General features: G+C 72.7%; 48 protein-coding genes (1 of these 48 only partly in view). 28 read left to right on the forward strand and 20 right to left on the reverse strand.

The features are described from left to right. Nucleotides 1–2,479, forward strand: a 2,479-nt coding sequence (locus tag G3I41_RS02830; RefSeq protein ID WP_239081458.1) for an AAA family ATPase, incomplete at its 5' end; no start/stop codon positions are given. Nucleotides 2,480–2,507: 28 nt separating this feature from the next. Here G3I41_RS02830 and G3I41_RS02835 read toward each other — a convergent pair. Next, nucleotides 2,508–4,166, reverse strand: a complete 1,659-nt coding sequence (locus tag G3I41_RS02835; protein WP_164398711.1) for an acyl-CoA dehydrogenase family protein — start codon at nt 4,164–4,166, stop codon at nt 2,508–2,510. A gap of 34 nt (nt 4,167–4,200) precedes the next feature. Beyond that, a complete protein-coding gene (locus G3I41_RS02840; protein ID WP_164398712.1) occupies nt 4,201–4,809 on the reverse strand; it encodes a TetR/AcrR family transcriptional regulator in 609 nt (202 codons plus the stop codon). A gap of 73 nt (nt 4,810–4,882) precedes the next feature. Here G3I41_RS02840 and G3I41_RS02845 point away from each other — a divergent pair, with 73 nt between their 5' ends. The 7 genes from G3I41_RS02845 (at nt 4,883) to G3I41_RS02875 (ending at nt 13,336) form a co-directional block, all read left to right on the forward strand. Beyond that, the gene (locus G3I41_RS02845) at nt 4,883–6,403 is read left to right on the forward strand and encodes an AMP-binding protein (protein WP_164398713.1); all 1,521 of its coding nucleotides are present in this window, start codon (nt 4,883–4,885) and stop codon (nt 6,401–6,403) included. Nucleotides 6,404–6,459: 56 nt separating this feature from the next. Next, nucleotides 6,460–7,062, forward strand: coding sequence for a TetR/AcrR family transcriptional regulator (locus G3I41_RS02850; RefSeq protein ID WP_164398714.1), 603 nt, complete (start codon nt 6,460–6,462; stop codon nt 7,060–7,062). A gap of 183 nt (nt 7,063–7,245) precedes the next feature. Continuing rightward, complete coding sequence (locus tag G3I41_RS02855; protein ID WP_164398715.1) at nt 7,246–8,169, forward strand: TauD/TfdA family dioxygenase; 924 nt, start codon at nt 7,246–7,248, stop codon at nt 8,167–8,169. Nucleotides 8,170–8,202: 33 nt separating this feature from the next. Next, the gene (locus G3I41_RS02860) at nt 8,203–9,504 is read left to right on the forward strand and encodes an MFS transporter (RefSeq protein WP_164398716.1); all 1,302 of its coding nucleotides are present in this window, start codon (nt 8,203–8,205) and stop codon (nt 9,502–9,504) included. Between the two features lie 36 nt (nt 9,505–9,540). Beyond that, a complete protein-coding gene (locus tag G3I41_RS02865; protein ID WP_164398717.1) occupies nt 9,541–11,253 on the forward strand; it encodes an aldehyde dehydrogenase family protein in 1,713 nt (570 codons plus the stop codon). 95 nt (nt 11,254–11,348) lie between these two features. Then, a complete protein-coding gene (locus G3I41_RS02870) occupies nt 11,349–12,839 on the forward strand; it encodes an AlkA N-terminal domain-containing protein (RefSeq protein WP_164398718.1) in 1,491 nt (496 codons plus the stop codon). Continuing rightward, nucleotides 12,836–13,336, forward strand: coding sequence for a methylated-DNA--[protein]-cysteine S-methyltransferase (locus G3I41_RS02875; RefSeq protein ID WP_164398719.1), 501 nt, complete (start codon nt 12,836–12,838; stop codon nt 13,334–13,336). Before G3I41_RS02870 ends, G3I41_RS02875 begins: the two co-directional genes overlap by 4 nt. A gap of 68 nt (nt 13,337–13,404) precedes the next feature. On the opposite strand, the gene G3I41_RS02880 is transcribed toward G3I41_RS02875, so the two are convergent. Next, on the reverse strand, nt 13,405–13,989 hold the full coding sequence (locus G3I41_RS02880) for a TMEM165/GDT1 family protein (protein WP_164398720.1): 585 nt from the start codon (nt 13,987–13,989) through the stop codon (nt 13,405–13,407). A 261-nt stretch (nt 13,990–14,250) separates the two neighbouring features. Here G3I41_RS02880 and G3I41_RS02885 point away from each other — a divergent pair, with 261 nt between their 5' ends. Continuing rightward, nucleotides 14,251–14,451 carry a type II toxin-antitoxin system VapB family antitoxin gene (locus G3I41_RS02885; RefSeq protein ID WP_164398721.1) on the forward strand — a complete coding sequence of 67 codons (201 nt, stop codon included), beginning with the start codon at nt 14,251–14,253 and terminating at the stop codon, nt 14,449–14,451. A 16-nt stretch (nt 14,452–14,467) separates the two neighbouring features. Here the strand turns inward: G3I41_RS02885 and G3I41_RS02890 are convergent, their stop codons facing one another. Further along, entirely contained in the window at nt 14,468–14,959 is a 492-nt protein-coding gene (locus G3I41_RS02890; RefSeq protein ID WP_164398722.1) for an NUDIX hydrolase, read from the reverse strand. Between the two features lie 126 nt (nt 14,960–15,085). On the opposite strand from G3I41_RS02890, the gene G3I41_RS02895 reads away from it, so the two are divergent. The 6 genes from G3I41_RS02895 to G3I41_RS02920 all read left to right on the forward strand — a co-directional run bounded on the left by G3I41_RS02895 (nt 15,086) and on the right by G3I41_RS02920 (nt 21,226). Next, nucleotides 15,086–16,219 carry a glycerate kinase gene (locus G3I41_RS02895; RefSeq protein ID WP_164398723.1) on the forward strand — a complete coding sequence of 378 codons (1,134 nt, stop codon included), beginning with the start codon at nt 15,086–15,088 and terminating at the stop codon, nt 16,217–16,219. Nucleotides 16,220–16,437: 218 nt separating this feature from the next. Then, the gene (locus G3I41_RS02900) at nt 16,438–17,238 is read left to right on the forward strand and encodes an ABC transporter ATP-binding protein (RefSeq protein WP_164398724.1); all 801 of its coding nucleotides are present in this window, start codon (nt 16,438–16,440) and stop codon (nt 17,236–17,238) included. Continuing rightward, a complete protein-coding gene (locus G3I41_RS02905; RefSeq protein ID WP_164398725.1) occupies nt 17,226–18,008 on the forward strand; it encodes an ABC transporter ATP-binding protein in 783 nt (260 codons plus the stop codon). The genes G3I41_RS02900 and G3I41_RS02905 overlap by 13 nt, the downstream gene beginning before the upstream one ends. Continuing rightward, entirely contained in the window at nt 18,005–18,895 is an 891-nt protein-coding gene (locus tag G3I41_RS02910) for a branched-chain amino acid ABC transporter permease (protein WP_164398726.1), read from the forward strand. Before G3I41_RS02905 ends, G3I41_RS02910 begins: the two co-directional genes overlap by 4 nt. Further along, the gene (locus tag G3I41_RS02915) at nt 18,888–19,979 is read left to right on the forward strand and encodes a branched-chain amino acid ABC transporter permease (RefSeq protein ID WP_164398727.1); all 1,092 of its coding nucleotides are present in this window, start codon (nt 18,888–18,890) and stop codon (nt 19,977–19,979) included. The genes G3I41_RS02910 and G3I41_RS02915 overlap by 8 nt, the downstream gene beginning before the upstream one ends. Further along, on the forward strand, nt 19,976–21,226 hold the full coding sequence (locus G3I41_RS02920) for an ABC transporter substrate-binding protein (RefSeq protein WP_164398728.1): 1,251 nt from the start codon (nt 19,976–19,978) through the stop codon (nt 21,224–21,226). The genes G3I41_RS02915 and G3I41_RS02920 overlap by 4 nt, the downstream gene beginning before the upstream one ends. Before the next feature lie 73 nt (nt 21,227–21,299). Here the strand turns inward: G3I41_RS02920 and G3I41_RS02925 are convergent, their stop codons facing one another. The 11 genes from G3I41_RS02925 to G3I41_RS02975 all read right to left on the reverse strand — a co-directional run bounded on the left by G3I41_RS02925 (nt 21,300) and on the right by G3I41_RS02975 (nt 35,585). After that, nucleotides 21,300–23,669, reverse strand: coding sequence for a discoidin domain-containing protein (locus G3I41_RS02925; protein ID WP_164398729.1), 2,370 nt, complete (start codon nt 23,667–23,669; stop codon nt 21,300–21,302). A 231-nt stretch (nt 23,670–23,900) separates the two neighbouring features. Next, nucleotides 23,901–24,755, reverse strand: coding sequence for a CDP-diacylglycerol--serine O-phosphatidyltransferase (gene pssA / locus G3I41_RS02930; RefSeq protein WP_203600088.1), 855 nt, complete (start codon nt 24,753–24,755; stop codon nt 23,901–23,903). Beyond that, nucleotides 24,742–25,389: a phosphatidylserine decarboxylase gene (locus G3I41_RS02935; RefSeq protein ID WP_018100353.1), complete on the reverse strand. Its 648-nt coding sequence runs from the start codon at nt 25,387–25,389 to the stop codon at nt 24,742–24,744. The genes pssA and G3I41_RS02935 overlap by 14 nt, the downstream gene beginning before the upstream one ends. 181 nt (nt 25,390–25,570) lie before the next feature. Continuing rightward, the gene (locus G3I41_RS02940; protein WP_164398730.1) at nt 25,571–26,776 is read right to left on the reverse strand and encodes an acyl-CoA dehydrogenase family protein; all 1,206 of its coding nucleotides are present in this window, start codon (nt 26,774–26,776) and stop codon (nt 25,571–25,573) included. Next, a complete protein-coding gene (locus G3I41_RS02945) occupies nt 26,773–27,306 on the reverse strand; it encodes a MaoC family dehydratase (protein WP_164398731.1) in 534 nt (177 codons plus the stop codon). The genes G3I41_RS02940 and G3I41_RS02945 overlap by 4 nt, the downstream gene beginning before the upstream one ends. A gap of 1 nt (nt 27,307) precedes the next feature. Next, nucleotides 27,308–28,273 (reverse strand): CoA ester lyase, encoded by a 966-nt coding sequence (locus G3I41_RS02950; RefSeq protein ID WP_164398732.1) that lies wholly within the window; start codon nt 28,271–28,273, stop codon nt 27,308–27,310. Further along, entirely contained in the window at nt 28,270–30,282 is a 2,013-nt protein-coding gene (locus G3I41_RS02955) for a protein meaA (RefSeq protein ID WP_164398733.1), read from the reverse strand. Before G3I41_RS02955 ends, G3I41_RS02950 begins: the two co-directional genes overlap by 4 nt. A 1-nt stretch (nt 30,283) precedes the next feature. Then, entirely contained in the window at nt 30,284–31,645 is a 1,362-nt protein-coding gene (gene ccrA, locus G3I41_RS02960; protein ID WP_343242044.1) for a crotonyl-CoA carboxylase/reductase, read from the reverse strand. A 391-nt stretch (nt 31,646–32,036) separates the two neighbouring features. Beyond that, nucleotides 32,037–32,792 carry a GNAT family N-acetyltransferase gene (locus G3I41_RS02965; RefSeq protein ID WP_239081460.1) on the reverse strand — a complete coding sequence of 252 codons (756 nt, stop codon included), beginning with the start codon at nt 32,790–32,792 and terminating at the stop codon, nt 32,037–32,039. A 104-nt stretch (nt 32,793–32,896) separates the two neighbouring features. Continuing rightward, entirely contained in the window at nt 32,897–33,712 is an 816-nt protein-coding gene (locus G3I41_RS02970; RefSeq protein WP_164398735.1) for a TetR family transcriptional regulator, read from the reverse strand. Between the two features lie 91 nt (nt 33,713–33,803). Beyond that, a complete protein-coding gene (locus G3I41_RS02975) occupies nt 33,804–35,585 on the reverse strand; it encodes a 3-hydroxyacyl-CoA dehydrogenase (RefSeq protein WP_164398736.1) in 1,782 nt (593 codons plus the stop codon). Nucleotides 35,586–35,918: 333 nt separating this feature from the next. Here G3I41_RS02975 and G3I41_RS02980 point away from each other — a divergent pair, with 333 nt between their 5' ends. After that, nucleotides 35,919–36,494, forward strand: coding sequence for an adenylosuccinate lyase (locus G3I41_RS02980; RefSeq protein ID WP_164398737.1), 576 nt, complete (start codon nt 35,919–35,921; stop codon nt 36,492–36,494). A 49-nt stretch (nt 36,495–36,543) separates the two neighbouring features. Here G3I41_RS02980 and G3I41_RS02985 read toward each other — a convergent pair whose 3' ends face one another. Continuing rightward, nucleotides 36,544–38,121 (reverse strand): alpha/beta hydrolase, encoded by a 1,578-nt coding sequence (locus G3I41_RS02985; RefSeq protein WP_164398738.1) that lies wholly within the window; start codon nt 38,119–38,121, stop codon nt 36,544–36,546. Between the two features lie 117 nt (nt 38,122–38,238). Next, nucleotides 38,239–39,285 (reverse strand): Rv2578c family radical SAM protein, encoded by a 1,047-nt coding sequence (locus G3I41_RS02990; protein ID WP_164398739.1) that lies wholly within the window; start codon nt 39,283–39,285, stop codon nt 38,239–38,241. Nucleotides 39,286–39,432: 147 nt separating this feature from the next. Here G3I41_RS02990 and G3I41_RS02995 point away from each other — a divergent pair, with 147 nt between their 5' ends. The 4 genes from G3I41_RS02995 to G3I41_RS03010 all read left to right on the forward strand — a co-directional run bounded on the left by G3I41_RS02995 (nt 39,433) and on the right by G3I41_RS03010 (nt 45,932). Beyond that, the gene (locus G3I41_RS02995; protein ID WP_018100341.1) at nt 39,433–39,876 is read left to right on the forward strand and encodes an SRPBCC family protein; all 444 of its coding nucleotides are present in this window, start codon (nt 39,433–39,435) and stop codon (nt 39,874–39,876) included. Between the two features lie 185 nt (nt 39,877–40,061). Further along, entirely contained in the window at nt 40,062–42,521 is a 2,460-nt protein-coding gene (locus tag G3I41_RS03000; protein WP_164398740.1) for an MFS transporter, read from the forward strand. 152 nt (nt 42,522–42,673) lie between these two features. Beyond that, a complete protein-coding gene (locus G3I41_RS03005) occupies nt 42,674–45,115 on the forward strand; it encodes a SpoIIE family protein phosphatase (RefSeq protein WP_164398741.1) in 2,442 nt (813 codons plus the stop codon). A gap of 97 nt (nt 45,116–45,212) precedes the next feature. Next, nucleotides 45,213–45,932 (forward strand): class I SAM-dependent methyltransferase, encoded by a 720-nt coding sequence (locus tag G3I41_RS03010; protein WP_164398742.1) that lies wholly within the window; start codon nt 45,213–45,215, stop codon nt 45,930–45,932. A 32-nt stretch (nt 45,933–45,964) separates the two neighbouring features. Here the strand turns inward: G3I41_RS03010 and G3I41_RS03015 are convergent, their stop codons facing one another. Next, nucleotides 45,965–46,855 carry a LysR family transcriptional regulator gene (locus tag G3I41_RS03015; protein ID WP_164398743.1) on the reverse strand — a complete coding sequence of 297 codons (891 nt, stop codon included), beginning with the start codon at nt 46,853–46,855 and terminating at the stop codon, nt 45,965–45,967. A 120-nt stretch (nt 46,856–46,975) separates the two neighbouring features. Between G3I41_RS03015 and G3I41_RS03020 the strand changes: the two genes are divergently transcribed. Next, entirely contained in the window at nt 46,976–47,977 is a 1,002-nt protein-coding gene (locus G3I41_RS03020; protein WP_164398744.1) for an aldo/keto reductase, read from the forward strand. A gap of 33 nt (nt 47,978–48,010) precedes the next feature. Here G3I41_RS03020 and G3I41_RS03025 read toward each other — a convergent pair whose 3' ends face one another. Further along, nucleotides 48,011–48,352: a helix-turn-helix transcriptional regulator gene (locus G3I41_RS03025; RefSeq protein WP_164398745.1), complete on the reverse strand. Its 342-nt coding sequence runs from the start codon at nt 48,350–48,352 to the stop codon at nt 48,011–48,013. Nucleotides 48,353–48,458: 106 nt separating this feature from the next. On the opposite strand from G3I41_RS03025, the gene G3I41_RS03030 reads away from it, so the two are divergent. The 7 genes from G3I41_RS03030 (at nt 48,459) to G3I41_RS03060 (ending at nt 55,683) form a co-directional block, all read left to right on the forward strand. After that, nucleotides 48,459–49,436 (forward strand): zinc-binding dehydrogenase, encoded by a 978-nt coding sequence (locus tag G3I41_RS03030; protein WP_164398746.1) that lies wholly within the window; start codon nt 48,459–48,461, stop codon nt 49,434–49,436. A 105-nt stretch (nt 49,437–49,541) separates the two neighbouring features. Next, nucleotides 49,542–50,375 carry a M55 family metallopeptidase gene (locus G3I41_RS03035; protein WP_164398747.1) on the forward strand — a complete coding sequence of 278 codons (834 nt, stop codon included), beginning with the start codon at nt 49,542–49,544 and terminating at the stop codon, nt 50,373–50,375. After that, nucleotides 50,368–51,711: a M20/M25/M40 family metallo-hydrolase gene (locus tag G3I41_RS03040; RefSeq protein WP_164398748.1), complete on the forward strand. Its 1,344-nt coding sequence runs from the start codon at nt 50,368–50,370 to the stop codon at nt 51,709–51,711. Before G3I41_RS03035 ends, G3I41_RS03040 begins: the two co-directional genes overlap by 8 nt. Before the next feature lie 24 nt (nt 51,712–51,735). Continuing rightward, a complete protein-coding gene (locus G3I41_RS03045; RefSeq protein WP_164398749.1) occupies nt 51,736–53,724 on the forward strand; it encodes a prolyl oligopeptidase family serine peptidase in 1,989 nt (662 codons plus the stop codon). Then, a complete protein-coding gene (locus tag G3I41_RS03050) occupies nt 53,721–54,665 on the forward strand; it encodes an LD-carboxypeptidase (protein ID WP_164398750.1) in 945 nt (314 codons plus the stop codon). Before G3I41_RS03045 ends, G3I41_RS03050 begins: the two co-directional genes overlap by 4 nt. 120 nt (nt 54,666–54,785) lie before the next feature. Next, nucleotides 54,786–55,025: a DUF1049 domain-containing protein gene (locus G3I41_RS03055; RefSeq protein WP_164398751.1), complete on the forward strand. Its 240-nt coding sequence runs from the start codon at nt 54,786–54,788 to the stop codon at nt 55,023–55,025. Between the two features lie 100 nt (nt 55,026–55,125). Next, entirely contained in the window at nt 55,126–55,683 is a 558-nt protein-coding gene (locus G3I41_RS03060; RefSeq protein WP_164398752.1) for a GNAT family protein, read from the forward strand. A gap of 6 nt (nt 55,684–55,689) precedes the next feature. Here G3I41_RS03060 and G3I41_RS03065 read toward each other — a convergent pair whose 3' ends face one another. Continuing rightward, nucleotides 55,690–57,186, reverse strand: partial view of a transketolase gene (locus G3I41_RS03065; RefSeq protein ID WP_164398753.1) — the 3' portion only. Its footprint extends 372 nt past the window's final position; 1,497 of the gene's 1,869 nt are visible here — the last part of the coding sequence; its start codon lies off the right edge, out of view — the gene reads right to left on this strand; it ends in the stop codon at nt 55,690–55,692.

Consider the following 57,186-nt stretch of genomic DNA (forward strand, 5'->3'; position numbering starts at 1 on the left):
GCTCCGGCGGCTGCTCGCGGCGGACGGGCCCGCCGCCGTCACCGTGCTCACCGGCGAGCCAGGCGTCGGCAAGACCCGGCTGGCCGGCGAGGCGGCCCGGCAGGCGGCCGCCTCCGGTGCCGCCGTCCTGTGGGGCGGCGGACACGACGCGGAGGGGCACACCCCGTACGGCGCCTTCGCCGAGGCCCTGGACGGCTGGCTGGCCGAACGCGACGAGGCGGAACGCGCCCGCGTCGGCGGCGAGTACCCCGAACTGGCCGCCTTCCTGCCGGCGCTCGGCCGGGTCCGCGCCGACTCCGAACGCAGCCCCGAGGAGGAGCGGGACCGCCTCTTCCGCGCCACCGCCGGCCTGCTCGGCGAACTGGCCGCCGTACAGCCGGTGCTGATCGTGCTGGACGACCTGCACGCGGCGGACCTGGGCTCCTTCCAGCTGCTGAGCCACCTGGCCCGGCGGGCCGCGCAGACCCACGGCCCGCGGTTCCTCGTGACGTACCGGGAGGAGGAGATGCCCGACGGCGACCCGCGCTCCGCCGGCCTGTCCTCGCTGGCCCGCCAGGGTCTCGCCGTCCGCGAGGAGGTGCCGCGCCTGGACCAGGAGGCGTGCCTCGCCGTCGTACACGACACGGTCGAGCTGACCCCGGCCCCCGCTACCGGCACCCCGGACCGGATCTGGGAACTCTCCCTCGGCAACCCGCTGTTCGCCGTCGAGCTGGCCCGCGGCATGGCCGAGGGCGCCGGGACCGTCGCCCCGGACGGCGTCCGGCAGCTCGTCGCGGACCGGCTGGCGCGGCTCGACGGCGATGCCCGGAGGATCGTCGAGGCGCTCTCCGTGGCCGGACCCGAGACATCGTTGTCAGAGTTGCTCGACGTGGCCGCCCACGGTCTCCACCCCGTCGTCACCGGGGGTGCCGCCACCGACGCGCTGGAGCGCGCCATGGACGCCTCGCTGATCGAGGAGCGGGACATCCTGGTCGACGGCCGGCACGAGGCGGGGCTGACCTTCCGCCACCCGCTGGTCCGCCTCACCTGCTACGAGAAGCTCTCCGCCGTCCGCCGCAGGCAGCTGCACGGCGCCTTCGCGCAGGCGGTGCTCCGCCGCCGCCCCGACGCCGTGGACACCCTGGCCTCGCACTTCACCCGCGCCGACGACCCGCGCGCTGCCGAGTACCTGCGCCGTGCCGCCGCCCGGGCCGCAGCCCTCTTCGCCAACGACACCGCCGACCGCTACTACCGCGACCTCGTGGCCCGGCTCGACGTGGACGCCGCCCGCGCCCGCCTCGCCCACAGCCAGGTGCTGCGCCGCATGGGGAACTTCGCCCAGGCCGCCGAGGTGCTGCGCCTCGCCCTGGACGAGTTCGTCAGGCGTGGCGACCACGAGGACATCGTGCTCGCGGCGGCCTGGCTCGCCGACACCCTCGGTCGCACCGGCCTGCCCGACGCCGGCCGGGAGGTCCTGGCCGTGCACCCGGTCACCCCCGACACCGCACCGGAACCGGCCGCGGGCCACTACCTGGCCCAGGCCGTGCTGTGCCGCATTCAGGGCCGGTACGAGGACGCCTACCCGGCCGCCCGGCTGGCGGTGGCCGCCGGGCAGCGGGTGGCCGGCCGGGCGGGGGAGGGGCTGATGGCCCGGGCACACTCGCTGCGGGCCAGCATCCTGGGCCTCAGCGGCCGACTGGACGAGGCCCGCGAGGCGGCCGACCTCGCCCTGCCCCCGGCCGAGGCGTACGGCGACCCGACCCTCCTCGGCCAGGTCCTGTCGACGCTGCGGGAGAACGAGCGGCGCAGCGGTCAGTTGCGGCGTGCGGTGGCCACGGGGCAGCGGGCCCTCGACCTCGTCGAGCAGTCGGGCGACCTGGCCGGGGCTGCCTTCGAACGCGCCAACCTCGCCGAACTGTGGCTGCTGCTCCGTGAATTCGACACCGCGCGCGTCCTCGCCGAGGCGGCCGTGGCGGGCGCCGAGCAGGCGGACGCCTGGTGCCTCCCGTACACCCTGGCGGCCCTCGCGCTGGTCCGGATGCGCACCGGAGACGCCCCCGGCGCCGCAGCGCTGCTGGACCGCGCGCAGTCGTCGCCGAAGCTGGTCGACCGGCAGGCGGGCCACGAGGTGCGGGCGGCCCGCGCCGAACTCGCCCTGCGGGACGGGCTCCCCTGCCACGCCCGGCGCGCCCTGGAGGGGCATGAGCGGGAGGTGCCGGTGCTCACGGCCTGGGCTCAGCTGCACAGCGGCCGCCCGGAACAGGCGCGCCGTCTGGCGGCCGACGAGGTCGCCCGCGCCGCCCGGACGGGCGAGCGCATCGCGGAGGCGGACGCCCGGACGATTCTCGCCCTCGCCCTGTTCCGGCTCGGCGACGCCGACGCCGCCAGCGAGGCGCTGACACGTGCCGACGACCTGGCGCGGGCTCTGCCCTACCCGGCGGGCGCGGCCCGCGCGGCCGAGGTGCGGGCGCTCATGGAAACGGAGCCGGACGCCCGCTGAAGGGCGGTCCGGCTCCGTCACGGGCTGCCTACGCGGGCAGCCGCTCCAGCAGCCCCGCGAAGTCGGTGCCCGGCGCCAGGGTGCCGAAGGCCAGCCCCCGGTCCCCGGCCAGCCGCGAGGCGCAGAACGCGTCGGCGACCGCCGTCGGCGCGTGCCGGACGAGCAGCGAGCCCTGGAGGACCAGTGCCGCGCGTTCGATGAGGCGCCGGGCCCGCAGCGGGGCGTCCTCGGTGAGGACCAGCTCGCCGCGCAGCTCCTGCCAGGCCGCGTCCAGCCGGCGGTCCGCCCCCGAGGCGGCCTCGACCTCGGCGCGGAAGGCGTCCAGCGACTCCGGCTCCCGGGCCAGCGCGCGCAGCAGGTCGAGCGCGTTCACATTGCCGGAGCCCTCCCAGATGCCGTTGAGCGGCGCCTCCCGGTACATGCGCGGCATGCCCGAGTCCTCGACGTAGCCGTTGCCGCCGAGGCATTCCAGCGCCTCCGCGACCGCGACCGGCTGGCGCTTGCACACCCAGTACTTGGACACCGCCGTGGCCAGCCGCAGGAACGCCCGCTCCCGTGCGTCGCCCCGCTGGGCCCGGTCGGCGGCGCCGGCCAGCCGCAGTCCGAGCGTGGTCGCCGCCTCGGACTCGACCGCGAGGTCGCCGATCACGTTGCGCATCAGCGGCTGGTCGATCAGCTTGCTGCCGAACACCGCGCGGTGGCGCACATGGTGGGCGGCCTGGGCGAGCGCGGCGCGGATGCCGGCGGCCGAGCCGATGACGCAGTCCAGACGGGTCATCGTCACCATGTCGATGATGGTGCGCACGCCCTTGCCCTCGGGGCCGACGAGCCAGGCGACCGTGTCGTCGAACTCGGGCTCGCTGCTGGCGTTGGACCGGTTGCCGAGCTTGTCCTTGAGCCGCTGGATGCGGAAGGTGTTGCGGCTTCCGTCCGGCAGGACACGTGGTACCAGGAAGCAGGAGAGGCCGCCCGGCGCCTGGGCGAGTACCAGGAAGAGGTCGTTCATCGGGGCGCTGGTGAACCACTTGTGCCCGCGCAGCCGCCAGGTCCCGTCGCCCGCCTCGGTGGCCGCGGTGGAGTTGGCGCGCACATCGGTGCCGCCCTGCTTCTCCGTCATGCCCATCCCCGCGAGCAGCCCCGGCTTCTCGGCGGGGGTGCGCAGCCCGGCCTCGTACACCCGGCCGGTCAGCAGCGGCTCGTACGTCTTCGCCAGGTCGGGGGCATGCCGCAGGGCCGGTACCACGGCGTACGTCATGGAGACCGGGCACAGGTGGCCCGCCTCCAGCGTCGACATCACCATGAAGCCGGCCGCGCGCGCCACATGGGCGCCGGGGCGCTCGTCCGCCCAGGCGGCGCCGGCCAGCCCCGCGCCCACCGAGGCGTTCATCAGGTGGTGGTAGGCCGGGTGGAAGTCCACCTCGTCCACGCGGTGGCCGTAGCGGTCGTGGGTGCGCAGCACCGGCTCGTTGACGTTGGCCTGCTCGGCCCACTCCTGGGCCTGCGCGCTGCCGACGAGGCGGCCGAGCCGGTGCAGCTCCTCGGTGTGCCACTCGGCGCCCTCGCGGCGCAGGCCCTCCAGGAGCACCGCGTCGTCGGCCGCGTCGTATCCGGTCAACGGCGGGGCCTGGTTGGTCACTTCGTGGGTCGCGGCGGTGGGGTTGCCGCGGGGCGGGACGGTCGTGGACACGGGGGCCTCCAGGGGGTGGTGATACGCGGAATGGTCAAGGGCGCGGCGCGCCCGCGCACCGCAGGGCCATGGCGACGAGTTCGGTGAGCAGCGCCTCGGTGGTCTCCCCGTCGCCGGCGCCGAGCGGATCGACCAGGACCTCGCCGACCGCGCCGGTGAGCGCGGCCGCGGTGATCTCGCCGTTCTGCGCGGGCAGCAGGCCCTCCGCGATGCCCTCGTGGACGACCTCGGCGAACAGGGCGCGGTAGCGGCGGCGGTAGTCGAGCCGTTCGGCGCCGACCGCCGGATCGGCCGGGGCGGCGAGCAGCGCGTAGGCCAGGCCCCGGTTCTCCAGGGCGCGGCGGGCGAAGACCTCGACGCCCCGGGCCAGCCGCTCGACCGGCGTCCCCGGCTCGCGCAGCACCTCGCCCAGCACCTCGACCTCGCGGCCGGCGGCGCGCCGGAACACCTCGACGGCCAAGGCCGCCTTGGAGGCGAAGTGCTGGTAGACGGAGCCGGCCGCGATGCCGGCCGAGTCGGCGACGGCGGTGACCGACGCCTGCGACCAGCCGACCTCCGTGACCACCGAGGTGGCGGCGGCGACCAGACGCTCCCTGGCTGCTTCGAGCCGGCTGATTTCGGCTGGGGTCTTGCGGTAGGCCATGAAAGAAGTGAACCATCATTCAGAGTTTCCCGCCATGGCCCGTTCGCGCGGTCCGGCTCGTCAGGAGAACGTGATGCACCTCAGTACCCTGCTGGACAGCGCCGTCCGCTCGGCCGGCGACCACGAAGCGGTCGTCTACCGGGAGCAGCGGTGGTCCTACCGGGAATTCGCCGACGCGGCCCGCCGTGCCGCGACCGTGCTGCGCGAGGCCGGGCTGCGGCCGGGCGACCGGCTGGCCGTGATGACGTACAACACCCCGGCCTTCCTGTTCGCCGCGTTCGGCGCCTGGTACGCGGGCGCCACCCTGGTCCCGGTCAACCACAAGCTCCGGACGGCCGAGGTGGCGCGCCAGCTGACCCACTGCGGGGCTCGGCTCGCCGTGGTCGACGCGGAGATCGGCGAGCGCGCCACCGCCGCCGGCGCCGAGGTGACCTGGCTGGTCAGCCACCCCGACGCCGGGCCGGACACCCTGCCCGCCGACGCGTTCGAGGCCCGGGTCGCGGCCGCCGAGCCGTGGGCCGGGGAGCCGGGGGCGGACGGCGAGGTCGCCCAGATCCTCTACACCTCGGGCACCTCCGGCACCCCCAAGGGCTGCGTCCACACCCACCGCACGATCACCCTGACGGCCGCCTACACCGCCGCCGCCATCCCGCTCCGCCGCGACGAGCGGTTCCTGATCTGCATGCCCGTCTGGCACGCCTCCCCGCTCAACAACTGGGTGATGGGCACGCTGCTGACCCGCGGCACGGTGGTGCTCCAGCGCGAGTACGAGCCCCGGGGCATGCTGGAGACCATCCAGCGCGAGGGCGTCACCGCGATGTTCGGCGCTCCGATCGCCCTCATCGCGCCGACGCAGGCGGTCGCCGACTTCGCCTCGTACGACCTCTCGTCCGTCCGGGCCTGGATCTACGGCGCCGGGCCGCTCGACGCGGACACCGCGCGCCGCCTGATGAAGGCGTACGGCTCCGAGGACTTCCACCAGGTGTACGGGATGAGCGAGACGGGCCCCGTCGGCGCCTCGCTCCCGCCCGCCGAGCAGGTGGCCAAGGCCGGCGCGATCGGCCGGGGCGGCATGCCCGGGGTCGAGCTGCGGGTCGTGCGCCCGGACGGCGCCGACGCGGGGGCGGGGGAGACCGGCGAGATCCGGCTGCGCTCCGACACGCGCATGGTGGGCTACCTGGACGACGAGGAGGCCACCGCCGAGGTGTTCGAGGGCGACTGGTACCGCAGCGGTGACCTGGGCCGGGTCGACGAGGACGGGTTCGTCACGGTCGTGGACCGGATGAAGGACGTGATCATCACCGGCGGCGAGAACGTCGCCTCGCAGGAGGTGGAGGGCGCCCTGCGCGGCCACCCCGACGTCCTGGACGTGGCCGTGGTCGGCCGGCCCCACCCCCAGTGGGGTGAGACCGTGGTCGCCGTGATCGTCCCGCGCGAGGGCGCCTCGCTCGACCTGGAGGGCGTCCGCGCCTGGCTGGAGCCCCGGATCGCCCGCTACAAGGTGCCCCGCGAGCTCGTCCTGCGCACCGGTCTGCCCCGCACGCCGTCCGGGAAGGTCACGAAGCACGTCCTGCGCGACGAGCTGACGCGGTGAGCCCGGGGCCGTACCCCTGCGGGAGGGGGCGGGCCCGCCCCGCGTAGGGTCGGGGCATGGCCGACGAACAGGTGACCAAGGCGCGGCGGGGCCCCGGCAGACCCCGCCAGGAGCGTGTCACCCGGGCCGTGCTGGACGCCGTCGTCGATCTGGTGACGGAGAACGGCATGGGCGCGCTGACGATGGACGCCGTGGCGGCCCGGGCGGGCGTCAGCAAACCGGCCATGTACCGGCGTTGGGCCACCAAGCAGGATCTCGTCCTGGCCGCCGCCGAGTCCCGGATCGGGCCGCTGACCGTCCCCGACATGGGCGACTTCCGGGCCGAGCTGCGCGCCGTGCTGACGGCACGGATGGAGGCGTACCGGCAACCGGGCGTCTCCCGCCTGCTCGCCGGGGTGATCGGCTCCGCGTCGGAGGCCGGTGCCGAGCCGGGCGCGTACCGCGCCTACACGGCCCGCGTGATGAGCGAGACCCGCCACCTCCTGGAGCGCGGGGTGGCGCGCGGCGACGTCCGGGCCAACGTCGACATCGCCGCCGCCGCGACGCTCATAGCCGCCCCGCTGGTCTTCCGTATGGTCGGCGAACAGCGCCTGCCGGACCAGGAGTTGGTGGACTCCGTGGTGGATCTGATCGGCCGGGCGGTCGCCACCCCGGCATAGCCGCGTACCCCCTTCACCCGGCTCGCCGCCGGGTGCTTCGGCATGCCCGGAACCGGCCGGAAGGGTCGCTGGACAGTCCGCGGGGCCGCCGGGAAATCGATGCGCCAGACCCCTTGCACCGCCGCATCCTCATATCGATACTGCTGGTTACGTAATTAGCGCGCACCGCCGGGAGGAAGACCCATGCAGACCGCTGTCACGAACCCCAGGCCGGTCCTGGACAAGCCGCTCATGCACTACGGGAGCCGGACCCTCGAACGGCTCGCCCCCGGCGCCGAGCCGGCCACCTACCGGCAGGTCGGGATCAGCCCGCTCACCCCGCACTTCGGCGCCGTGCTCGGCGGGGTCGACCTGACCCGCCCGATCACCGAGGAGCTGGCCGAGGAGCTGCGCCAGGCGCTGCTGGAGTGGAAGGTGATCTTCTTCCGCAAGCAGACCGGCTTCACCGCCGAGCACCAGCTCGCCCTGTCCGGCGTCTGGGGCCCGCCGGAGCCCAACCCGTTCTTCCCGAAGACCGGGACGGCCGGCGTCTCGCGCCTCGCCAAGGACGCCAAGGCCGCGGGCAACAAGAACATCTGGCACAGCGACCACTCGTTCATGGTCAACCCGGCGCTCGGCTCCGTCCTGCGCGCCGTGGAGGTGCCCGAGGCCGGCGGCGACACGATGTGGGCGGACATGGCCGCCGCCTACGACAACCTGCCGGACGACCTGAAGGCCCGCATCGCCGAGCTCACCGCCGTGCACGACTGGGCACCCAGTTGGGGCGCCCTCATGAACGACGAGCAGAAGGCGGAGTTCCGCGCGTCCTGGCCGCAGGTCGAGCACCCGGTCGTCGTCCGCCACCCGCGCAGCGGCCGCAAGACCCTCTACGTCAACGAGCCGTTCACCACCCGCGTCAGCGGCCTGTCCGACGCCGAGAGCCGCGAACTGCTCGACATCCTGGTCCTCCAGGCCCGCATCCCCGAGTACCAGGTCCGCTTCCACTGGGAGGCCGACTCGATCGCCGTCTGGGACAACATCGCCACCCAGCACTACGCGATCAACGACTACTTCCCGCAGCGCCGGATCATGGAGCGCATCGCCATCGCCGGCGTACCGCTGTCCTGACCCCTCCCCTCCGCACCCCTCCCGGGAGATCCCATGACCGCGGCACCGATCGAACGGCCTCAGCACCCCACCGAAGCGGTGGCACCCGCCGGCACCCGTACCCGGGCCTGGACGGTGACCGTGCTCCTCGTGGTCTTCATGATGGTCAACTTCGCCGACAAGTCCGTGCTCGGCCTCGCCGCCGACGAAATCCGCGCGGACCTGCACCTGAGCGCCACTCAGTTCGGCCTCGTCAACGGCGCGTTCTTCCTCCTCTTCTCGGTCGCGGCCGTCCTGGTCGGCCTCGCCGCCGACCGGGTCTCGCCGAAGGTCCTGCTGCTGCTCATGGCGCTGCTCTGGTCCGTGGCCCAGCTGCCCGCCGCGATCGGCGGTGGCCTCGCCGTCCTCGTCGCCTCCCGGGTCTTCCTCGGCGCGGCGGAGGGCCCGGCCTTCCCCGTGGCGCAGCAGGCCACGTTCGCCTGGTTCCCCAACGACCGGCGCAACCTGCCGGGCGCCCTGATCACCCTCGGCGTCACGCTCGGGGTGATCACCTCCGCGCCCGGCCTGTCCTGGGTCATCCAGCACCACGGCTGGCGCACGGCGCTGTGGGTGCTGGCGGGCGTGGGCCTCGCCTGGGCCGCCGTCTGGAGGGTGCTCGGCGCGGACGGCGGCCACCGCGTGGAGACCGCCCGTACGCCGGTACGCGACGAGGCCCCCGCCACCCCGGTCCCGTACCGCGCGATCCTCACCAGCCGCACCTGGATCGGCGCCACCTTCGCCTACTTCACCAGCTACTGGACCGTCGCCCTCATGCTGGTCTGGCTGCCGTCCTACCTGCGCAACGCCCTCGGCTACACGGCCGGCGAGGCGGGCACCGTCGTCGTCGCCCCCTGGGCCATCGGCGCCGTCGTCCTGCTCGCCCAGGCCGGGGTCACCGGGCGGCTGATGCGGCGCGGCGTCGGCAGCCGCCGAGCCCGGGGCTGGGTCGGCGGCACGCTGCTCGCACTCGGTGCCCTGTGCTGCCTGGCCGTCCCGCTCGCGGACGGCTCCACGGCCAAGACCGCGCTCATCGCCCTCGGATTCGGGTTCGGCGGCTCGTACGCGGCCGTCGCGGCGACCACCGTCAGCGAACTCGCCCCGCCGGACAGGGCAGGCGGCGCGCTGGGCGTCATGAACGCGCTGGTCACCATGGCCGGGCTCGCAGCCCCGGCCGTCGTGGGCGCCCTCGTCGACGCCCGGGGGACCGGCGGCTACCAGAACGCCGTCGTGCTCTCCGGCCTGCTCCTCGTCCTGGGGGCCGCGGCGTCCTTCTGGCTCATCGACCCGGCCCGCGACGCGTCCCGCCCGACCCCCTGACCCTCCCCCCACCGGACCCACCCAAGGAGCCCGCCCGTGAGCGCCGCCCCCGCACTCGACACCAGCCCGCTCGACCTCGCCGTCGCCACCCTGCGCGACCGGGCCGGCACCTGGACCGCCACCCCGCTCCCCGAGCGCGTCGCCCTCCTGGAGCGCATGCTCCCGCGCATCGCCGGGGCCGCGCCCGCCATGGTCGCCGACGCCGCCGCCGCGAAGGGGTACGCCGCCGACTCGGCCTGGGCCGCCGAGGACTGGGTCACGGCCCCCTGGGCGCTGGCCCAGACGGTGAGCGCCTGCCTCCACGTGCTGCGCAGGCTGGCCGCAGGACAGGACCCGGTCGACCGCGAGGCCGTCCGCGAACGCGGGGGCCGCGTCCTGGTCGACGTCTTCCCCGCCACCGGATCGGACCGCCTCCTGCTCAACGGGTTCACCGCCGAGGTGTGGACCCTCCCCGGGACCACCCGTGCGCAGGCGCTGGCCGACGCGGCGGGGGAGTACCGGGGCCGCCGGGGCCGCCCGGCCGTCGCCCTGGTCCTGGGCGCGGGCAACGTCCCCGCGATCACCCCGCTCGACATCCTGCACAAGCTGTACGCGGAGGGCGAGGTCGTCCTCGCCAAGATGAACCCCGTCAACGCCTACCTGCGCCCGCACTTCGAGGAGGTGTTCGCCGAGTTCGTCGAGAAGGGCTGGGTGCGCTTCGTGGACGGCGGCGCCGACACCGGTGCCTACCTCACCACCCACGACGGCATCGACACCATCCACGTCACCGGCAGCGAGCGCACCCACGACGCGATCGTCTGGGGCACCGACGAGCACGCCGAGCGGCGCCGGAGGGAGGACACCCCGCTCAACGACAAGCCGTTCACCAGCGAACTCGGCGGCGTCAGCCCCTGCATCGTCACCCCGGGACCGTGGAGCGCGGCGGACTTCCGCTTCCAGGCCGAGCACATCGTCACCAGCAAGATGAACAACTCCGGCCACAACTGCGTGGCCAGCCAGATCCTCGTCGTCCCCCGCGAATGGGACGGCACCGAACGGCTGCTCGCCGAGATCCGCCGGGTCCTGCGCGCACTGCCGCCCCGCGCCGACTACTACCCCGGTGCCGCCGACCGCCTCGGGGCGGTCGTCCGCGCCCACCCGGACGCCGAGACCCACGGCGAGGGCGCCTGCCGGCTCCTCGTCCCCGACATCACCGACGAGGGCGACCCGATGCTCGACACCGAGGTGTTCGCCAGCGCCCTCGGAGTCGTACGCCTGCCGGGCGCCGACGCCCCGGAATTCCTGCGCGCGGCCGCGGAGTTCGCCAACGACCGGCTCCCCGGCACCCTCGGCGCGACCCTGCTGGTCCACCCCCGCACCGAACGCGCCCACCGCCACGCGGTCGAGGAGGCGGTCGCCGGCCTCCGCTACGGCACCCTCGGCGTCAACTGCTGGTCGGCCTTCGGCTTCCTGCTCGGGTACACCCCCTGGGGCGCCTTCCCCGGGCACAACCGCCAGGACATCGGCAGCGGCGTCGGCTTCGTGCACAACGCGTTCATGCTGGAGCACGTCGAGAAGACGGTCGTCCGGGCCCCCTTCGCACCCGCCCCGCGCGGCCTGTTCACCGGCTCCCCGTCCCTGTCCCCGCGCCCGCCGTACTACGTCACCAACCGCACCGGACGCACGACCATGGAACGGCTGACCGCGTACACGGCCGACCCGAAGGCGACGAGGCTCCCCGGCATCCTCGCCTCCGCGCTCCTCGGCTGATCCAGGCGACACGGGCGCCGGGCAGCCCCAGGCAGCCTGACGCCCATGTCGGATTTCCGCCAGCCACCCGACCCCCGGTGGCCCATCCTTGAACCATGCACACCGACACCGAGCGCTGCGTCCGGGCGGTCCGCTCCAAGGACGCCCGCTTCGACGGCTGGTTCTTCACCGCCGTCCTGACCACCCGGATCTACTGCCGGCCGAGCTGCCCCGTCGTGCCGCCCAAGGCCGAGAACATGACGTTCTACCCCAGCGCGGCCGCCTGCCAGCAGGCCGGGTTCCGGGCGTGCAAGCGGTGCCGCCCCGACACCAGCCCCGGATCCCCGGAGTGGAACGCCCGCGCGGACTCGGTGGCCCGCGCGATGCGGCTCATCCGGGACGGGGTGGTCGACCGCGAAGGCGTACCCGGCCTCGCCGCCCGCCTCGGCTACTCGCCCCGCCAGATCGAACGCCAGCTGGTCGCCGAACTGGGCGCCGGACCGCTCGCCCTGGCCCGTGCCCAGCGCGCCCAGACCGCGCGCGTGCTCATCGAGACCACCGCCCTGCCCATGGCCGAGATCGCCTTCGCCGCCGGGTTCTCCTCCGTACGCACCTTCAACGACACCGTCCGCGAGGTCTTCGCCCTCGCCCCCGGTGAACTGCGCGCCCGCGCCGCCCGCACCGCACCCGCGCCCGCCACCCCCGGCGTCATCACGCTGCGCCTGCCGTACCGGGCCCCGCTCAACCCGAGCAACCTCTTCGGCCACCTCGCCGCGACCGCCGTCCCCGGCGTCGAGGAGTGGCGCGACGGCGCGTACCGCCGCACCCTCGCCCTGCCGCACGGCCACGGCATGGTCGCGCTCACCCCGCGCCCCGACCACATCGCCTGCCGGCTCTCCCTCACCGACCCGCGCGACCTGACCCTCGCGATCAGCCGCTGCCGCTGGCTCCTCGACCTGGACGCCGACCCCGTCGCCGTGGACGAACAGCTGCGCGCCGACCCGCTGCTCGCCCCGCTGGTCGACGCGGGCCCGGGCCGCCGGGTGCCGAGGACCGTCGACGGCGCCGAGTTCGCCGTCCGCGCCGTGCTCGGCCAGCAGGTGTCCACCGCCGCCGCCCGCACCCACGCCGCCCGCCTGGTCACCGCACACGGCACCCCGGTGGACGACCCCGAGGGCGGACTCACCCACCTCTTCCCGGACCCGGAGGCGCTGGCCGGACTCGACCCGGAGCAGCTGGCCCTCCCGCGCAGCCGCCGCCGCACGCTCACCACCCTCGTCGGCGCCCTCGCCGACGGCTCCCTGCGCCTCGGCCCCGAAGCCGACTGGGAGCGGGCCCGCACCGCACTGGCCGCGCTGCCCGGGTTCGGCCCCTGGACCGTCGAGGTCATCGCGATGCGCGCCCTCGGCGACCCGGACGCCTTCCTCCCGACCGACCTCGGCATCCGCAGGTCCGCCCAGCACCTCGGCCTGCCCTCCACCCCGGCCGCCCTCACCGCACGCGCGGCCGGCTGGCGCCCCTGGCGGGCGTACGCCGTCCAGTACCTGTGGACCGTGGACGACCACCCCATCAACCACCTCCCGGACGCGGAAGGGAGTGCCCCGTGACCCGGCAGCACACCGTCACCGACAGCCCCTACGGCCCGCTGACCCTCGTCGCCACCGACGGCGTCCTCGCCGGCCTCTACATGACCGCCCAGCGCCACCGGCCCCCCGAGGAGACCTTCGGCGAGCCCGACCCCCGCCCCTTCACCGAGGCGATCCGCCAGCTCGACGCCTACTTCGCCGGTGAACTGCGCGACTTCGACCTGCCGTTGCACCTGGACGGCACCCCGTTCCAGCGCAGCGTCTGGGAGCAGCTGCGGCTCATCCCGTACGGCGAGACCCGCTCGTACGGCGAACTCGCCGAGATCCTGGGCAAGCCCGGGGCCTCCCGGGCGGTGGGCCTGGCCAACGGCAAGAACCCGGTCGGCATCATCGTCCCCTGCCACCGGGTGATCGGGGCGTCGGGCGGCCTCACCGGCTACGGAGGCGGGCTGGACCGCAAGCAGCGCCTGCTGGCGTTCGAGAACGGCACGGAGGCGAGCACCCCGGCGCTGTTCTGACCGCGCGTACGGCGAAGGGCCCCGCACGAGCGTGCGCGGGGCCCTTCGCCGTACGGCATGTACGTGACTCAGCCGGTAAAGATCTCGATCACCGTCCAGATCGCCAGGCCCAGCATGCACAGCCCGCCGATCCGCTGCACGGTATTCAGCGGTACGCGCTTCGCGATGAACCGGCCCGCGAGGAGCGCCAGCGCCGACACGGACATCAGGGCGGCGGCAGAGCCGATCGCGGTCGACCAAGGCCCGTTGCTCGCCGCCAGGTTGGCGGTCGTGATCTGCGTGAGGTCGCCCCACTCGCTGATGAACACCGCCATGAACGCCGTCGAGTACACCGGCCAGAACCCGGTCACCGTCTTCGGGCCCGCCTCGTCGTCCTCGTCGTCCCCGCCCCCGCGCAGCAGCATGAAGGCGCCGAACGCGAAGAGCAGGGCCGAGACCAGCTTGACGATCCAGTCGGGCAGCAGACCGAGCAGCCCGCCCGCGCCCACCGCGATGGCGACATGCACGATGAACGCGGACGAGGTGCCGAACCAGACGTAGAGCGGGCGCATGCGCGTGCCCATGGCGAGCGACGCGAACATGGTCTTGTCCGGGAGTTCGGCGAGGAAGATCAGCCCGAAAGCGGTGATGATCGCCAGGGGGTCGAGATGCATTCCGGGTGGCTTTCTGTACGAGCCGGGCCCCGGATCTCCGCGAAGTGCCGGTCGGCGTTTCGGAGGACCACTCGGCCCGGCATGACGGCACCGCCCACAGGGCGTGGGCGTGTCCTACCTGACCGAAGGTCTCGCCCACCCGTGATGATCCACGAGCCCGGCCACCGGGAACCGCGAGGCTCCAGTGTGTCGACGACCGGTTTGCGGGGCTACTCCCCTTCGCAGCCGTCCACACTACCTCACCGGTGCTACCGTCGCGCCATGGCGAAGGTAGCGATCAGTCTCGACGCGGAACTCGTGGTCGAAGTGATGGTGCTCGCGGGGGTCGGCAATCCGCAGGACGCGGTCGAACTCGTCGTACGCGACTACATCGCGCGCGGCCACCGCACCGAAGCCCGGGTCGCGGCGCGCGACGAGACCCGGCGCGAGGACGAGACCAGGCCGCCGGACACCCAGGGCTGACCGGGCACCCGGCCCCTCAGCCCACGGGGCGGCCGTCCTCCAGCTCCACGGCGCCCGTGCCGGATTCCAGCGCCTCCAGCGCCGCGTGCATCCGCCCGGCGCGCGCACCGATCAGATACCGGTCGATCTCCGCCGGCTCGACCAGCTTCCACGACAGCAGCTCCGACTCCTGGAGCCGGATCGCCTTCAGCTGCTCGTCGTCCAGCACCCCGCCGTCGTACACGTACGCCACGATCGGCGGCCGGTCGCTGCCGCGCGTCCAGTCCACGACGAGGAGCCGCCCCGGCGCGATGTCCAGCCCGATCTCCTCCAGGGACTCGCGGCGCGCGCCCTGGCGCGGACCCTCCCCGTCGGCCGACTCGACCGTCCCGCCGGGCAGCGTCCACCCCTCCCGGTAGCTCGGCTCGACCAGCAGCACCCGGCCGCCCGCGTCCCGGAAGACGCAGGCGGCTCCCACGAGGACCTTCGGGAGACCGGCGATATACGTGGCGTAGTCAGTAGTGGTCATACGGTCAGCGTAGGCGCACTTTGATCGATCAGACCATGGGCAGCGAGGGGGTCCGGCGGATAGGGTCGGGGCGGCGCGACTGCCTGTTCGAATGCAAAGGGAATCATGGTGACGGACGGAGCAGTGATGGAGACCGCACGCGTGCTCGTCGCGGCGGACAAGTTCAAGGGCTCGCTCACGGCCGTGCAGGTCGCGGAGCGGGTGACGGCCGGGCTGCGGCGCGTCGTTCCCGGCGTACGGGTGGAGACCCTGCCGGTCGCCGACGGCGGCGACGGCACGGTGGCGGCGGCGGTGGCCGCCGGCTTCGAGCGCCGCGAAGCGCGGGTGACCGGGCCCCTGGGCGACCCCGTCACCGCCGCCTACGCGGTGCGCGGGACCACCGCGGTGGTCGAGATGGCCGAGGCGTCCGGCCTCCAGCACCTGCCCGAGGGGGTCTTCGCGCCCCTCACGGCCACCACGTACGGCTCCGGGGAGCTCCTCCTCGCCGCGGTCGAAGCGGGGGCCCGGACCATCGTGTTCGGCGTCGGTGGCAGCGCCACCACGGACGGCGGGGCGGGCATGCTCGCCGCGCTCGGCGCGCGCTTCCTCGACGCGGACGGCAAGCCGGTCGGGCCGGGCGGCGGCGGCCTCGCGGATCTCGCCGACGCGGACCTGTCCGGGCTCGACCCCCGCTTCGGCGAGATCGACCTCATCCTCGCCAGCGACGTCGACAACCCGCTGACCGGCCCGAAGGGCGCGCCGGAGGTCTACGGCCGCCAGAAGGGCGCGACGGAGGCGGACATCGCGACGCTCGACGCGGCGCTCGCCCATTACGCCTCGCTCCTCGGCCCCGAGCAGGCGGAACTCCCCGGCGCCGGAGCGGCCGGCGGCATCGGCTACGGGGCGCTCGTCGCCCTCGGCGCGCGCTTCCGCCCCGGGATCGAGGTCATGCTCGACGTCCTCGGCTTCGCGCCCGCGCTGGACCGGGCGACGTTCGTCATCACCGGCGAGGGCTCCCTCGACGCCCAGACCCTGCACGGCAAGGCACCGGCCGGCGTCGCCGCGGCGGCGCGGGCGGCGGGCGTCGAGACCGTCGCGGTGTGCGGCCGCCTCGCGCTGACGCCGGAAGCGCTGGAGGGGGCCGGGATCCGGCGGGCGTACGCGCTGCTGGACCTGGAGCCGGATCCTGCGGTGTGCATGGCCGAGGCGGGTCCGCTGCTGGAGCGCGTGGCGGAGGCGATCGCGCGCGACTTCCTCACGCACAGCCCCTCCGGCGTTTGAGGAGCGAGGGTCCGGGGGCAGAGCCCCCGGTCTCGGGAAGGGGCGGGTAGGGGACACGGCCCGCCGCAGGCGCCCCCCCGCCCTCTCTGTGCGCCCGCACAACCCACCCCCGCCCACCCGGGGCACCCGCAACGCTTCCCCCCGCCCCCCATGGACGCCCCCCTCCTCCCCCTGTTGACCTGTGGCAACACAGGAACCGCGGAAGGAGGAGGACCCCCATGCCCACGCTCGAGATCCGCGCACTCGCCGCCACCTACGGCCCCGTACGCTCACTGCGCGGCATCGACCTCGACGTCCCGGACGGCACGATCACCGCCGTGCTCGGCGGGAACGGCGCCGGCAAGACCACCCTGCTGCGGGCCGTCTCACGGACCCTCGGCTTCCACGGCGGCACCGCCACCGGCACCGTCCGCTTCGACGGGCGCCCCCTGGACGGGCTGCGGCCCGACCGGGTGGTCGCCGCCGGGGTCGTCCACGTGCCCGAGGGCCGCCAGGTGTTCGCCCGGATGACGGTGGCCGACAACCTGCGCGCCGGAGCACTCGGCGCCGTCGGAGGCCGCAAGGCGGCGGCCGCGGCACTGGACCGCGTCCACGAGCTGTTCCCCGTACTCGCCCGCCGTGCCCACCAGAGCGCCGGGCTGCTGTCCGGCGGCGAGCAGCAGATGCTGGCCATGGGCCGCGCCCTGATGGCACGGCCCCGGCTGCTCCTGCTGGACGAACCCTCGCTCGGTCTCGCGCCCCTGATGGCGCAGCGCATCGCCGACACGGTGCGCGAGATCAACGCGTCCGGCACGTCCGTCCTGCTCGTGGAGCAGAACGCGTCGATCGCCCTGCGCCTCGCCACCACGGCGTACGTCCTGGAGGTCGGCGAGGTCACCCTGCGCGGGCCCGCCGCCGAACTGGCCGCGTCCGACGAGGTGCGCCGCCGCTACCTGGGTGTCGTGGACGAGGCGGCCGCCGCCGACGCGGAACGGGCGGCGGGCACCGCGGTACGCACCCTGAGCAGGTGGTCCGTGTGACCGCCCCCGCCCCGCTCACCGTCCAGGACGTCACCGTCCGCTTCGCCGGGCTCACCGCCCTCGACGCCATCTCGTTCACCGTCGAGCCGGGCAGCGTCCACGCGGTCATCGGCCCCAACGGAGCCGGCAAGTCGACCACCTTCAACGTGCTGTCCGGGGTGTACCGGGCGGCCTCCGGAAGCGTCCGGCTCGGGGAGACCGAGCTGACCGGGCTCCCCCCGCACCGGATCGCCGCACTCGGGGTGGCCCGGACCTTCCAGAACCTCGCGCTGCCCCCTTACGCCACCGTCGCCGACACCCTCATGCTCGGCCGGCACCGGCTCACGCGGGCCGGTTTCCTGGCTGCGGGGCTGCGGTTGCCGGCCGCCGCCCGGGAAGCCCGCGCGCATCGCGACCGGGTCCGTGAGATCGCCGAGTTCATCGGCCTGGAGGCGGTGTTGGACCGCCCGGCGAGCGCACTCCCGTACGGGCAGCAGAAGCTGGTCGAGCTGGGCCGCGCGCTGTGCATGGAGCCGCAGGTGCTCCTCCTCGACGAACCCGTCGCCGGCATGACCGCCGACGAACGGCAGCGTACGGCGGCGGTCGTGGCCGGGGTCCGCGACGGCCTCGGCATCTCGATCGTGCTGGTCGAGCACGACATGGGGGTGGTGATGCGGCTCGCGGACGCCGTGACCGTACTCGACTTCGGACGCAGGATCGCCGGCGGCACCCCCGCCGAGGTCCAGAACGACCCGGCCGTCGTCCAGGCATATCTGGGAGCACCGCAATGACCACCTTCATCGAACTCCTCCTCGGCGGCCTGTCCATCGGCTCGGTCTACGCCCTGATCGCGCTCGGCTTCGTCGTCATCTTCAAGGCCACCGAGGTCGTCAACTTCGCCCACGCGTCCCTGCTGCTCGCGGGCGGCTACGTCACCGCCGTCCTCCACGACGACATCGGCTTCTGGCCGGCCCTCGCGACGGGCGTCGCGGGCGCGGCCGTCGTCGGCGCCGCCGTCGAATTCCTGGTGATGCGCCGCTACCGGGGCAGCGACCACAGCGTCCTCGCCATCGTCACCATCGGCGTCGACATCCTCCTGACCACCGAACTCACCCGGCGCATGGGCACGGAGGTGCTCGCGCTCGGGGACCCCTGGGGGAACCGGGTCCTCACGATCGGCGGGATCACGCTCGCCCAGACCCGCGTCGCCGCGTTCGTCGCCGCCGCCCTCCTCATCACCGTCTTCCTGCTCGCCTTCCGCTTCACCTCCTGGGGCGTCTCGATGCGCGCCGCCGCCGAGAACCCGCGGACGGCCGCGCTGATGGGGATCAGGCTCGGCCGGGTCTCGCTCGCGGCCTGGGCGGTCGCCGGGGCGCTCGCCGCCGTCGCCGCGCTGTTCCTCACCGTCTTCCCCACGCCCGGACTGGAACGGGCGACCTCGCTCGCCGCGCTCAAGGCGTTCCCCGCCGCCATCCTCGGCGGCCTCGACTCCACGACGGGCGCCCTGGCCGGCGGCCTCATCGTCGGCGTCACCGAAGCGCTCGCCACCGGCTACCAGAGCGATCTGTCGTTCCTCGGCCGGGGCATCGGCGACCTGGCCCCCTACCTGGTGATGGTGATCGTCCTGCTCATACGCCCCGCCGGACTCCTCGGCACGAAGGAGCCGGCCCGTGTCTGAGACCGCCACCCCGTTCCCGTACGCCGTCACCGCACGGCTGCGCCGTCCCCGTACCTGGCTGTGGGCGGCGGGCTCGGTGCTGCTGCTCGCCCTCCCCTTCTACCTGGACCGCTTCTGGCTCCAGGCCGGTCTGTTCGCGATGGCCGCCGCGATCGGCGCGATCGGGCTCAACCTGCTGACCGGGGCCACCGGGCAGCTGTCCATGGGCCACGCCTTCTTCCTCGCCGTGGGCGCGTACGGCTACTGCGTGCTGGCGGGGGAGAGCGGTACGGAGAACGGGCACACCCTGTCCGGACTCGGCCTGCCCAGCTGGCTCGCCGCCGTGCTGGCCGTCCTCCTCGCCGGGGCCGCCGGCGGGCTGTTCAGCCCGATCGCGGCACGGCTGCGGGGCGCCTACCTCGGCATCGCGACCCTGGCGCTGATCTTCATCGGCCAGCACGTGCTGTTCAACGCCTCGTCCCTCACCGGCGGTTACAACGGCCGATCGGTGCCGCCGCTGTCGCTCTTCGGCCTCACCTTCGACGACAGCGAGGTGCTGGTGGCCGCGGTGCCGTTCCAGTCCTCCGAGAAGCTCTGGTACGCGGCCCTGCTCGCCCTGCTCCTCAGCGGACTGTTCGCGCGCGGGGTGCTGCGCGGGCGGCCGGGCCGGGCGCTGAACGCCATCCGCGACCACCGCATCGCGGCCGGCGTCATGGGCGTCCCGGTGGCCCGCTACCGGGCCGGGGTCTTCGTGCTCTCCTCGATGTACGCGGGGCTCGCCGGGGTGCTCCTGGCCCTGGTCTTCCAGCGGACGGTGCCCGAGTACTTCGGCATGGTCCTGTCCCTCGAATACCTCGCCATGATCGTGATCGGCGGGCTCGGCACCGTGGCGGGGGCGGTCGTCGGCGCGGCCTTCGTCTCGCTGCTGCCCCAGCTCCTCACCCACTACAGCGATTCCCTGCCCCTGGTCGCGGCCCCCGGTGCGGGCGGCCTGACCCCGGGCGAGGCATCGCGCTACCTGTACGGCGCCGCGGTGGTCGCGGCTGTCCTGTTCCTGCCCGGCGGCCTGACACGCCCGATGAAGAACTCAGGGGAGAAGAAATGAAACTGCGTGTGCTCGGGGCCGTGTGCGCGGCCCTCGCCCTCACCCTCACCGGGTGCAGCGAGAAGGCCAAGTCCTCCGACGGGGGAGAGGAGGCCAAGGGCGGGGTGAAGACCGGCGAGGGGGTCACCGACTCCACGATCGCGCTCGGCGCGCTCACCGACATGACCGGCGTCTACGCCTCGCTCGGCAAGAGCGTCACCCAGGCCCAGCAGCTCTGGGTGAAGCAGACCAACGCGGCCGGCGGCATCTGCGACCGCAAGATCGAGCTGACCGTGCGCGACCACGGCTACGACCCGCAGAAGGCCGTCGCCGGCTACACCGAACTGGAACCGAAGGTGCTGGGCTTCGTCCAGTTCATCGGCTCCCCGTTCGTCGCGGCGGTGGAGCAGCGCATCGACGGCCAGGACAAGGGCCTCGTCCTCCCGCAGGCGTGGTCCGCGAACCTGCTCGGCAGCAAGTACGTCCGCGTCATCGGCGCCACGTACGACGTCGAGACGGTCAACGCGATCGACTACCTGCTCGCGGAGAAGCGCATCGCGAAGGGGGACAAGATCGGCCACGTGTACTTCGAGGGCGACTACGGCGAGAACGCGCTGGCCGGCTCCACATACGCGGCGAAGCAGGCGGGTCTCACCGTCGTCGAGCAGAAGATCAAGCCGACCGACAACGACATGACCGCCCAGGTCGCCGCCCTGAAGCAGGCGGGCGTCAAGGCCGTGGTCGTCAGCGCCGGTCCCCGCCAGGCGGCCTCGCTCGTCGGGGTCGCCGCCGCCACCGGCCTCAAGGTGCCGGTCATCGGCAACAACTCCGCGTACGCACCGCAGCTGCTGAAGACGCAGGCCGGCCCGGCCCTGATGCGGGACTACTACGTCGCGGCGTCCACCCTGCCCATCGGCGACCCGGGCACCGGCCCGGCGAAGCTGGCGAAGGAGTACGCCGCCGCCTATCCCAAGGACGGTCTCGACAACGGCGTCATCGCCGGTTACACGGCCGCCGACCTGTACGGCGAGGCCCTGAAGAAGGCGTGCGCGGCGAAGGACCTCACCCGCGAAGGGATCGACAAGGCGCTGTTGACCATCACCGGATTCGGCACCGACTTCGGTGTCTCCCACGACTTCACCGACCCCGCGGCGCCCTCCACCAGGGAGAGCGTGATCATGAAGCCGGACGACAAGGTCCCCGGCGGCCTGAAGGTGGTCAGGCCGGCCGAGGCCGCGGCGGCCGCCAAGAGCTACACCTTCAAGTAGCGCTCCCGGCAGGGGGAACGCCGGGCGGGCGGCACGCGATGTGCGTGCCGCCCGCCGGTGTGCCTCCAGCCGGTCAGCTGGTGTATGCCTCCAGTTCCGAGAGCTGGGCGGCCGGCCAGCCGGTGTTGGCGGTGAACGTCAGCCGCAGATAGCGGGCCGACGTGCCCGGCAGGGTGACCGTCGCCTGGTTGCCGCTCGACGGGTTGAAGGTGTAACCCGCCGATCCCTTCAGGGAGCTGTACGTGCTGTTGTCCGTGCTGCCCGACACGCTCAGGGTCTGGGTGCGGGTGCCCCAGGCGGACGACGGCGGCAGCTTCAGGACGAGCCGCTTGACGGACTTGGCCGCCCCGAGGTCCACGGTGATGGTCTGCGGGAAGGCGTGGTTGGTGCTCTCCCAGTACGTGTTCGCGTTGCCGTCGACCGCGTGGGACGCGCCGTACACGTCGGCGTGGCCTGACTCGGTGACCGGGCGGCCCTGGGCGAGGTTGCCGGTCTCCTCGGGCGGGTCGGTCGGGTCGGTCGGCGGGTCCGTGGGGTCGGTCGGCGGGTCGGTGGGACCGGTGCCGCCGCCCGGGACCCCGCCGTTGGTCCACACCGGGTCGGGCCAGACGCCGGTGCAGGCCGGAGGGTCGGCGTACCAGCCGGAGTTCCCGGCGCCCCGGGTGATCCGGAAGCCGCTGCCGACGCAGTTGTGGATCGGGTTCGACTGCGCGATGTGCGTCGCCGTGACGTTGTCGAAGGTGGCCGTGCCGGGGGCCTGGATCTGGAGCGCGTAGGTGCCGGCGCCGTCGATCCTGATGTTCTTGAAGTGCAGCCCGTTGGAGGCGCCCTCGATGAGGTGGATCGCGGCGTAGGAGCTGTCCAGGACCTCGCTGTCGGTGATGTTGATGTTGCCGTTGATCGGTTCGTTGAGCCCGCTGAACCAGATCGCGCCGACCCCGAAGTTCCAGTTGTAGTCGCTGTTCCCGGTCCGGATCAGGGTGTTGCGGGCGGCCGTGGTGGTACCGGAGACCGCGGTGCCCTGACCGGAGTTGACACCGGGGTAGCGGTTGGCGATGTGCAGGCCGCCGCCGTTGGTGAGGGTGTCCGCCATGACGTTGTCGGACAGGGTGATGTCCTTGCCGCCGTAGGTGACGATGTTGTTGGCGAGGATCGGCAGGATCACCGTGTTGAACGTGAACTTGTTGTTCACGTTCGGGACGTTCTCCGCCCACATGGCGAGCCCGTCGTCACCGGTGTTGCGGACGAAGGTGTTGGTGACCGTCGAGTTGGTGACGCCGTAGTGGAAGTTCACCCCGTCGGCGGTCTGGTCCAGGATGCGGCTGTTCTTGATGGTGAAGTCGTCCATCGGGCCGTCCATCCAGGCACCGCACTTGGTGTGCTGCATCCAGACGTTGTCGACCGTCGAGTGGGACATCGCCCCGCCGATGGCGTTCACCTGGTCGTTGTCGACGCGCTCGCGGATGTCGCCGATGATGGCGAAGTCCCTGAGGGTGACGTTGCTGCTGCCGCCGTCCCCGGCGTACTTGCCGTAGACGCCGACGGCCTTGCTCCGGTTGGACGGGTCGCGCCCGGTCAGCACGGAGTACCAGGGCCCGGCGCCGCGCAGGGTCACCTTGTCAACGATGATGTGGTCGCGGACCTGGAACGTGCCCTGCGGGATGTACACCTCCTTGCCCTGCGTCCGGCCCGCGTCCACCGCCGCCTGGATCCTGGCGGTGGAGTCCGTGGCGCCGGTCGGGTCGGCCCCGAAGTCGGAGACGACGTCCAGCGCGCCGGAGGGCTTGGCGACGGGCGCGCCCACCTGCTCGAAGTCCGCCAGGTCGATGGTGAACGACGGTGAGGCGGCGGTGGACGACACCTGGAGCCGGACCTTCGTGCCGGCCGGCAGCGTCGACCCGAACATGGTCCGGGTCTCGTCGTAGAAGTGGTGCGGGTTGGTGTCGCCGGGGTTGTTGTTGAACGGATACCCCCCGTAGTACCAGCCGTACGTGGAGGTCACCGGCACCGCCTTGGGCGCGGCCCCGTTCACGCGTACGTCGATGGAGGCGTTCCGGCCCGTCCCGGCGGCGTTGTCCGGCAGCGAGTACCGGAAGGACATCGCGTTGGCGGGGGCGGTGAGCGTGAACTCCACGTACTCACCGACCGCGTCCAGGGTCACCGCCTGCCGGCCCGACGCCTCGGAGGGCAGCGTGCCGTAGCGGCGGTTCGGGCCGATCAGGGTGCCGTTGGTGGCCGCGTACTCGGCCTCCTGTTCCTTGAACGGGACGGTCGCGCCACGGCCGGGGACGGCGAGCGGCGAGGGGGCCGGGACACCGGCCGCCTGGGCGGCCGGTGCGCCGGTCAGCACCACGGCGGCTGCGGTGCCGAACGCGGCGAGTGCCAGCGAGAGGGAGGCGGATACGGACCGCTTGAGCAGCGGTCGTCGGGGTGGGGAAGTCACGTCGAAGTCGTCCTTGCGGCTCGTGGGGGCTCTTCGGACGCCCCACAGGCTAGAAGCACCGTCGCAAGGAAGTCCACGGTGCTGCGCAAGAAATCGTCGTGCAAGCTCAAATAGTCGACGCGCGCATGGGAAGAATGTGCGCTGTGCGGGGGTTGAGGGGGGCGCCGGAGCACGCACGAGGGCCCGGATGCCTTGCCGGCATCCGGGCCCTCGTGTCGTTCGTACAGTCCGCTACGGCAACTGCGCCGCACGCGCCTCGCGTCGGTTGCCGCGGAAGGTGTTCACCCGGCGGGCGGTCGCGAAGAGCGGGATGACCGCACCCAGGACCACCTGGAGCGCGCAGCCGGTCTGGAGGAGCAGCTGACCGCCGGGGGCGTCCAGCGCCCAGGCCGCCAGCAGCCCCATCGCCGAGACGATCCAGCCGAGCATCGCCACCGCGAGGACGCCCCGCGGCTTCGGGTACTCGACCCGGCTGACCATCAGCCACGCCACCCCGATGATGGCGAGGAGCGTCGGCACGAAGGGCAGCTCCAGGAGCACGATCGAGATGACCGTGAGCGCTCCGAACGGGCTCGGCATGCCCTGGAACATGCCGTCCTTCATCGTCACGCACGAGAACCGCGCGAGTCTGAGCACCACCGCGAGCAGCACCACGATCGCCGCGAGCGCCGAGACCCGCTGGTGTGCGTCGTCCGCGACCATGCCGTACACGAGGACGAAGTACGCCGGGGCGAGCCCGAAGCTGATGAGGTCCGAGAGGTTGTCCAGCTCGGCGCCCATCGGCGAGGAACGCAGCTTGCGGGCCACGAGCCCGTCGAACAGGTCGAAGATCGCCGCCATGAGCATGAGGATCACGGCGGTGGCGGCGGAGTGCCGCGCCATGCCGCTCTCGTCGCTGCCCGTGAGGTGCGGGATCAGGATGCCCGTGGTGGTGAAGTACACCGCCATGAACCCGCACGTGGCGTTACCGAGGGTGAGGGTGTCCGCTATCGACAGCCGCAGCGAGAGCGGCATGTCGTCGGCGTCGTCCTCCGCCTCGGCCTCCGGGACCCAGCCGGCCTGGGTGTCGGGATCAATCACGGTCAATGCGAGTCACCCCCGCGGTGGTGGCCTGGCCGACCTCGACCGCGACGTCCACACCTTCCGGGAGGTAGATGTCGACGCGGGAGCCGAAGCGGATCAGCCCGATGCGCTCACCCTGCTCCACCTTCGTGCCCTGCGGGATGTAGGGCACGATGCGCCGGGCCACCGCGCCGGCGATCTGCACCATCTCGATGTCACCCAGCTCGGTGTCGAAGTGCCAGACAACGCGCTCGTTGTTCTCGCTCTCCTTGTTGAACGCCGGGACGAAGCCACCGGGCACGTGCTCCACCGACGTCACCGTGCCGGCCAGCGGGGCGCGGTTCACATGGACGTTCAGCGGGCTCATGAAGATCGCGACGCGGGTGCGCCCGTCCTTCCACGGCATGATGCTCTGCACCACGCCGTCGGCCGGTGAGATGACGCGCCCCCGGGTGATCTCGCGCTCGGGGTCCCGGAAGAACCAGAGCATGCCCGCCGCGAGCGCGGTGGTGGGCACGGCCACGGCCGCCCAGCGCCCGGACCGGCGGGCGCGGGTCAGGCTGAGGGCGGCGGTGGCGACGGTCGGCAGGAGCCACGGCGAAGCTCCGCGTGCGATGCGGACCCGGCCGCGGGAGGCAGAGGTATGGCTGTCGGGCATGGATGACCTTCGTAGCGGATTGAGCCGCGCTGGCAACGGGGGACGGCGGCTTTTCCGGCGATGTTATCGGTTGCTGGCCGCAACTGGGCAAGCCAGCAGCCGAGTCGGACGTCTGGAAGGCACCGGTTGAGGATGACAGGGTGTGATCTTCTTCGCGGCCAAATCACCGCGAAAGGGACGATCAGCCCTGGAAACGGTACTCCTCGAGGAGCCGGCGCCCGATGATCATTTTCTGGATCTCGGCGGTACCTTCACCGATCAGCAGCATCGGGGCCTCGCGGTAGAGGCGCTCGATCTCGTACTCCTTGGAGAAGCCGTAGCCGCCGTGGATACGGAAGGCGTCCTCGACGACTTCCTTGCAGTACTCGGAGGCGAGGTACTTCGCCATCCCTGCCTCCAGGTCGTTTCGCTCCCCGGAGTCCTTTTTGCGTGCCGCGTTTACCATCATCGCATGGGCGGCCTCGACCTTGGTGGCCATTTCGGCCAGCTTGAACTGGATCGCCTGGTGCTGCGCGATGGGCTTTCCGAAGGTCTGGCGCTGCTGTGCGTAGGAAACGCCCAGTTCGAATGCACGCTGTGCGACGCCGCAGCCACGGGCGGCCACATTGACCCGGCCGACCTCGACTCCGTCCATCATTTGGTAAAACCCTCGGCCGGTGGCGCCCCCCAGTACGCGATTGGCCGGAACTCGCAGTCCGTCCATGATGAGCTCGGTGGTATCGACCCCCTTGTAACCCATCTTGTCGATCTTTCCGGGGATCGTGAGCCCGGGCCGGACCTCGCCGAAGCCCGGTTCCTTCTCGACCAGGAACGTCGTCATCGACTTGTGCGGCGCGGTGCCCTCGGGGTGTCCTTCGTCACTGCGGCACAGGACGGCGACGAGCGACGACGTGCCGCCGTTCGTCAGCCACATCTTCTGGCCGTTCAGGACGTACTCCTCGCCGTCCCTGACGCCCTTGGAGCTGATCGCCGAGACGTCCGAGCCGAGCGCCGGCTCCGACATCGAGAAGGCGCCCCGCACCTCGCCCAGCGCCATGCGCGGCAGGAAGGTGTCCTTCTGCTCCTGTGTGCCGTGCTGCTTGAGCATGTACGCCACGATGAAGTGCGTGTTGATGATGCCCGAGACGCTCATCCAGCCCCGGGCGATCTCCTCCACGCACAGCGCGTACGTGAGCAGTGACTCGCCCAGACCGCCGTACTCCTCGGGGATCATCAGCCCGAACAGGCCGAGTTCCTTCAGCCCCTCGACGATCTCGGCGGGGTACTCGTCGCGGTGCTCCAGCCGCGTCGCGACCGGAATGATCTCCTTGTCGACAAAGTCCCTGACCGTCGAAAGGATCTCCTGCTGGACCTCGGTGAGCCCGGCCGTCTGGGCGAGTCGCGTCATGACTGCTTCTCCACGTTCTTCTGCGAAGGCTGGCTGAGCTCCGGGCGGCCGGGCTGCTCCCCGCCCCGCTCCTTGATGTACGTCTCGGTGGGGACCATGACCTTGCGGCGGAACACGCAGACGAGCGTGCCGTCCTGCTTGTAGCCCTTGGTCTCGACGTAGACGATTCCGCGGTCGTTCCTGGAGCGCGACGGCGTCTTGTCCAGGACCGTCGTCTCGCCGTAGAGGGTGTCGCCGTGGAAGGTGGGCGCCACGTGCTTCAGCGACTCGATCTCCAGGTTGGCGATGGCCTTTCCGGAGACGTCCGGCACCGACATGCCGAGGAGCAGCGAGTAGATGTAGTTGCCGACGACGACGTTCTTGCCGAAATCGGTTGTGCTCTCCGCATAGTTGCTGTCCATGTGCAGCGGGTGATGATTCATGGTCAGCAGGCAGAAGAGGTGGTCGTCGTATTCGGTGACGGTCTTGCCGGGCCAGTGCTTGTAGACCGCACCGACCTCGAATTCCTCGTACGTGCGCCCGAACTGCATATCAGGCCTCCGGGGCTTCGAACTTGGAGGTGCGCTGCATGCCGGCCGCCCGGCCCTTGCCCGCGACGACCAGGGCCATCTTGCGGCTGGCCTCGTCGATCATCTCGTCGCCGAGCATCGCCGAGCCCTTCTTGCCGCCCTCCTCGGAGGTGCACCAGTCGTAGGCGTCCAGGATCAGCTCGGCGTGGTCGTAGTCCTCCTGCGAGGGCGAGAACACCTCGTTCGCCGCGTCGACCTGGCCGGGGTGCAGCACCCACTTGCCGTCGAAGCCGAGCGCCGCCGCCCGGCCCGCCACCTCGCGGTAGGCGTCCACGTCGCGGATCTGCAGGAAGGGCCCGTCGATCGCCTGGAGGTCGTGCGTCCGGGCCGCCATCAGGATGCGCATCAGAATGTAGTGGTACGCGTCCGCCGGGTAGCCGGGCGGCTGCTGGCCGACGACCAGGGTCTTCATGTTGATCGACGCCATGAAGTCGGCCGGGCCGAAGATCAGCGTCTCCAGGCGGGGCGAGGCGGCGCCGATCTCGTCGATGTTGACGAGGCCCTTGGCGTTCTCGATCTGCGCCTCGATGCCGATGCGGCCGACCTCGAAGCCCATGGTCTTCTCGATCTGGGTCAGCAGCAGGTCCAGCGCGACGACCTGCTGGGCGTCCTGGACCTTCGGCAGCATGATGCAGTCCAGGTTCGGCCCGGCGCCCTCGACCACCGTGATCACGTCGCGGTACGTCCAGTGCGTCGTCCAGTCGTTGACCCGGACCACCCGGGTCTTGCCCGTCCAGTCGCCGTTGTTCAGGGCGTCCACGATGTGGTGGCGGGCGCCCTCCTTGGCGAGCGGCGCGCAGGCGTCCTCCAGGTCCAGGAACACCTGGTCGGCCGGGAGGCCCTGGGCCTTCTCCAGGAACCGGGGGTTCGAGCCGGGCACGGCCAGACACGAGCGGCGGGGGCGCAGTCGGTTGACGGGGGTGGTCATGCGGGGACCTCCAGAGGGTCGAGCTTGTTCGCTTTCCGGATCTCGTCGACGATACGGCCGATGATCTCCGTGATGCCGAAGTCCTTCGGGGTGAACACGGCGGCGACACCGGCCCTGATCAGGGCCTCGGCGTCGGCCGGGGGAATGATGCCGCCGGCGATGACCGGGATGTCACCGGCCCCGGTGCGGCGCAGCCGGGTCAGCACGTCCGGCACCAGCTCGGCGTGCGAGCCGGACAGGATGGACAGGCCGACGCAGTGCACGTCCTCGGCGACGGCCGCCGAGACGATCTGCTCGGGCGTCAGGCGGATGCCCTGGTAGACGACCTCGAAGCCGGCGTCCCTGGCCCGCACCGCGATCTGCTCGGCGCCGTTGGAGTGCCCGTCCAGGCCGGGCTTGCCGACGAGCAGCCGCAGCCGCCCGGCGCCCAGGTCCTCGGCGGTCCGCGCGGTCTTCTCGCGTACGAGGGCGAGCGGCGAGCCCTCCTCGGCGGTGACCGCCACCGGGGCGGACGACACCCCGGTCGGCGCCCGGAACTCGCCGAACACGTCGCGCAGCGCCCAGGACCACTCGCCGGTGGTCACCCCGGCACGGGCGCACTCGACGGTCGCCTCCATCAGGTTCCCGGTACCGGCGGCGGCCTTCTTCAGCGCGGCCAGCGCCTCGGTGGCCCGGGGCTCGTCGCGGTTGTCGCGCCACGCGTGGAGCGCGGCGACGACCTTGGCCTCGTTCGCCGGGTCGACCGTCATGATCGCCCCGTCGAGGTCGGCGGTCAGAGGGTTGGGCTCGGTCGTCTCGTAGACGTTGACGCCGACGATCTTCTCGTCGCCGGCCTCGATCCGGGCCCGCCGGTCGGCGTGCGAGGAGACCAGCTCGGACTTGAGGTAGCCGGACTCGACGGCGGCCATGGCGCCGCCCATCTGCTCGATCCGGTCCATCTCGGCCAGCGAGTCGGCGACCAGCGCGTCCACCTTGGCCTCGATGACGTGCGAACCGGCGAAGATGTCCTCGTACTCCAGCAGGTCGCTCTCGTGCGCCAGGACCTGCTGGATGCGCAGCGACCACTGCTGGTCCCAGGGCCGGGGGAGTCCCAGCGCCTCGTTCCAGGCGGGCAGCTGGACCGCGCGGGCCCGGGCGTCCTTGGAGAGGGTCACGGCCAGCATCTCGAGCACGATGCGCTGGACGTTGTTCTCCGGCTGGGCCTCGGTCAGGCCGAGCGAGTTGACCTGGACGCCGTAGCGGAAGCGGCGCTGCTTGGCGTCCGTGATGCCGTAGCGCTCACGCGTGACCCGGTCCCAGATGCGGCCGAAGGCGCGCATCTTGCACATCTCCTCGATGAAGCGGACGCCCGCGTTCACGAAGAACGAGATCCGCGCGACGACGGCCCCGAACTTCTCCTCGGGCACCTGCCCGGAGGCGCGTACGGCGTCGAGGACGGCGATGGCCGTCGACATCGCGTACGCGATCTCCTGGACCGGGGTGGCTCCCGCCTCCTGGAGGTGGTAGCTGCAGATGTTGATCGGGTTCCACTTGGGGATGCGGTTGACCGTGTACGTGATCATGTCGGTGGTCAGCCGCAGCGAGGGCCCGGGCGGGAAGACGTGCGTCCCGCGCGACAGGTACTCCTTGACGATGTCGTTCTGCGTGGTGCCCTGGAGCTTGCCGGGGTCGGCGCCCTGCTCCTCCGCGACGACCTGGTAGAGCGCCAGCAGCCACATGGCGGTGGCGTTGATCGTCATCGAGGTGTTCATCTGCTCCAGGGGGATGTCCTGGAACAGCCGCCGCATGTCACCGAGGTGCGACACGGGCACACCGACCCGGCCGACCTCGCCGCGCGCCAGGACGTGGTCGGGGTCGTACCCGGTCTGGGTCGGCAGGTCGAAGGCGACCGACAGACCCGTCTGGCCCTTGGCGAGGTTGCGCCGGTAGAGCTCGTTGGACGCCTCGGCCGTGGAGTGGCCCGCGTACGTCCGCATGAGCCAGGGGCGGTCCTTCTGGCGGCCACTCATGTCAGACGTTCCTGAAGCGGTTGATGGCGTCCAGGTGCGTCTCGCGCATCTCCTGGTCGCGCACGCCCATGCCCTCGCGCGGGGCCAGCGCCAGGACGCCGACCTTGCCCTGGTGGGCGTTGCGGTGCACGTCGTGGGCGGCCTGGCCGGTCTCCTCCAGCGAGTAGACCTTGGAGAGCGTCGGGTGGATCTTGCCCTTGGCGATCAGGCGGTTGGCCTCCCACGCCTCGCGGTAGTTGGCGAAGTGGGAGCCGATGATGCGCTTGAGCGACATCCACAGGTAGCGGTTGTCGTACTCGTGGTTGTAGCCCGAGGTCGAGGCGCAGGTGACGATGGTGCCGCCCTTGCGGGTGACGTAGACGCTCGCGCCGAACGTCTCGCGGCCGGGGTGCTCGAAGACGATGTCCACGTCCTCGCCGCCGGTCAGTTCACGGATGCGCTTGCCGAACCGCTTCCACTCGCGCGGGTCCTGGTTCTGCTCGTCCTGCCAGAACCTGTAGCCCTCGGCGTTGCGGTCGATGATCGCCTCGGCGCCCATCTTCCGGCAGATCTCCGCCTTCTGCTCGCTGGAGACGACGCAGATCGGGTTGGCGCCGCCGGCCAGCGCGAACTGCGTGGCGTACGAGCCGAGTCCGCCGCTGGCGCCCCAGATCAGCACGTTGTCGCCCTGCTTCATGCCGGCGCCGTTGCGCGAGACGAGCTGGCGGTACGCGGTGGAGTTGACGAGCCCGGGAGCCGCGGCCTCCTCCCAGCTGAGGTGACCGGGCTTCGGCATGAGCTGGTTGGACTTGACGAGTGCGAGCTCTGCCAGGCCGCCGAAGTTGGTCTCGAAGCCCCAGATCCGCTGCTCCGGGTCGAGCATCGTGTCGTTGTGGCCGTCGGACGACTCCAGCTCCACGGAGAGGCAGTGCGCGACGACCTCGTCACCGGGCTTCCAGGCGTTGACGCCCGGGCCGGTGCGCAGGACGACGCCCGCCAGGTCGGAACCGATCACGTGGTACGGCAGGTCGTGGCGCTTGGTGAGCTCGCTGACCCGGCCGTACCGCTCCAGGAAGCCGAAGGTGGAGACCGGTTCGAAGATCGAGGTCCAGACGGAGTTGTAGTTCACCGAGCTGGCCATGACGGCGACCAGGGCCTCGCCCGGACCGAGTTCCGGCACCGGCACGTCCTCCACGTGGAGCGACTTGCGCGGGTCCTTGTCGCGGCTGTCGACTCCGGCGAACATCTCGGCCTCGTCCTTGTGGACGGTGACCGCGCGGTACGACTCGGGGACGGGCAGCGCCGCGAAGTCGGCGGCGGTGGGCGCGGCGGAGCCGCCCTTCGCTTCGGTCTGCGACTGGATCGCGTCCAGGATTTCCTTCACGGGTGCCTCCGGCGGATGGGGTATCCCCTGCTCCGGCGAAGCCGAGAGCTCGGGGAAGGCGTTGAGGGAACGCTGAGGGTCCCTGCGAACAGGGGGACTGGTCTGGAGGTGTGCCGTCGGTTCGGCGGGGGTGGTGCTCGGCTGCTTGCTCGGTGGAGCAGAAGGTTCGCCTGGTGACGCAGGCGCCCGGGCGCGCAAACGCGGTGGCTTGCGGGGACAGCCGGCGTACGTGAGTTGCCAGCACGCCGGCCGCCCGGATGCCTTCAACGTATGGCACTGCGTGACAGCTGACAAGGCACTCGGTGCCAGTAATTTCCCTCAATTGTCAGCCGGTCGCCACGCATGAGCAACACGGGCGGCGGTATGTACGAAGACGCCCCGGTATGGCCGGTCAGGGGCGCGTGGGGCGGTAGACGTACGGAGTCGTGCTGGTCAGTGCCGTGAAGCCGAGGCGCTCCAGGATCGGGCGGCTGTCCTCGGTGGCGTCGACCTGGAGGTGGTCGTAGCCCCGCTCCGCCGCCACGCCAGCCCGGAAGGCCACCAGCGCCCGGTAGACGCCCCGCCCGCGCCAGGCGGGGTCCGTGCCGCCGCCCCACAGCCCCGCGAACCCCGTGCCCGGGTACAAGTCCATCCGGGCGGAGCTGACCGGTTCGTCGCCCGCCAGGGCGACCAGCGCCACGAAATGCTCCGGGTCCTCCCGCAGCCGCTCCAGGACCAGCCGGCGCAGCCATGACCCGTCCCGGCCGAAGGCCCGCTCATTGGCGCGCGCCATCAGCTCCGCGCCCGCCTCGTCCCGCACCTCCTCCAGCCGGACGCCCTCCGGCAGCCGCACCTCCGCGGCGAGCTCCGCCACCCGCGCCACCAGCAGCGTCTCCGGCTCCTCGGCCTCGAAGCCGGCCGCCAGCAGCCGCGCGCCCAGGTCGGCGGGCCGGTCGTGCCCGTAGAGCTTCCACTCGAACTCCGCGCAGCCCGCCCGCTCGCAGTGCGCCACCTGCTCCGCGATCGCCGCGTCCGCGCGTGCGGCGTCCAGGTCCGGCGCCGACCACACCACCCCGTGCCAGTCGTGCGCCGCGCCCTCGTGCCGGACGACGTCCCCCACGCGTTCGACGCGGGCCCCGGGGCTCTCGGGGCGGGCGCCCTCACGCATGACCCGGTCGTAGAGGGCGAGGAGGCGGGCGGATTCGGATGTCACATGATCGTTCATCCGCACACCACAGCACCGGGGGGCCCGCCCGGCAAACGGATTCCCGCTCAGCGCTCCTTGAGGGCCTGCTGGATCGTCCGCATGACCTCGTCCAGCGGCGCGTCCGTACGCGCCACCGCGACCAGCACCTCGCCCTGGGTCTCCACCGAGGCGGCCGGCGGCTGAGCGGGCTCGGCGCCCGCCGTGCGGCCCGCGCCGATACCCGTACCGAAGGTGTCGCGCACGATGGCGAACGCCTGGTCGAGCTGCGCCTCCACATCGCCCTGCCCGTCCGCCCGCAGCCAGCGGCGCAGCACATGGTTGTGCGCGGTGACGACGGCGGACGCGGCGACCTCGGCCAGCAACGGGTCGTCGTTGCCGGGATGCTGGTCGCGCTCGTCGAAGTGGCCCAGCAGATAGCGCGTGAACAGCCGCTCGTAGCGGGCCACCGAGGCGATCTCCGCCTGGCGCAGGGTCGGCACCTCTCGGGTCAGCTTGTAACGGGCCACGGAGACCGCGGGCTTGGCCGCGTACATCTTCATGACTTCCTTGATGCCGCGGCACACCGTGTCGAGCGGATGCTCGTGCGCGGGGGCCGCGTTGAGGACGGCCTCGGCCCGCACCAGGGTGTCGTCGTGGTCCGGGAAGATCGCCTCTTCCTTGGAGCGGAAGTGGCGGAAGAAGGTCCGCCGGGCCACGCCCGCCGCCCCGGCGATCTCATCGACCGTGGTCGCCTCGTACCCCTTCGTCGCGAAGAGTTCCATCGCCGCGGCGGCCAGCTCGCGGCGCATTTTGAGCCGCTGGGCGGCGGCACGGGTGCCCGCGGCACTCTCCGGGACGTCGGGCGCGGCGGACACACGGGTGGACCTGGCGGGCTGGGACATGGTGTGAACGTACTGCATGGGGGCGGGGGAGCGCGCCTGCGGGGGCGGGCCGCCCGGAGGCCCGAGCAGCCCGCCCCAGCCGGCGCCCGCGTCAGCGCCGGGCATACTCGCGGAAACCGCGCCCCGTCTTGCGGCCGAGGCAGCCCGCGGCCACCAGGTGCTCCAGGAGCGGGGCGGGCGCCAGGCCCGGATCGCGGAACTCGTTGTGCAGCACCTTCTCGATGGCCAGCGAGACATCGAGCCCGACCACGTCCAGCAGCTCGAACGGGCCCATCGGGTAGCCGCCGCCCAGCCTCATCGCGGCGTCGATGTCGTCGAGGGACGCGTAGTGCTCCTCGACCATCTTGATGGCGTTGTTGAGGTACGGGAACAGCAGCGCGTTCACGATGAAGCCGGCCCGGTCCCCGCAGTCCACCGGGTGCTTGCGGACCGCGTGGCACACCTCGTGGACCGTGGCGTGCACCTCGTCGGCGGTGAGCACCGTACGCACGACCTCGACCAGCTTCATCGCGGGCGCCGGGTTGAAGAAGTGCATCCCGACGACGTCCTCGGGCCGCCCGGTGGCCCGCGCGATGGCGACGACCGGCAGTGAGGACGTCGTCGTGGCCAGCACCGCGCCCGGCCGGCACACCTTGTCCAGCGTGGCGAACAGCTCCTGCTTGACCAGCAGGTCCTCGGCGACCGCCTCCACGGCCAGGTCCACCTCCGCGAAGGCGTCCAGCGAGGCCGCCGCGGCGATCCGGCCCAGCGCCTCGTCGCGGGCCTGCCCGCTCAGCCGCCCCTTGGCGACCGACCGGTCCAGCGACGTGGCGATCCGGGCCTTGGCGAGGTCCGCCTTCTCCTGGCCGCGCGCGGCGAGCACCACGTCGTAACCCGCCTTGGCGAAGACCTCCGCGATCCCCGAGGCCATCGTCCCGGAGCCCGCGACACCCACCGACCGCACGGTGCGCCCGGCGGCCTCCGTACCGCGCGGCGCCGGCGTCAGGGCGTCCGGCACCACGGTCTGGCTGCCCGGTTCGGCGTAGGTGTAGAAGCCGCGGCCCGCCTTGCGGCCGGTCAGACCGGCGGAGGCGAGCTGGCCGAGGACGGGCGCGGGGGCGTGCAGGCGGTCGTGCGAGGAGGAGTACATCGCCTCCAGCACCGTGCGGGCCGTGTCGATGCCGATCAGGTCCAGCAGCGCCAGCGGACCCATGGGCAGGCCGCAGCCCAGCTTCATCGCGGCGTCGATGTCCTCGCGGGTGGCGTAGTTCGCCTCGTACATCGCGGCGGCCTGGTTGAGATAGCCGAACAGCAGGCCGTCCGCGACGAAGCCGGGCCGGTCGCCGATGGCCACCGGCTCCTTGCCCAGCAGACGGGCCAGCGCGGTGACCGCCTCCACGGCGGGCGGGGCCGTCAGCACCGAGGAGACCACCTCGACCAGCTTCATCGCCGGCGCCGGGTTGAAGAAGTGCAGGCCGAGCACCCGCTCCGGGCGTTGCGACTCGGCCGCGAGACGGGTCACCGACAGGGCGTTGGTGCCGGTCGCGAGGATCGTGGCGGGGGAGACGATCGCGTCGAGCTCCCGGAAGACCTGCTGCTTGATCTCGTACGACTCCGGCACGACCTCGATGACCAGCTCCGCGTCGGCGGCGGCCTGGAGGCCGGAGAACGTACGGAAGCGGGCGAGCGCGTCGCGCCGCTCCTCCTCGGTGATCCGCCCGCGCTCCACGGCGCGGGCGGTGGACGCCTCCAGCGAGGCGACGGCGCGGCGCGCGGCGGCCTCGTCGGTGTCGATGCCGATGACCTCGCGGCCGGAGCGGGCCAGGACCTCGGCGATTCCGGTGCCCATCGTGCCGAGGCCGACGACGGCGATGGTGGAGAGAGGGGTGTCCATCACGGGACTCCAGGGGTGAGTGACGACTGGGAGAACGCACGGCGCGCACGGCGCGCGGGAGGTGCCTGTCGTGGTGGTCGACCACCGGGCGTGATCCACGCACGGGACCGGAAGGGAACACGGACCCTGTCCCGGGGCCGCGTCTCGTACAGCTGCCGAACCGACGACACTCCGGACGGCTGCGTCACCAGGCCATCGGAGCGACGGGAGCATGTCCCGCTCAACTGAGCTTAACCAGTGAGTAACGAGCGCGCCAGCCCTGGCCAGTTGTGGCCCGCACCACATTCCCGGGGGCCGTCGATACGCAGCGTGTCCGCCGTTACGCTGACGGTCATGGATGACGAGGAGTTCCGGTCGCTCGCGCACCGGCTGGCCGACGAGGCGGGGGAATCGGCGGCCTACCGCGCCCTGCTCGCCACCGGGGACGACGAGGAACTGGCGCGGGTGCTGGTCGAGCGCGAACGCCCCCTCTGGGCGCGCGAGATCGCCGCGTTCCGGCTGGGCTGCGCCGGCGACCCCCGCGCCTTCGAGCCCCTGGTGCTCCTGCTCAACCACCGCGACCCCGACCGCTGCGTCAGCGCCGCCCACGCGCTGGCCCGCCTCGCCGACCCCCGCACCCCGCGCGCCGCCGCCGCCCTCGCCACCAACTCCCTGCGCACCGCCTACGCCCTCCACCCGGTCCGCCTGCTCACCGCCCTGAACGCCCCGGAGTCCGTACCCGCTTTGATCGAGACCCTGACCGGCCTGCTCACCCCGGACGAACCGCACTGGCGCGTCGCGCTGGCCTGCGTGGAGGGCCTGGGTTCCCTGGGGGACGCCCGCGCCCGCCCGGTCCTGGAGGCGGCGCTGCCCCGGCCCCGGCTGGCGGCGGCGGCCCGGGAGGCGCTGGGCCGGCTGCCGGCGGGATGAGCGGAGGGGCGCACGCGATTGTTCCGCGTGCGCCCCTCGGTGCCCTGTCTCAGCCCCGGAACCCCAGCAGCCCGTGAAGCGCGCTGCCCTGGTCCGGGCGCACCGCCGGCCGGGCCGACTTGGCGGTCTCCGGCTCCGGGTCGGGCGTCTTCGCGCAGACCGCGTCCACGTCGCCCCGGCCGGCTCGGGGCACGGTGCCCTTCGCCAGGTAGTCCGTCAGGTAGCGGTCCAGGCAGGCGTTGCCGCTCAGCGTGATCCCATGGTTGCCGCCGCCCTGCTCGACCACCAGGCGTGAGCCGCGCAGCTTGCGGTGCAGGGTGACTCCGCCCTCGTACGGGGTGGCCGCGTCGTCCGTCGCCTGGAAGAGGAGCGCCGGCGGCAGGGCGTGGTTGGAGACCCGAACCGGGTTCAGCGGCTCCACCGGCCAGTCGGCGCACGGCGCGTTGTACCAGGTGTTGCCCCAGGCCATGAACGGCGCCTTCGCGTGCACCCGCCAGGTGTCACCGCGCCAGGTGTTCCAGTCGCGCGGCCAGGCGGCGTCCCGGCACTGCACGGCCGTGTAGACCGCGTACCCGTTGTCGCCCTCCGCGTCCACGGCGCCGAACCGTTCGAACGCCGCGACGAGCGGCTTCTCGTCCTTGTCGTTGGCGTACGCGGCGAACGCCTCCGCCAGCACGGGCCAGTAGCCGTTGTAGTAGCCGCCCGGCAGGAAGGTGTCGTCCAGTTCGCCCGCGCCGACCTTCCCGCCCGCCGGACGCTTCTTCACCGCGTCCCGCATCCGGTACCAGGCGGCCTCGACCTCCGCCGGGTCGCCGCCCAGGCGGTAGGTGGCGTCGTACGTCGCGACCCAGGCGGCGAACGCCTTGTGCCGGGTGTCGAACGCGTAGTCCTGGGTGATGTTGTCCTCGTACCAGACGCCCTCGGGGTCCACGTTCGAGTCGAGGACCAGGCGCCGGACGCGCTCCGGGAAGAGCTTCGCGTACACCGCGCCGAGGTAGGTGCCGTAGGAGTAGCCGAAGTAGTTGAGCTGCCGCGCCCCGGTCGCGCGCCGGATCACGTCCAGGTCCTTGGCCGCGCTCACCGTGTCCATGTACGGGAGGAGGTCCGGGTACTTCTCGCCGCAGGCCGCCGCGAAGTCACGGGAGCGGTTGCGGTTGACCCGCTCGCCGCCGAGGGACTGCGGTACGGGGTCGGGCCTGACCGGGTCGAAGTACCCGGGCAGGCAGTCCAGGGCCGGGCGGCTCTTCCCGACGCCGCGCGGGTCGAAGCCGATCACGTCGTACTGCGAGGCGACCGCCTTCGGCAGCGAGGCGGCGACGAAGGGGGCCATCGACAGGCCGCTGCCGCCGGGCCCGCCCGGGTTCACCAGCAGCGGGCCCTGGAAGGTCTTCGAGGTGTGGGGCACGCGTGTCAGGGCCAGGGTGACCTGGCGGCCCGCCGGGTCGTCGTGGTCGAGCGGGGAGCGTACCGTCGCGCACTGGAGCGTCGGCGAGGACTCCGTCCCGCAGTCCTTCCAGGCGAGCGGTGCGGCACGCGGGGTCGTGGGGTCCGCCGTGGCCGGCGCGGCGGTCACCAGACCGGCGACCGTCGCCCCGACGGCGAGCAGCAGTACGGAACGGTTCGTCATATGGCCTCCCGGGATGGGGGAACACGGCTGCGCGGGACGCAGCCCCCGCCGCATGTTCCCCGCAATCGGCGCCGGAAGGACCCGTTCTGGCGAGAGATGACCCGTTTGCGCTCCCGCTCAGAGCAGGGTCAGCTGGGTGGGTTCGGAACCGTCGAGCGGCGGACGCGGCTCGCGCCGGGGGAGCTTGCGGGCCGCGCCGCGGTGCGCGGGCCCGATCCCGTACTCGGCCGCCAGTTCGTGCACGTACCGGGTGATGCGCCGCTGGTACCAGGTCGGCGCGTAGGCGCCGTCCGCGTACAGCCGCTCGTAACGCCGTACGAGATGCGGGTGGTGGTGGCCCAGCCACTCCATGAACCACTCCCGGGCGCCGGGGCGCAGGTGCAGGACGAGCGGGGTCACCGACGTCGCGCCGGCGGCGGCGATCGCGCGGACGGTGGCCCGCAGCTGTTCGGGGCTGTCGCCGAGGTGCGGGATGACCGGTGCCATCAGCACCCCGCAGCCGATGCCCACCTCGCTCAGCCTCCGCACGACATCGAGGCGGCGCTCCGGCGAGGGGGTGCCGGGCTCCACCGTCCGCCACAGCTCTTGGTCGGTGAACCCGACCGAGACCGAGACGCCGACCTCGGTGACCTCGGCGGCCTGGCGCAGCAGCTCCAGGTCGCGCAGGATCAGCGTGCCCTTCGTCAGGATCGAGAACGGGTTCGCGTGGTCGCGCAGGGCACTCAGGATGCCGGGCATCAGCCGGTAGCGGCCCTCCGCCCGCTGATAGCAGTCGACGTTCGTGCCCATCGCGATGTGCGCGCCGTGCCACCGCGGCGAGGCGATCTCGCGGCGGACCAGCTCCGCGGCGTTGACCTTGACGACGATCTGCGAGTCGAAGCCGAGGCCGGTGTCGAGGTCGAGATAGCTGTGGGTCTTGCGGGCGAAGCAGTAGACGCAGGCGTGCGTGCAGCCCCGGTACGGGTTCACGGTCCATTCGAACGGCATCCGGGAGGCGCCGGGCACCCGGTTCACGATCGAGCGGGCCCGGACCTCGTGGAAGGTGATGCCCCGGAATTCCGGGGTGTCGAAGGTGCGGGTGGTCACCGCGTCGGCGGCGAAGAGCGCACCCGTACCGCTCGTGGGGTGGTTGGCGTGGTCTTCAGCCAGATTGTCCCAGCGCATGGACGCCTCCTCGGTAGTTCTGGACCGAGAATAGAACACTTGTTCCCATGATCGTTTTTTCCCCTTCGTCCCCGGCCGGATTTTGAGCCGGACACACAAGGTGATTGGCTCGGCACACCCGAAGAACCGAGTGCTGGAGGAGCAGGCATGGCGCAGGTCGAAGCCACGACGGAGCGGATCATCGCGGCGGACGCGGAGGCGGTGTTCGACGCGCTGGCCGACTACAAGGACGTCCGCGGCAAGGTACTCCCCGCCCACTACAGCGAGTACGAGGTGCGCGAGGGCGGCGACGGCGAGGGCACTCTCGTCCACTGGAAGCTCCAGGCCACCAGTAAGCGGGTGCGCGACTGCCTGCTGGAGGTCACCGAGCCGACCGACGGACAGCTCGTGGAAAAGGACCGCAATTCCTCGATGGTCACCACCTGGACCGTCACCCCCGCCGGCGAGGGCCGGTCCAAGGCCGTCGTCACGACCGTGTGGAACGGTGCCGGCGGCATCGGCGGTTTCTTCGAGAAGACCTTCGCGCCCAAGGGCCTCGCCCGCATCTACGACGAGCTCCTGGCGAACCTCGCCGCAGAGGTGGAGAACTGACTCTGCGTCGGCTCCGCCCGGCCTCACCGGTTCGGGTGGTCTTTGCGGCGGGGCGGTTGTGCGCCGTAGTGCCTCCGACCGGGGGTTACGCCCCCTGAGTGCGCCTCCGGCGCCCCCCGTCGCGTTTGCCCTCACTTATCGCCTGATGCGAGAAATGTGCGGCAGCGCGACGAGGGGAGCGGCACGTGGTGGGTGGCATCACACTGTTGGAGGACGAGCCGGGCGGCCCGGGGGACGCCGAGGCGGCGCCCGCGCCCCCCCCGCCCCCGCCGCCTCCCGCGGTGACGCAGACCGCCGCCGGCCCGCCCGACGGCATCGAGACGGACCCCCGCCGCATCCGGCTGGTCTTCGTCGGGCTGATGCTCACGCTCCTGCTCGCGGCGCTCGACCAGATGATCGTCGCCACCGCGCTCCCGAAGATCGTCGGTGAGCTGCACGGCCTGGAGAAGATGTCCTGGGCGGTCACCGCCTATCTGCTCGCCTCGACCATCGGTCTTCCGATCTACGGCAAGCTCGGCGACCTCTTCGGGCGCAAGAGCGTCTTCCAGTTCGCCATCATCGTCTTCGTCGTCGGCTCCGCGCTGGCCGGCTGGTCCCGCACGATGGACCAGCTCATCGCCTTCCGGGCGCTCCAGGGCATCGGCGGCGGCGGCCTGATGATCGGCGTGCAGGCGATCATCGCGGACGTGGTCCCGCCCCGTGAGCGCGGCCGGTTCATGGGCCTCATCGGGGCCGCCTTCGGCCTCGCCTCGGTGGCCGGACCGCTGCTCGGCGGCTTCTTCACGGACCACGCCTCCTGGCGCTGGTGCTTCTACATCAACGTGCCGTTCGGCCTGGTCACCCTCGCCGTGATCACCGTCGTCCTCAAGCTCCCCCGGCCCACCGTCCGCCCCCGGCTCGACATCCTCGGCGCCGCCCTCCTCGCCGCCGCCTCCACCTGCCTGGTCCTGCTGACCAGCTGGGGCGGCACCGAGTACGCCTGGGGCTCGGGCACCATCCTGGGACTGGGGGCCGGTGCTGCCGGAACGACTCTGCTGTTCCTCCTCGTGGAGCGGCGCGCCGCCGAACCGATCATCCCGCTCCGGCTGTTCCGCGACTCGATCTTCAACGTGACCGCCCTGGTCGGCGCGGTCGTCGGCGTGGCGCTGTTCGGCGCGGCCAGCTATCTGCCGACCTTCCTCCAGATGGTCGACGGGGCCACCGCCACCGAGTCCGGGCTGCTGATGCTCCCGATGATGGGCGGCATCGTCGGCGCCTCCGTGGTCTCGGGCCAGCTCATCTCCCGCACCGGGCGCTACCGCGTCTATCCGATCGCGGGCAGCGCGGTCTCGGCGGTGGGCATGTGGCTGCTGTCCCGGCTGGAGACCGATACCCCGCGCCTCGAATACAGCATCGCGCAGGCGGTCCTGGGCCTCGGGATCGGACTGATCATGCCGGTCCTGGTCCTCGCCGTGCAGAACTCCGTGCGCCCCGCAGATCTGGGCACCGCCACCAGCGCCAACAACTACTTCCGGCAGATCGGCGGCAGCGTCGGCGCCGCCGTCTTCGGCACCCTGTTCGCCGGGCGGCTCGCCGACGCGCTCGCCGTCCGGCTGCCCTCCGGGGCGGACCTCCCCGACCCGGAGTCGATCAGCCCGCAACTGGTCCACGCGATGGAGCCCGCGCTGCGGGACGCCTACATCCAGGCGTACGCCGACGCGATGCCCCGGATCTTCCTCTACCTCGTGCCGGTCCTCGTGCTCGGCCTGTTCTTCGCCTTCTTCCTCAAGGAGAAACCGCTGGTGTCCCACAGCCCCGAAACCACCGCAGGACCCGAAGCCGCCACCGAGTACACCCCCATCCCCTCCGCCCGCACCGACCCGGCCGCCCCGTCCGCCGGCTACCTCTCCGGTGTCCCCGTCTCGGGCACCGTCCAGCACTCCGACGGTACGAAGGTGCCGCGCGCCGCCCTCACCCTCATCGACGTCCAGGGCCAGCAGATCGGCCGGGGCGCCAGCGGCGACGAGGGGCGGTACGCCCTCAGCGTGCCGGGCGCCGGCTCGTACGTCCTGATCGCCGCCGCCGGAGGCCACCAGCCGCAGGCCGTCAGCGTCACCGTCGGCGAGCGCCCGGTCGAGCTGGACGTGGTGCTCGGCGGCGCCGGCCGGCTCGCGGGCACCGTCGTCACGGCGGACGGTGCCCCCGTGCGGGACGCGGCCGTCACGCTGACCGACGTACGCGGCGAGGTCGTCGCCTCCACGCGCAGCGGCCGTGAGGGCGGCTACGTGATCTCGGAGCTGGTCGCCGGCGAGTACACCCTCGCCGCCTCCGCCCCGGCCTTCCGGCCCGCCGCGCTGCCGGTCAGCGTGCAGGCGGCCCGGGAGACCCGGCAGGACATCGAACTGGCCGGCGGCGCCGTGCTGCGCGGGATCGTCCGGGCCACCGGCGGGCGGCCCGTCGAGGACGCCCGGGTCACGCTCCTGGACGCGGCGGGCAACGTCGTGGACACCGTGACCACCGGGCCGGACGGGGCGTTCCGCTTCGTGGACCTGTCCACCGGCGAGTACACCGTGATCGCGGCCGGCTACCCGCCCGTCGCCACGGTCCTCCAGGTCGCGGGCGGCGGACGCACCGAGCGCGACCTCCAGCTGGGCCACGAGGACTGAACTCCCCGGGAACGACGAGCCGGTGCGCCCGGAATGCGCGGGCGCACCACCCCGTGGGGGATTCCGCCGATGACCCGCGGGCGCCGGGCGCATCCCCGTACCGTGGAGTCACGCGCCGCGGAATGCCGCGGTGAGGAAGGAGCCTTCCCCTCATGGACCTCGGTGTGCCGCCGCAGAGGACACCACAGCCGGGTGACGGCACGGCGGGCCGCGTGCCGCTCGCCGTGGCCGTGGTCGATGCGGAAGGGCTCGTCTCGCACTGGTCGACCGGGGCGAGAAGACTCTTCGGCATCAGCCGCGAGGAGGCGGTCGGCTGCCCCGCGGGTGAACTGCTGCCGGTGTCCGGTGTGCTGGGCGTGGACGGCGCACCCGCCGAGTACGACGAGGGCCCCGCGCTCGACAGCTCGCTCAGCGGGGACTTCCCCTACCCGGCGTCGGGCCGGGCCCGTCTCGACGAGCCCGGGCACGGCCGGATCGACGTGCTGTGGTGGGCCTACCCGCTCGCCGGCCCCGGACCGGCCCGGCTGCTGGTGCTCGCCGCCGACTGCGCGCACCTGCGCGACACCGAGGACGGCGAGGACCGCGCGGCCCGTACGGTCTCCCCAGGCTTCGCCCTGCACACCGACTTCCCCGGCCACTCCGAACTGTCCGCCCGGCTGCCCGAGATCCTGCCGAACATGAGTGTTCAGGAGGCCACCGGGATCGTCGCCCAGGTACTCGAACTGGGCTACCCGGTCCTGGAGTTCAGCCACCACCAACGCATCCCCGTCACCCCGGACTGGGGTGTGCCCAAGCGCGCCGGAGGGCCGTCGGTGCGGGAGGAGCGGTACGGCGAGGAGGCGGCGGTGGTCCCGCCGCGGGCCGCGCCCCGGCCCGAGCTGGACCTCGAATACGCGGCGGTCCGCGAACGGCTGGAGTTCCTCAACGAGGTGAGCGGCCGCATCGGCACGTCGCTCGACCTGGAACGCACCATCCGCGAGGTCACCAGCGCCGCCGTCCCCCGCTTCACCGACTTCGCCGGCACGCATCTGCGCGCCGCCGTCCTCGCCGGTGAGGGCTTCCCCGACGGACCGCCCGACGTCACCACCGTCTGGCACCGCGTCTGGGTGGAGCACAACGACGAACCGGGCCGCTGGGACGACACCGTGCCCGTCGGCGAGGCCATCGCCTTCCCCGAGCACACCCCGTTCTTCCAGTGCATGGTCACCGGCGAGCCGGTCATCGTGCCCTACGTGAGCGAGGAGCTGAGCAACCGGATCTCCGGCGAGTTCGAGAAGCGCGACCTGCGCCCCCTGATCACGCACCGCTCGCTGCTCATCGTGCCGCTCAAGGCCCGTGACGTGGTCCTCGGCTTCATGGTCCTGATGCGCCGCCCCGGCCGCGAGCCCTTCGACGACATGGACCGCACCACCGGTGCCGAACTCGCCGCGCGCGCCGGGCTCGTCCTGGACAACGCCCGCATGTACACGTACCAGGAGAACGTCGCGGAGACGCTCCAGGACAGCATGCTGCCCAAGGTCGAGCCGCGCATGGCCGGTTGCGACATCGCGACCCGCTACCTGCCGGGCACCCGGCTCGGGCGGATCGGCGGCGACTGGTTCGACTCGGTGAAGCTTCCCGGCTCACGCACCGCGCTGGTGGTCGGGGACGTCATGGGCCACGGACTCAACTCGGCCGCGATGATGGGCCAGTTGCGCACCGCCGTGCTGACCATGGCCACCATGGAGATGGAGCCCGCCCAGCTCCTGCGCAATCTGGACGACCTGGCCCAGCGCCTCGGCGAGCAGTACCTCGCGACCTGCCTGTACGCGGTCTACGACCCGATCGCGGGCGAGCTCCAGATCGCCAACGCCGGTCACATCCCGCCCGTCCTGGTCCGCGCAGAGGACGGCCGGGCCGAACTGCTCGACCTGCCGACCGGGGCACCCATCGGCGTCGGCGGAGTCGCCTTCGAGACCGCCACCGTGCGGGTCCGCCCCGGCGACCGGCTCGTCCTGTGCACGGACGGGCTGGTCGAGGTGCGCGGCCAGGACATCGGGGCCGGGCTCGCCGCGCTCTGCGCCTCCGCCGCCCACCCGGCCGCCTCGATGAACGACGCCTGCGACACCATCATCCGCGCCCTGAACACCGGCGACGGCCGCAAGGACGACGTCGCCCTGCTGATGGCCCGGCTCAACGGCATCGCGGACGAGGACGTCGCCGAGTGGCAGCTCGCCCTCGACCCCCGCGAGGTCTCCCGGGCCCGCCGCCTCGTGCGCGGCCAACTGCTCGACTGGGAGCTGCCCGACGCGGTGGAGGCGGCCGAGCTGATGGTCAGCGAGCTGGTCACCAACGCCTTCAAGCACGGCCGCACGCACCACATCGGGCTCCGGCTGGTCCGCACCGGAGCGCTGCTGTGCGAGGTCAGCGACGACGAGCCGGCCCCCGCCTCGCTCCTCGGTGTCACCGACCACGACGAGTTCGGCCGGGGCCTCATGGTGGTGAGCGCGCTCGCCAAGGAGTGGGGCACCAGCGGCACGGCACGCGGCAAGACCGTCTGGTTCGAGCTGGCCCTGCCCCGGGTGCCCCGGCCCCGGTACAGCCGCCCCCGCTGACCAGGAGGTCGTGTCCGAACCCTTGCCCCCGGACACCTCGGGGCAGTAGTCCCTGGCTGAGGAATGTGAGCCTGCACGACGGGACTTGGGAGTACGCATGGGTGTGTCACAGCAGTACCGCGCGGCGTGGGAAGGGTATTGGGCGGCCACGTCGGACGAGCCGGGCGAGGCCATCTGGGACTCCGGCCCGGATCTGAGCGCCGTGCCGCACAGCCGGCTGCTCCTGCCGTACGCCGATGCCGCCCTGCCCGTCGTGGACCTCGGCTGCGGCAGCGGCACGCAGACCCGCTACCTCGCCACCCTCTTCCCCCGCGCGATCGGCGTGGACCTCTCCCACGCGGCGATCGAGCACGCCCGGAAGGCGGACCCGGGGGAGACCGCGGCGTACGAGAGGCTCGACCTCACCGACGCCGAGGCCGTGCGCGCCCTGCACGGGCGCACCGGGGACACGAACGTGTACATGCGGGCGGTGATCCACCAGAGCGACCCCGAGGCCCGCCCGGCCGTCGCCGCCGCCGTCGCCACACTCATCGGCGCGCGCGGCCGGGCCTTCGTCACCGAGCTGACCCCCGCCTCCAAGGACGTCCTGCGACGCGCCGCGCAGGGCCCGGGCGGGCCGGGCCCGAAGCTGCGCCGGGTCTTCGAGCACGGGCTGAAACCGGCGAGCGCCACCGACGAGGAGGTCCCGGAACTGCTGGCGGCGGCCGGGCTGACGGTCCTGGACAGCGGCGACACGGTCCTGCCGCAGACCGAGAACCTCCCCGACGGCACCCGGATCGACCTTCCGGCGAGGTGGTTCGTGCTGGCCGCGGGCTGATCCCGGGCCGGGGCGTGCGCGCCGCCCGGGGCTCAGCTCCCCGTCTCGTCCCGGAGCAGCGCCATCAGGGCCCGCGCCCCCGGGCTGAGCGCCCGCGCCTCGGGGAGCACCACGGCACTCTCGTAGTACGCCTCGCCGGCGCCCTCGGGCCGCACCGCGACGAGTCCGCGCGCTTCGGGCTTGCGGGAGAAGTGGTGCGGCACGAGCGCGATGCCCAGCTGCTCGTGCACCAGCTCCAGCAGGCTGTGCACGTCGGTCACCTCCAGGGCCACCGTGCGCCGCGTCCCGGCCGCCGTGAACGCCGCGTCGGCCGCGCGGCGCGGACCGAAGTCCGGGTGGAAGTCGATGAACGGCTCACCGGCCAGCTCCGCCCAGCCCGCCCGGTCCGCCGCCGCCAGCCGGTGGCCCGGAGCGCACAGCAGCACCATGGGCTCCCGGGCCAGCGGGACCAGCTCCCCGCGCCAGCCGTCCGGGTCCACCGTCGCGGCGAACGCGATGTCGAGCCGCCCGCCCGCCACCCCGTCCACCAGCCTCGCCGTGCCCTCCTGACGCAGCCGGATGTCCATGTGCGGGTGGGCGCGGTGGAAGGCGGCGAGCAGCCGGGGCAGCCGCAGCCCGGCCACGCACTGCTCCACGCCCACCGACAGGGTTCCGCGCAGCAGCCCCCTTACCGCGTCGACCGCCTCCTTGGCGGCCCGCACCCCGGCCAGGGTGCGCTCCGCCTCGACGAGCAGGGCGCGCCCCGCCTCGGTGAGCCGTACGCTGCGCGTGGTCCGGCTGAACAGCGGGGTCCGCAGCTCCTGCTCCAGCGCCCGCACGGAGGCGGACAGGCCGGACTGCGAGACGGCGACCCGTTCCGCCGCGCGGGTGAAATGCCGTTCCTCGGCGACGGCCACGAAATGTTCCAGCTGGCGCAACTCCATGATTGAGAACTCTAGGCCCTGAATCCAAGCGGAATCTCCTGTTGGACTACTGGATCGACGTGGGCCAGCCTTGGGGTGTCCTGCCGGTCATGGCCGGAACACCTCTCCCATGGAGTCCGCATGTACATCCCGTCCGCCGACCGCTACGCGCACATGCCCTACCGGCGCACCGGGCGCAGCGGCCTGAAGCTGCCCGCCCTCTCGCTCGGCCTGTGGCACAACTTCGGCGGGGACCGGACACCGCAGGCCCAGGGCGAGATCCTGCGCCGGGCCTTCGACCTCGGCATCACCCACTTCGACCTGGCCAACAACTACGGCCCGCCGCCCGGCTCCGCCGAGACCGCGATGGGCAAGGCGCTCGCCACGGACTTCGCCGCCCACCGGGACGAGATCATCGTCTCCACCAAGGCCGGCTACCTGATGTGGGACGGCCCGTACGGGGAGTGGGGTTCGCGCAAGAACCTGCTGGCCTCGCTGGACCAGAGCCTCACCCGGCTCGGCCTGGACTACGTGGACATCTTCTACTCGCACCGGCCGGACCCCGAGACCCCGCTCGAAGAGACCATGGGCGCGCTCGACGCGGCGGTGCGCCAGGGCAAGGCGCTCTACGTCGGCGTCTCCAACTACTCACCCGAGCAGACCCGTGAGGCCGCCCGCATCCTGAAGGACCTGGGCACCCCGCTCCTCATCCACCAGCCGCGCTACTCGATGCTCGACCGCCGGCCCGAGGACGGACTGCTCACCGCCCTGGACGAGCTGGGCGTCGGCTCCATCGCGTACTCGCCGCTCGAACAGGGCATCCTCTCCGACCGCTACCTGAACGGCATCCCGGAGGGCTCCCGTGCCGCCGGCAGCAGCCCCTTCCTGTCGGCCGAGGCGGTCACCCCGGACCTGGTGTCCCGGCTGCGCGAACTGAACGAACTCGCGGCCGCGCGCGGCCAGTCGCTCGCCCAGCTGGCGCTGGCCTGGGTGCTGCGCGGCGGGCGCGTCACCTCCGCCGTGGTCGGAGCGAGCAGCGTCGCGCAACTGGAGAACAACGTCGAGACGGTCCGGAACCTGGACTTCACCGACAAGGAACTCGCCCGGATCGAGAAGCTGCTGAAGGGCGCCAAGCGGCACTGACCCGCGGGCGGCCGGACCGGGCCCGTCGCGGGGTCAGACCTCGTCCGGCCGCAGCAGCAGCTCCAGCAGGCCGGGGAAGCGTGCGCCGAACTCCGCGCGGCGCAGCCGGTTGACCCGCCTGGGCCCCTCGTCGCGCTGCTCGACGAGACCCGCTCCGCGCAGCACCGTGAAGTGGTGGCTGAGCGCGGCTTTGCCGACGGGCACATCGAAGCTGCCACAGGTGCGCGTCCAGTCCTCGGAGCGCGCCAGCTCGCGGACCAGCTGGAGGCGGACCGGGTCGGCCAGTGCGGACAGGGCGGCGAGCACCGTCACCTGAGCGGGGTCCGTGTGTACGGGGGCGGGCCGGTGTCCGCCGCCCGCCGGCTGCTGGGCCATGGCCCCTCCTGTCTCCCGTGCGGGACGCTTGCCGAGTGTTCGATGAATATCTTACAGTCCAAGTGTTCGCTTTTCGTTGAACACTACCTCCAGGGGGCGGTCTGCCATGCGTACGGTCGAAGTCGAGAAGTACGGCGGGCCCGAGGTGCTGACCGTCACCGAGCGGCCCGTGCCGGAGCCCGGTCCCGGACAGGTGACCATCGACGCCGTCTACGCGGGCGTCAACTTCGCGGACCTCAAGGCCCGGTCCGAGGGCTACCGGGTGCCGTCGCTGCCCTTCGTGCCCGGCCTGGAGATCTCCGGCCGCGTCCGGGCTGTCGGCGCGGGCGTCGAGGGTCTCAGCCCCGGTCAGGAGGTGGCCGCGTTCCTGGCCGGCGGCGGATACGCGGAGGTGGTGACGGCCCCCGCCGCCACCGTCTTCCCGCTCCCGGACGGCATCGGCCTGCGCACGGCGGCCACCCTGCCCACCGTGCTGCCCACCGCACACGCCCTGCTCCACGAGATCGGCAGGCTGCGGGCCGGTGAGACCGTGTTGGTGCAGGGCGCCGCCGGCGGCGTCGGCACGGCGGCCGGGCAGCTGGCCCGCGTGTCCGGAGCCGGAGCCGTGTACGGGGTGGTGTCCTCGGCCGGCAAGGCCGCGTACGCCCTCGACCACGGCTACGACGAGGTGTTCGTCGGCGACACCTTCCCGGACGAGGTCCGCCGTGCCACGGGCGGCCGGGGCGTCGACCTGGTGCTCGACCCGGTCGGCGGTGACACCCTGCGCCGCGGCCTCGACGCGCTCGCGGTCTTCGGACGCCTGGTCTCCTTCGGCAACGCGGGCGGGGGCGCGCCCTGGCAGGTCGGGCAGCCCGAGCTCTACCCGGGCGGCCGGTCGGTCGCCGGCTTCTCGATCCTCAGCCTCGCGCAGTCCGACCCCGCCGCCCTGCGGGCCGTCGCCGAACGCGCCTTCCGCGCCGTCGCCGACGGCCGGGTGACGCTCCCGGTGACGGCCGAGTTCGCGCTGCGGGACGCGGCCGACGCGCACCGGCTGATGGAGGGACGCACCTCCACGGGAAAGCTCCTCCTGCGCGTCGCCGACTGATCGTCCGCCGGACGCGCACGGCCGCCGGGGCCGTCATTGGAATGGACCTGTGGAGGTCCCGGCAGCCCTGGCCTGGGCGTTCATCGGCGCGTACCGTGTGGCCGCATGAAGATCCTCGTCAGCGCCGACATGGAAGGCGCCACCGGCGTGACCTGGCCGGCCGACGTGCTGCCCGGCACGCCGCAGTGGGAGCGGTGCCGCTCCCTGTTCACCTCCGACGTCAACGCCGCCGCCCTCGGCTTCTACGACGGGGGAGCGGACGAGGTACTGATCAACGAGGCACACTGGACCATGCGCAACCTGCTCCTGGAGAGACTGGACGAACGCGTCCAGATGCTCACCGGCAAGCACAAGTCGCTCAGCATGGTCGAGGGCATCCAGCACGGCGACGTCGACGCGGTCGCCTTCGTCGGCTATCACACCGGGGCCGGCACGGAGGGCGTCCTCGCCCACACCTACCTCGCCAACTCCATCACCGGGGTGTGGCTGAACGGCGTGAGGGCCAGCGAGGGCCTGCTCAACGCCCATGTCGCCGCCGAGTACGGCGTGCCCGTCGTCCTCGTCACCGGCGACGACCTGACCTGCGTGGACGCCGAGGGGTACGCCCCCGACGCCGCGAAGGTGGCCGTCAAGGACTACGTGTCGCGGTACGCCGCCGTCTGCCGCACCCCCGCCCGTACGGCCGCCGACATCCGGGCGGCCGCCGCCCGGGCCGTCTCCCTGGCCGGCCGGTACACGCCGGTGGAGGGCGGCCCGTTCACCGTGGAGCTGGAATTCGATGCCGAGCACCTGGCCGCCGCGGCCACCGTCGTACCCGGGGTGGCGCCGAGCGGCGAGAGGCGGGTCTCCTACACCAGCGCGACGATGTACGAAGGTATCCGCACGTTCAAGGCGGTGACGACGATCGTCTCGTCCGCCGTGGAGGAGCAGTATGGCTGAGGCGACCGCCCCCCAGGACTCCGTCGACGCCCTGGCGCTCGACGAATCGGTGACGTTCACCTCCGAACTGATCCGCATCGACACCACCAACCGGGGCGGTGGCGACTGCCGCGAACGCCCCGCCGCCGAGTACGTCGCCGAGCGCCTGGCCGCCACCGGCCTGGAACCCGCGCTCCTGGAGCGCACCCCCGGCCGTACCAACGTGGTCGCCCGGATCCCCGGCACCGACCCGTCCGCCCCCGCCCTCCTGGTCCACGGCCACCTGGACGTGGTGCCGGCCGAGGCCGCCGACTGGACCGTGCACCCCTTCTCGGGTGAGGTCCGGGACGGAACCGTGTGGGGCCGCGGCGCCATCGACATGAAGAACATGGACGCGATGGTCCTGTCCGTCGTCCGGTTCTGGGCCCGGGCCGGAATCCGTCCGCGCCGCGACATCGTCATCGCGTACACCGCCGACGAGGAGGCCAGCGCGGCCGACGGGGCCGGGTTCCTCGCCGACCGGCACGCCGCCCTCTTCGACGGGTGCACGGAGGGCATCAGCGAGTCAGGCGCCTTCACCTTCCACGCCGGGCCGACGATGCCGCTGTACCCCATCGGGGCCGGCGAACGCGGCACCGGCTGGCTGAAGCTCACCGCCCACGGCAAGGCCGGCCACGGCTCCAAGGTCAACCGCGCCAACGCCGTCACCGCGCTCGCCGCCGCCGTCACCCGCATCGGCGAGCACGAGTGGCCGGTCCGGCTCACCCCGACGGTCCGCGCCGCGCTCACCGAACTCGCCGCGCTGCACGGCATCCGCCCCGACCTCGACGCCCCCGGCTTCGACGTGGACGAACTCCTCGGCAAGATCGGGCCGGCCGCGGCCCTCGTCGCCCCGACCGTCCGCAACAGCTCCAACCCGACGATGCTGGACGCCGGGTACAAGGTCAACGTGATCCCGGGCCACGCCACCGCCTACATCGACGGCCGGACCGTCCCCGGCGGCGACGAGGAGTTCCACGCCACCCTGGACCGGCTCACCGGCCCCTCGGTCGACTGGGATTTCGCCCACCGCGAGGTCGCCCTCCAGGCGCCGGTCGACTCACCCACGTACGGCAGACTCCGGGCCGCCATCGAACGGTTCGACCCGGACGGCCACGTCGTGCCCTACTGCATGTCCGGTGGCACCGACGCCAAGCAGTTCTCCCGGCTCGGCATCACCGGCTACGGCTTCTCGCCGCTGAAGCTGCCCGTCGGCTTCGACTACCAGGCCCTCTTCCACGGCGTGGACGAACGCGTCCCCGTCGACGCGCTGCACTTCGGCGTCCGGGTCCTGGACCACTACCTGCGCACCGCCTGAACCACTCGGGGGAGACCGACACCCATGCCCACCGCACAGCCCCACGGCAGCTGGCCCTCACCGATCGACGCCGCACTCGCCGCCTCCCACGACGGACGGCCCGAGTACACCGGCGCGGTCGGCGACGAGCTGTGGTGGACCGAACCGCGCCCCGCCGAAGCCGGCCGGCGCGCCCTGGTCCGCCGCACCGCCGACGGCACCACCACCGAACTGCCCGCCCCCTGGGACGCCCGCAGCCGTGTCATCGAGTACGGCGGACAGCCCTGGGCCGGCACCGAGCGGGCGGAGGGCGGCCCCCTGGTCGTCTTCGTCCACTTCGCCGACCAGCGGCTGTACGCCTACGAGCCCGACGGCGACCGCGAACCGTGGCCGCTCACCCCGGTCTCCGCCGTCGGCGGCGGCCTGCGCTGGGTCGACCCGCGCCTCCACCCCGGCCGGGGCGCGGCCGGCGAGGTGTGGTGCGTGCTGGAGGAGTTCACCGGCGACGCGCCCACCCAGCTGCGCCGGGTCCTCGCCGCCGTGCCCCTGGACGGATCGGCGGCCGGCGACCGGTCGGCCGTACGCGAACTCAGTGACGGACGGCACCGCTTCGTCACCGGCCCCGAGGTGTCGCCCGACGGGCGGCGGGCCGCCTGGATCGGCTGGGACCACCCGCGCATGCCCTGGGACGGCACCGAGGTGCTGGTCGCGGACATCGGCGAGGACGGCACCTTCCACGGCGCCCGGGCCGTCGCCGGCAGCCCCGAGGAATCCGTGCCCCAGGTCCAGTGGACCGCCGACGGGCGGCTTCTCCTGGCGAGCGACCGCAGCGGCTGGTGGAACCTGTGCCGACTCGACCCGGACACCGACGAGGTCCGGGAACTGTGCCCGCGCGAGGAGGAGTTCGCCGGCCCGCTCTGGAAGATCGGGCTGGTCTGGTTCCGTCCTCTGGAGAACGGGCTGGTCGCCGTCCTGCACGGCAAGGGCACCACCACCCTCGGCATACTCGACCCGGAGACCTGCGAACTGGTCGACATCGCCGGCCCGTGGACCGAGTGGGTGCCCACGCTCACCGTGCACGGCTCCCGGGTCACCGGTGTCGCCGCGAGTCCGCACAGCGGCTACGAGATCGTGGAGCTGGACACCGCCACCGGCCACACCCGCATCATCGGTACCCCGCACGAGGACGCCGTCGACCCCGCGTACTACCCACAACCCGTCCTGCGCACCTTCACCGGGCCCGGCGGACGCGACATCCACGCCCAGATCTACCCGCCGCGCAACCCGGGACGCACCGGCACCGAGGGCGAGTTGCCGCCCTACGTCGTGTGGGCCCACGGCGGCCCCACCGGGCACGCCTCCCTCGTCCTGGACCTCGAAATCGCCTACTTCACCTCGCGCGGCATCGGCGTTGCCGAGGTCAACTACGGGGGCTCCGCCGGATACGGCCGCGAGTACCGCAACCGGCTGCGTGAGCAGTGGGGCGTCGTGGACGTCGAGGACTGCGCCGCCGTCGCCGGGACGCTGGCCGCCGAGCACACCGCCGACCCGGACCGGCTCGCCATCCGGGGCGGCAGCGCCGGCGGCTGGACCAGCGCCGCCTCGCTGACCGGCACCGACGTCTACGCCTGCGGCACCATCATCTACCCGATCCTCGACCTCGCCGGCTGGGGCACCGACGAGACCCACGACTTCGAGTCCCAGTACCTCGAATCGCTGGTCGGCCCCCTCGCCGAGGTCCCCGAGCGCTACCGGGAACGCTCCCCGGTCGGCCGCACCGACCGGCTCACCGTGCCGTTCCTGCTGCTCCAGGGCGAGGACGACCCCATCTGCCCGCCCGTGCAGTGCGAACGCTTCCTCGCCGCCGTCGAGGGGCGAGGCATCCCGCACGCGTACCGCACCTACCCGGGCGAGGGCCACGGCTTCCGCCGCGCCGGCACGATGATCGACGCGCTGGAGTCCGAACTCTCCCTGTACGCGCAGGTGTTCGGCTTCGACCGGCCCGACGTGGCCGTCCTGGAGCTGAAGCGGTGACCCTCACCCCGCTGACCCGTCCCGCCCGGCTGCGCCCCGGGGCCAGGGTCGCCGTGGTCTCGCCGAGCGGGCCCGTCGCCGCCGACCGGCTGGAGCCCGGCCTGGACATCCTGCGCGGCTGGGGCCTCGACCCCGTGCCGATGCCCCATGTGCTGGACGTCCACGGCGACCTGGACTACCTCGCCGGTACGGACGAGGCCCGGGCCAGGGACCTCCAGGAGGCGTGGTGCGACCCGGCCGTGGACGCGGTGATCTGCGCGCGCGGCGGATACGGGGCGCACCGCATGGTCGACCTGGTGGACTGGGCGGCGGTGCGCGCGGCCGGGCCCAAGGTCTTCGTCGGCTACAGCGACGTCACCGTGCTCCACGAGGCGTTGGCGCTGCGGACCGGGTTCGCCACCCTGCACGGGCCGATGGCGGGGACCGAGGCCTTCCTCAAGGATCCCCGCACCCAGGAGTCCCTGCGGGCCACGCTCTTCGAGCCCGGTACCCGGCTGACCCTGGGCCTGGAGGAGGCGCGGGCGCTGGTGCCGGGCCGGGCGCGCGGGATCACCTACGGCGGCTGCGTGAGCCTGCTCGCCGCCGACCTGGGCACCCCGCACGCCCGTCGCTCGGCCCGGGGCGGACTGCTCGTCATCGAGGACACCACCGAGGACCCGTACAGCCTGGACCGCATTCTCACCCAGCTGCTCCGGGCCGGGGCGCTGGACGGGGTCGCCGGGGTGGCCTGCGGGTCCTGGGCGGGGTGCGGACCGTACGAGCGGGTGCGGGCGGTGCTCGCGGACCGGCTCGGCCCGCTGGGCGTGCCGGTCGTCGAGGAGCTGGGGTTCGGGCACGGACCCACCGGGCTCACGATCCCGCTCGGCGTGCCGGCCGTGCTCGACGCTCCGGCGGACGGCGGCCCGGCCACCCTCACGGTCGAGGTACCCGCACTGCTCTGACCTGCCCATGCCCCTGCCTCCGTCACCCGAACGGCCGAGCATCTTCGCCCGCGGGGACGGAGGCAGAGCCATCCTGGAGCCCCGGGCGACGGCCTTACCAGGCCGGGAAAGGGGCTGCTCATGAGCCCGAAGGACGTGTCGAGCAGCGGCAAGAGCGGCAGCGGGGCCTTCACCCCGGCCCGCATCCTGGTCCTTGTGATCGCGGTCCTGTCGATCGTGTTCATCGCCGAGAACACCAAGGACGTCGAGGTCCGCCTCATCGTGCCGCTGGTGACGGCGCCGCTCTACGTATGGCTGGTCGTGATGTTCCTGGCGGGCATGGCGTGCGGCGCCTACGTCTTCCGCAGGCGGTCCAGGTAGAAGCGCGGCAACGGCCGTGCGGGCAGGGCGCACAGGCCCTGCCCGCACGGCCGCCCCCCGGGCGGCGAGGGAGTTCGAGGACAGGCTCTAGGCTGGGACGATGTCCGACACCCACCACCTCGCCGAGGGACCGCGCACGACGATCCGCCCCTTCACCCCGGGCGACGCCGACGAGTTCACCGCCCGGGCCCGGGAGAGCACCGCTCTGCACCGGCCCTGGCTGTTCCCGCCCACCACGCCCGAGACGTACGCCGCCTACGCGGGCGCGCTCATCGAGGACCCGGCGCGGGCCGGGTTCCTCGTCTGCGAACGGGACGCGGCGGGCGGGGCGGGGGCGATCGCCGGGTTCATCAACATCAACAACATCGTCGCCGGAGCCTTCCGCTGCGGTGCCCTCGGCTACGGCGCCTTCGCGCACGCGGCCGGGCGCGGCCTCATGGGCGAGGGGCTGGGCCTCGTCCTGGACCACGCCTTCGGCCCGCTCGGCCTGCACCGCCTCGAAGCCAACGTCCAGCCGGACAACGAGCGGTCGATCGCGCTCGTGCGCGGGGCGGGCTTCCGGCTGGAGGGCTACTCGCCGGACTTCCTGCACATCGACGGCGCCTGGCGCGACCACGAACGCTGGGCGATCACGGCGGAGATGCGCCGCCCCGCTTGAGGCCGGCTACTTGACCAGGCTCCGCGCCGCGTCCGCGATGTGCGTGCGCGAGATACCCGCCGCGTCGAGCAGCTCCGCCGTGGTGCCGGACCCCGGCAGGTCGCTGCCCGCGAGGTGGACGAAGCCCGGGTGGCTGCCGGACTCCGCGAGCGACGACAGCACCGCCTCGCCGATACCGCCCTCCGGGTGGTGGTCCTCCACCACGACCAGGGCCCCGGTCTCCCGGGCCGCGAGAGCCAGCGCGTCGGCGTCGAGCGGCTTGATGGAGTAGAGGTCGATGACCCGGGCCCGTACGCCGTCCTCGGCCAGCAGATCGGCGGCGGCCAGGCACTCGTGCAGCGTGACCCCGGCGCTGACCAGGGTGACCTGGTCGTCGTCGCCGTGGCGCAGCGTCTTCGAGCCGCCGACGGGGAACGTCTCGTCGCTCCCGTAGAGCACGGGGTAGGCACCGCGCGTGGTGCGCAGGTACGAGATGCCGTCGAGGTCCGCCATGGCCACGGTCAGGGCCGCCGCCGAGGTGGCGTCGCTCGGGTACAGCACGGTCGAGCCGCGCACCGCGCGCATCATCGCCAGGTCCTCGACGCCCATCTGCGAGGGACCGTCCGCGCCGATCTCCACCCCGCTGTGCGTCCCGCAGAGCGCCATCGTGATGTCCGAGACGGCGGCCATGCGGATGAAGTCGTGCGCGCGGGTGAGGAACGCCGCGAACGTCGTCGCGTACGGGCGGAAGCCGCGCACGGCCATGCCGACGGCCTCGGCGACCATCTGCTGCTCCGCGATGTACGTCTGGAAGAACCGGTCCGGGTACGCCTTCTTGAAGTCCTCCGAGTGCGTGGAGTTGCCGACCTCGGCGTCCAGCGCGACGACCTCGGGCCGTACCCCGAGCGCCACCAGCGCCTTGCCGAAGGCGACCCGGGTCGCGACCTCGTCCCCCTTCTCGAAGCTCGGCAGCTCCACGGTGCCGCCGGTGCGCTTCGCGGCGGGCGCGGCCTTCGGCGGCCGGGGCCCCTCCACCCGCAGGTCACGGACGCCGCCCAGCTCCTCGACCGCGCGCTCGGCCAGGTCCTCGGGGAGCGGCTTGCCGTGCCAGCCCTCCTTGTCGGCGACCTCGCTCACCCCGCGCCCCTTGACCGTCTTCGCGACGATCACGGTGGGGGCGCTGCCGTCCGCCGCCGTCTTCAGGGCCCGGTCGACCTCGGCCAGGTCGTGGCCGTCGACCACGAGGGCCCGGCAGCCGAACGCCTCGACGCGGCGCGCGTAGGTGCCGGTGTCCCACTCCAGCTCGGTGGGGCCGGACTGGCCGAGGCGGTTGACGTCGATGATCGCGGTGAAGTTGCCCAGCTTGTGCTGGCCGGCCTTGTCCAGGGCCTCCCAGACGGACCCCTCGGCCATCTCGCTGTCCCCGCACAGCACCCACACCCGGTACGGCTGCTTCTCCAGGTCCCGCCCGGCGAGCGCGATGCCCACGCCGTAGGCGATGCCCTGGCCCAGCGAGCCGGTCGC

Source organism: Streptomyces sp. SID9727 (assembly GCF_010550605.1).
In the GTDB taxonomy this organism is placed as follows: Bacteria; Actinomycetota; Actinomycetes; order Streptomycetales; family Streptomycetaceae; genus Streptomyces.

Excerpts from the sequence above, each read along its gene's own strand:
- G3I41_RS02840 (WP_164398712.1), bottom strand. The coding sequence starts at position 4,809 with ATGGCCTACCGCAAGACCCCAGCCGAAATCAGCCGGCTCGAAGCAGCC.
- G3I41_RS02845 (WP_164398713.1), top strand. The coding sequence starts at position 4,883 with ATGCACCTCAGTACCCTGCTGGACAGCGCCGTCCGCTCGGCCGGCGAC.
- G3I41_RS02850 (WP_164398714.1), top strand. The coding sequence starts at position 6,460 with ATGGCCGACGAACAGGTGACCAAGGCGCGGCGGGGCCCCGGCAGACCC.
- G3I41_RS02855 (WP_164398715.1), top strand. The coding sequence starts at position 7,246 with ATGCAGACCGCTGTCACGAACCCCAGGCCGGTCCTGGACAAGCCGCTC.
- G3I41_RS02860 (WP_164398716.1), top strand. The coding sequence starts at position 8,203 with ATGACCGCGGCACCGATCGAACGGCCTCAGCACCCCACCGAAGCGGTG.
- G3I41_RS02870 (WP_164398718.1), top strand. The coding sequence starts at position 11,349 with ATGCACACCGACACCGAGCGCTGCGTCCGGGCGGTCCGCTCCAAGGAC.
- G3I41_RS02880 (WP_164398720.1), bottom strand. The coding sequence starts at position 13,989 with ATGCATCTCGACCCCCTGGCGATCATCACCGCTTTCGGGCTGATCTTC.
- G3I41_RS02885 (WP_164398721.1), top strand. The coding sequence starts at position 14,251 with ATGGCGAAGGTAGCGATCAGTCTCGACGCGGAACTCGTGGTCGAAGTG.
- G3I41_RS02890 (WP_164398722.1), bottom strand. The coding sequence starts at position 14,959 with ATGACCACTACTGACTACGCCACGTATATCGCCGGTCTCCCGAAGGTC.
- G3I41_RS02895 (WP_164398723.1), top strand. The coding sequence starts at position 15,086 with ATGGAGACCGCACGCGTGCTCGTCGCGGCGGACAAGTTCAAGGGCTCG.
- G3I41_RS02900 (WP_164398724.1), top strand. The coding sequence starts at position 16,438 with ATGCCCACGCTCGAGATCCGCGCACTCGCCGCCACCTACGGCCCCGTA.
- G3I41_RS02910 (WP_164398726.1), top strand. The coding sequence starts at position 18,005 with ATGACCACCTTCATCGAACTCCTCCTCGGCGGCCTGTCCATCGGCTCG.
- G3I41_RS02920 (WP_164398728.1), top strand. The coding sequence starts at position 19,976 with ATGAAACTGCGTGTGCTCGGGGCCGTGTGCGCGGCCCTCGCCCTCACC.
- G3I41_RS02935 (WP_018100353.1), bottom strand. The coding sequence starts at position 25,389 with ATGCCCGACAGCCATACCTCTGCCTCCCGCGGCCGGGTCCGCATCGCA.
- G3I41_RS02940 (WP_164398730.1), bottom strand. The coding sequence starts at position 26,776 with ATGACGCGACTCGCCCAGACGGCCGGGCTCACCGAGGTCCAGCAGGAG.
- G3I41_RS02945 (WP_164398731.1), bottom strand. The coding sequence starts at position 27,306 with ATGCAGTTCGGGCGCACGTACGAGGAATTCGAGGTCGGTGCGGTCTAC.
- G3I41_RS02950 (WP_164398732.1), bottom strand. The coding sequence starts at position 28,273 with ATGACCACCCCCGTCAACCGACTGCGCCCCCGCCGCTCGTGTCTGGCC.
- G3I41_RS02955 (WP_164398733.1), bottom strand. The coding sequence starts at position 30,282 with ATGAGTGGCCGCCAGAAGGACCGCCCCTGGCTCATGCGGACGTACGCG.
- G3I41_RS02965 (WP_239081460.1), bottom strand. The coding sequence starts at position 32,792 with ATGCGTGAGGGCGCCCGCCCCGAGAGCCCCGGGGCCCGCGTCGAACGC.
- G3I41_RS02970 (WP_164398735.1), bottom strand. The coding sequence starts at position 33,712 with ATGTCCCAGCCCGCCAGGTCCACCCGTGTGTCCGCCGCGCCCGACGTC.
- G3I41_RS02975 (WP_164398736.1), bottom strand. The coding sequence starts at position 35,585 with ATGGACACCCCTCTCTCCACCATCGCCGTCGTCGGCCTCGGCACGATG.
- G3I41_RS02980 (WP_164398737.1), top strand. The coding sequence starts at position 35,919 with ATGGATGACGAGGAGTTCCGGTCGCTCGCGCACCGGCTGGCCGACGAG.
- G3I41_RS02985 (WP_164398738.1), bottom strand. The coding sequence starts at position 38,121 with ATGACGAACCGTTCCGTACTGCTGCTCGCCGTCGGGGCGACGGTCGCC.
- G3I41_RS02990 (WP_164398739.1), bottom strand. The coding sequence starts at position 39,285 with ATGCGCTGGGACAATCTGGCTGAAGACCACGCCAACCACCCCACGAGC.
- G3I41_RS02995 (WP_018100341.1), top strand. The coding sequence starts at position 39,433 with ATGGCGCAGGTCGAAGCCACGACGGAGCGGATCATCGCGGCGGACGCG.
- G3I41_RS03005 (WP_164398741.1), top strand. The coding sequence starts at position 42,674 with ATGGACCTCGGTGTGCCGCCGCAGAGGACACCACAGCCGGGTGACGGC.
- G3I41_RS03010 (WP_164398742.1), top strand. The coding sequence starts at position 45,213 with ATGGGTGTGTCACAGCAGTACCGCGCGGCGTGGGAAGGGTATTGGGCG.
- G3I41_RS03015 (WP_164398743.1), bottom strand. The coding sequence starts at position 46,855 with ATGGAGTTGCGCCAGCTGGAACATTTCGTGGCCGTCGCCGAGGAACGG.
- G3I41_RS03020 (WP_164398744.1), top strand. The coding sequence starts at position 46,976 with ATGTACATCCCGTCCGCCGACCGCTACGCGCACATGCCCTACCGGCGC.
- G3I41_RS03025 (WP_164398745.1), bottom strand. The coding sequence starts at position 48,352 with ATGGCCCAGCAGCCGGCGGGCGGCGGACACCGGCCCGCCCCCGTACAC.
- G3I41_RS03030 (WP_164398746.1), top strand. The coding sequence starts at position 48,459 with ATGCGTACGGTCGAAGTCGAGAAGTACGGCGGGCCCGAGGTGCTGACC.
- G3I41_RS03035 (WP_164398747.1), top strand. The coding sequence starts at position 49,542 with ATGAAGATCCTCGTCAGCGCCGACATGGAAGGCGCCACCGGCGTGACC.
- G3I41_RS03040 (WP_164398748.1), top strand. The coding sequence starts at position 50,368 with ATGGCTGAGGCGACCGCCCCCCAGGACTCCGTCGACGCCCTGGCGCTC.
- G3I41_RS03045 (WP_164398749.1), top strand. The coding sequence starts at position 51,736 with ATGCCCACCGCACAGCCCCACGGCAGCTGGCCCTCACCGATCGACGCC.
- G3I41_RS03055 (WP_164398751.1), top strand. The coding sequence starts at position 54,786 with ATGAGCCCGAAGGACGTGTCGAGCAGCGGCAAGAGCGGCAGCGGGGCC.
- G3I41_RS03060 (WP_164398752.1), top strand. The coding sequence starts at position 55,126 with ATGTCCGACACCCACCACCTCGCCGAGGGACCGCGCACGACGATCCGC.